The following is a 57,671-nucleotide window of genomic DNA, read 5'->3' as shown; positions in this document are numbered from 1 at the left end:
GGAGTGGACATGAAACAAATCCTGACTTGGCTGGTGCGGGGCTACCAGCGATTTATTTCCCCGTTATTTCCGCCGAGTTGTCGGTATTATCCGACTTGTTCGACGTATATGATTCAGGCATTGCAACGACATGGGGCGGTAAAAGGATTTTTAATGGGGATTGCTCGGATTTTACGATGCAACCCCTTTGTTAAAGGTGGGCTAGATCCGGTGCCAGCTTATTTTACGTTGCGGCGTAATCCGCATCCCGAAAATGATTTGGATCTTAGTGACATTCAAAATCTTAATCGCAAGCTAGGAGGCCATCATGGCTAAAGAAAAAAATATTAAAGTCGCACAGATGGATGAAACCCGCAATGGCCACACGGTTTCTGTCTTAAGAATCGGCGATCAGGAGATTGGTTTTATCGAACCGGATGGCACGCGGTTTGCCGCTTATGTTGCCGGTTCTAACAAACCCAATCGCTTTAAAAATATTGATGATGCAGTGAATGCTTTAATTGCGGAATATCATTTGCATCAAGGCTGAGCAATTTTCTTTTGTTAAAATAACGGTAACAATAACCTAGCGAAACACTGTAGGTGAATGACTAACCTAGCTTTTAACGGTGTGGCAATGGGTTCATGAATGTGGTGTAAGGAGGCTGGCCGTGGAATCGCATGAAATCAAATCCAATTCTGAAGGCGATCGCATCGACTACGGTATTATTCTGTCGGTCATGCTGCTGGCTTTGATTGGACTAGTCTCGATTTATTTGGCGACCGCTCATGATACGACAACGCTTCAAAATCCGGTTCGCGCAACCATCATGCAGGCTGCTTGGTACGTGATTGGCGGCATCGGAATTTTCTTTGTGATGCGTTTTGACGCTGAGCAACTTTGGCGGATTGCGCCTTATCTTTACGGGATTGGCATTTTCTTGATGATTGCCGTTTTGATTTTTTATGATAAAACGACGGCGATTAATACAGGGGCTAAAAGCTGGTTTGCTTTGGGACCGGTTAGTTTTCAGCCTTCAGAGATTATGAAACCTGCGTATATTTTGATGCTGAGTCGGGTCGTGACCCAGCACAATGCCGCTTTTTCGCACACGATTCAGCATGATTGGCAGCTGATCGGACGCATGGTTTTATGGACCTTGCCGATTGCGATATTGATGAAGTTACAAAATGACTTTGGGACAACGCTGGTATTTTTGGCGATTTTTGCCGGGGTCACTTTAGTTGCCGGCATTAACTGGCGCATTTTATTGCCCATCGCTTTAATTGGGGCAGCCATTGGAACGCTGGCAATCTTGCTGGTAACCCAATCGTGGGGGCGGTCTTTCCTTGGATCCATTGGCTTTAAGACGTATCAGTTTGCGCGGATTGACTCATGGTTGAACCCTTCTGGCAGCACAAGTGGCGACAGTTATCAATTGTGGCAGTCGATGAAAGCGATCGGATCCGGACAATTAACCGGGAAAGGCGCGTTTCATATCGCCGTTGCGGTTCCGGTTCGGGAATCGGATATGATTTTCTCGGTCATCGGTGAGGCGTTCGGATTTATCGGCGCGGCTGTGTTGATTCTGTTATACTTTATGTTGATCTATCAGATGATTCGGGTGACATTTGACACCAAAAATGAGTTCTATGCTTATATCTCGACAGGAGTCATCATGATGATCTTATTCCATGTGTTTGAAAATATCGGTATGAATATTGGCTTGTTGCCACTGACAGGGATTCCGTTACCGTTCATTTCGCAAGGGGGATCATTCTTATTGGCGAATATGTTATCGGTTGGGATGGTACTATCCATGCGTTATCATCACACGAGCTATATGTTCAGCCGGGACACAGAAGATTTTGAATAGGGGAGATTATAATGGCGACAACGTATTTTTGGCAAGATGAATTGGCTGCAGGACAAGTTCGCTTGGGCTTGACGCAAGAAGCTCAGGAAGCGTTGGGCAAGATCAGGTTTGTGGACCTGCCTGAAATTGGTACCAGCTTAACCGTGGGCAAACCCTTCTTGAGTGTGGAAGCTGAAAAGGCCGTGCTAGATCTTGAGGCACCGCTGGCTGGTACGGTTGTTGATGTTCATCGTGAGCTCAGCGATAAACCTGCTTTGTTAGACGAAACCGATCATAACGATAATTGGGCTGTCACGGTTTCAACCAAATAAGCGCCAGCAATCAATCGTGTTGTGACTTCTCACAGCGTAAAAAAAGCAGTCGGGTCAACGATAATGACTCGGCTGCTTTTGACTTTTGGAAAAGGTTATTAACACTGCCATAAGTGGCGGACTTGAGCTTCAGGCAAAAAAGCGTTTGGCAATTTCTTCGTAAGTTTTAATCGCTGTCGTGTAGCTATCTAAATCAACATGTTCGTCAATCTGATGACTGAAATGATTATCGCCGGGACCATAGACAATCACGTCAAACTGGTTATCGGAACGGATGAATTCTGACGCGTCGGTTCCGCCAAAAGCCACCGCTAACTCGGCTGGCTTACCAGTCACAGCGGCAATGGCTTCGTTAGCGGTTGTCACGAGATGCCCGTTTTTGTCAGAGTGTACCGGCAAAAAACGATGTAAAACGTTCAACGTCAAGTTAGCGGCGGTGGCTTTATTTGCCTGATCGACTAATTTTTCCAATAACCCGACGACTAATTCGATATTTGCTGCAGGAGTCGGGCGCAAGTTGCCGCGTAAGTATGCATGGGCAGGAATGGTGTTGACTTGATCGCCGCCTTTGATCACGGTAATGGAGTGGCGGAATGGACCAAGGTCAGGATCATCAGGGGCCTGATCAAAGGCGTGCGGTTCGCGAGTAGAAAATGCCACCAACCCTTCAATTGCGTTAACGCCTTTTTCCGGCCGGGAGCTGTGGACGGAAACGCCTTCGCTGTCAATTTCGTAGTTAACCGTTCCGCCGTGTGCGTATTTTAGCAATTTGTTCGTTGGTTCGCCTACCACGAGTCCGGCTAAGTCATCGGCATAACCTTGTTCGGTGAGTTGGCGCGCTCCCATTGCACCAAACTCTTCACCGACCGTGGCCATGAAACGCAGCGGATGGGCAAAGCCGCTTTGCTTAAGGTGGATCAGTGCCAAGGTCATGGCTGCTAGCCCACTTTTCATATCATCGGTGCCGCGACCGTACATGGTGTTGTTCACGATCTTTCCGGAAAAAGGCGGATAGGTCCAGGCGTTCTCATCGCCGGGACTCACCACGTCTTCATGGCCGGTGAAGCCTAATACGCGGTCACCGTGATTGAGCTGGGCGACTAAATTGACCCGATCATCTTTGTATGGGATCAATTTGGTTGGAATATCGGCCGCTTCGAGTTCAGCTTGCAAAACGCGGGCTACTGCAAGTTCGTTTCCATTTGCAGAGTCAATTTGGATTAGTTTTTGCAAAAACGCAATGGGATCTGTCATGTTTGATCATCCTTTCCGTATGCCGGCTGTGTGATTGGCGATTTGAAAATGTCATGTCGGTGTTGAAGACAGCTTACACTCTTTTTGAATTAAAATTCAATGATTGACTACCAAGAAATTTGTGCTAAACTCATGAATACAAACTTGAAATTGATGATAAACGGACTGAGTGAGTAGTGATCGCAAGACAGTACAGAAAACCTGTAGTGATGAGAGCAGGGTTGTGAGTGATCATGAACATGGCTTAGTGCACACGGCACACCGAGCATTTTTGCAAGGCTGTGATGGTTGGCGCCCATTATCGTGCTCCCGGATGAATACGTCCGGTGAGTGGGTCGCGTTTTTCGTGGCCAATTAGAATGGTACCGTGGGCCAAAGCTCACTTCTAACAGCAACTGTTAGGGGTGGGCTTTTTTTATTGGGTTCATTGATTGGCGATTTCAGGTAAATGCGGCAAGTTAATAAATCGTACTTGGTGCAAACAAATGAGGAGGATGCAGGATGAAGCGTATCTGGAAAATTTTTGCAACGGTGGTTCTTTTAGGATTGATTTTGGTAGGCTGCGGAAAAAGTGGCAGTCAAGCTAGCAGTCAGAAGCAGACAACGGTCAAGATTGGGGTTGTCGGTGCTGATAATCGCGTTTTAAAGGCAGTCGCCAAGAAAGTTAAGAAGCAAGGAATCAATATTAAGATTGTTCAGTTTTCAGATTACAACCAGCCCAACACCGCTTTGAAAGATCATGATATTGACTTGAACTTATTCCAGCATCAATATTTCTTGAATAACTGGAATAAAACCCATAACGCTGATTTGGTTAGCATTGGGCAGACCATTATTGCACCGCTAGCCATTTATTCCAAAAAGATCACGAAAATCAGCCAAATTAAGCAAGGCGACACAATTGCCTTACCAAATGATCCGACAAATGAAGGTCGTGCGCTGCAATTGCTGCAAACAGCTGGGTTGATCAAGCTTAACAAGAAAGTGGCTTTGTCGACAACGCGCGATGTGACCACCAATAAATTGAATCTGAAACTTAAAGCCGTTGATGCTGCTCAAACTGCCAGCTCTTTACCGGATGTGGCAGCGTCTGTTGTTAATTCCGGCGTTGCTCAGGATGCTAAGTTAAATCCGAAGAAGGCAGTCTTTACTGAGAAAGTGAATAAGCAAAGCCAACCGTGGATTAACGTCTTTGTAGCTAATAAGAAAGATAAGAATAACGCCACTTACAAGAAGATTGTGAAGGCTTTTCGGACTAAGGATATCGCTGATTTGATTGAAAAGTTGTATCACGGAAGCGAAGTACCGGCTTGGACGCAGAAGTTTTAGTTAGATGTTTGTTTTGGGGGATGTGAGCGGGGTTCATGCTTCACCATGATGAGATTCCGGGGCGTGTAAGTACCTCGCTTGCAATGGTCAAATCCGGGTCGTCACGACTGAGGCCGCTTATGTTCTGGCTTACGCCCATAACGCGCTCCCCGGCGTAGAAGTCTGCGTGTAAGGACCTTGGTCGCAATGGCCAGACCCGGGACATCACGCCCAAGGCCACAAGTCCGCCTTTACGCCCATAACGCGTTCACCGGCGCAGGAATCTGCGTGTAAGGACCTGAGTCGCAATGGCCAAGAGCGGGCCATCACGTCTGAGGCCGCTGACATTCTAGCTTACGCCCATAACGCGCTCCCCGGCGCAGGGACCTGCATGTAAGGACCTTGGTCGCAATGGCCAAAGCCCGGCCATCACGACCAAGGCCACTTACACTCCGGTCCCTAACCGCGCCGGCTCGCGCTTACTTTACTTTTTACTTGACAATGACCACTTTTATCGTCTAGAATCGATTTAATTCATTTAGGGAAACGAATGATATGAGTGAGTAGATTTGATGAGACTGTACAGAAAACCTGGTTGGCTGAGAGCAGGGTAGTTGATTGAATTGAAGATGGCTCATTGATCGGCATCGCTGAGCATTGGTTAAGCGATGATGGCTGGCGGTCATTATTCCGCACACAGGTTATTGCCTGTTACTGAGGGCGCTTTGGCGTCGAATTAGAATGGTACCGCGAGTTAACTCGCTTCTAAAACATTGTTTTGGAAGCGGGTTTTTTTTAATTTTCGGCAAATTGCTGACACATATTGTTTGTGACCCGAACGAGGAGGAAAAAGTTTATGAAGTTTTGGAAAAGAGCCATTATAACCCTTGCATTGGTTTTACCTGTCTTCGTCTTGGCGGCGTGCGGTAAGTCGTCATCGAGTTCCAGTAAGAATGAGACGGTTAAAGTCGGCATTATGAGTACTGACAAAGAAATCTGGACCGATATTCAGTCCCGCTTGAAGAAGCAAGGCGTCACCATTAAGTTGGTGCAGTTTACTGATTATAACCAGCCGAACCAAGCACTTGAAGATGGCGATATTCAACTGAACGCTTTTCAGCATCATAATTTCCTGAATAACTGGAATAAGAAGCACAATACCAAGATTGCCGATATTGGCGATACTTATATCGGCCCAATGCGTGCGTATTCCAATAAAATCAAGTCACTTAAAGAGGTTAAGCAAGGCGATCAGATTTCCTTGCCAAACGATCCATCCAACGAAGGCCGCGCATTACAACTTTTGGCACAAAATAAGTTAATCACTTTGAAGAAAGGCGTTGCTTCACCAACGATCCGCGATATTACTTCAAACAAGATTAACTTGAAATTCACGGAACTGGATGCCGCCCAAACAGCACGCTCATTGAACGATGTGGCCGTTGCGGTTGTCAACAATGATATTGCCGCAGCAGCTAATCTGAAACCGTCCAACGCGATTGCCGTTGAAAAGATTACGAGCCAATCCAAGCCGTGGGTCAACTTTATCGCTGCTAAGTCTTCTAAGGATAAGAACAATGCAACCTATAAGAAGATTGTTAAGGCCTATCAGACAAAGCGGACAGCTGAATTGTTGAAGAAGGTTTATAAAGGTTCAACATTACCGGCTTGGAACTATAAGTTTTAATTAGAAACGGGGACAATTATGTCAGATCAAGCAGTTGTGACTTTAAAAGATGTGGACGTCGAATTCCACGGTAAAAACCGTTCAGTCCATGCCGTTGACCATGTAAACCTAACCGTCAACCGCGGCGACATTTATGGCATTGTCGGCTATTCAGGCGCCGGTAAGTCCACACTTGTTCGGACAATCAATTTACTGCAACGGCCAACTGGCGGCAGCATTCATGTATTAGGACAGGATATGCTTGCTTTATCACCGGCAGAATTACGTAAAGAACGTAAACGGATCGGGATGATTTTCCAGCATTTTAATTTGATGAATAGCCGCACCATTGCCGATAATGTTGCGTTTCCGCTAAAAGGTATCAAGTCCAAGCAGGAGATTCAAAAGAAGGTTGCTGAGCTGTTAGACCTCGTTGGGTTGACAGATCGCGCCAATGCTTATCCGGCCCAATTATCCGGTGGCCAAAAGCAGCGCGTCGGTATTGCGCGGGCGCTTGCTTCTGATCCTGAGATTTTGATTTCAGATGAAGCGACGAGTGCGTTGGATCCTAAAACGACCAGTTCGATTCTGGAATTACTGCAGTCGCTGAACAAACGGCTGGGACTGACCATTGTTCTCATTACCCACCAAATGGAAGCGGTGAAGCAGATTTGTAATCGGGTCGCCGTGATGGATGCCGGCGCGATCATTGAGCGTGGTGACTTATTGCAAGTCTTTTCTGATCCTAAGCAACAGTTGACTAAAGATTTCATTGATACAACTTTGCAACTGGATCAGGCAATTGAAGCCGTGATGCAGCAGCCGGCAGTTAAGAATCTGGGTGCTAATGACCGGCTATTGCGCTTAACGTATGTAGGAGATTCTGCGGATAAGCCGCTGGTTGCCAAGTTGTTTGAAAGCTATCATGTGACCGCCAATATCTTGTTTGGTGATATTCAAATCCTGCAGGACACGCCTTTTGGCAATCTGATTGTGGTGTTATCAGGTGCTCAAGCGGATGTTAATGCCGGGATTCATTATCTGGAACAACAGGATGTCAAGATTGAAGACATTCTTAAGAAGGAGGCCTAAGCAGATGGCACAATTTTTTACAAAATATTTTCCTAACGTTGTTCCCATCTGGTCCGGTGATGGCGGCGTAACTCAAGCCATTAACGAAACGCTGTATATGACTGCTTTAACCGCAATCGTGGCTGGTATCTTGGGAATTATCATCGGCATCTTGCTAGTTTTGACTGATGAAGGTGGGTTGCTTGCCAATCATCCGTTTTACTTTATTTTGGATAAATTGGTTAATATTTTCCGAGCGGTCCCTTTCATCATTTTGCTGGCGATTATGACGCCCGTGACCCGAGCAATTGTTGGTACGGGGATTGGGCCGACTGCGGCATTGGTACCTTTAATCGCCGGCACGACCCCGTTTTACGCGCGGCAGGTACAAAACGCGTTGTTAACGGTTGATCCAGGTGTGATTGAAGCGGCAGAGGCGATGGGTGTTTCGCCATTAGGAATTGTCTGGCGGGTTTATCTGCGTGAAGGACTTTCCGAATTGATTCGGGTTTCGGTTTTGACCATTATTTCCGTGATCGGCTTAACTGCAATGGCAGGCGCGGTCGGTGGCGGCGGCCTCGGGAACCTTGCTATCGCCGTGGGTTACCAACGTTATCAATATGATGTGATCATCGTATCTTTGATCTTCATCTTGGCATTGGTCTTCCTAGTTCAATTCATCGGCGACTTCTTTGCCCGCAAGAGTCATCATTAGAATTTAAGCTGATTTGGCAGCACTCTCGTTTGAGTGCTGCCTTTTCCTTTACACGCGTCCAAACAACCATGAACGATTAACTTTATAGAAAGCAAAAAAAGTTGCCGTGTTTGCCGGTATACTGTTTCTGACGTAAAATGACCCTATAACTAAAAGTCAAATCCATTCGGGGGTAACGTTGTGCATACACTTGAGATTAAAGATTTACATGTCAAAATTAAAGCTGAACCAGAGCGTCCGGAGATTCTGACCGGCGTTAACTTAAAATTAGCAACCGGCGAGATTCATGCGATCATGGGGCCTAATGGTACGGGTAAGTCAACGCTAGCCGAAACGATTATGGGCAATCCTGCTTATGAGGTAACGCAAGGCGACATTTTGATTGACGGCCAATCGATTCTCGATCTTGCCGTGGATGAGCGTGCGCGAGCCGGATTGTTTCTTGGCATGCAGTATCCCCAAGAAATAGCCGGCGTGACAAATGCTGAATTCATTCGGGCGGCAATCAATGCGCGGCGCCCAGAAGATGACCAGATTCGCATTACTGACTTTTTGAACCAATTGGATAAAACCATGGCAACGCTGGAAATGCCGGAGTCAATGGCGGATCGGTACCTGAATCAAGGCTTTTCCGGCGGTGAGAAGAAGCGTAACGAAATTCTGCAGCTGATGATGATTCACCCGCATTTTGGCCTGCTGGACGAGATTGATTCCGGGTTGGATATTGATGCGCTGCGGATTGTTGCAAAAGGCGTCAACTTGATGCGCGGTCCTGAGTTTGGCAGCATGATTATTACCCACTATCAGCGTTTACTCGATTATATTATTCCGGATGTGGTGCACGTCATGAAAGGCGGGCGGATCATCGAAAGCGGCGGCCCGGAGCTCGCCAAAGAACTGGAAAAGACTGGGTATGAACATCTTAAAGTAGGTGATCAGAATGGTTGAGACCACCACCTTACCAGCACCTAATCTGCCGAAATTTCCACTTGCACGTTATTTAAAAAATCAACCTGATGCCGTTGAGGATCGTGTGATTTTACATGCTCCTCAAGACATTGCCTATGCTGCCGGCTCCAGCGAAGCGCAACGATTTACTCCCAAAACGAGCCTTGATGCCTGGCTGTTGCAATCACCTCAAGGCGCAACGACTATCGATATTCCAGCGCATTTTGTCAGTGGGGACGATCCGATTGTCTTAACTGGTCCCAAGAACGCTGGCGGCTTGTTGTATGTTCATGTTGGCAAGGGGGCTAACGTCACCGTCCAGGAAAAGTGGGCTAGTGGCGGCCATGTGCTGGGTATTTGGTTAATGCTAGTGATTGAAGCTGATGCTCAGGTCAATTGGTTAAGCTATGATAGTTTCTCTGCGGATACCGTTTTGGTTAATCGCACCGCCACTTTGGCTGACAATGCTAAACTTAACTGGACATTAGCCGGTTTTTCGCATAACTCCGGCCTGAATCGGGTTGACGTCCGCTTATTAGGTCAAAATGCTGAAGCAACGGTAAATGTCGGCGTGTTGGCTTCAGGGAGTCAGCGTGTCAGCTACACAACTTCTGTCACCAACGAAGGGCAGCACACAGTTGGCCATATTAACCAGCGCGGTGTCATTACCGGGAGCGCCCATTTGTTATTCAATGGGATTGGCCATATTGTCAAAGGCGCCCGGGGAAGCGATGCCCAGCAGGAAAATCGGGTACTGATGCTGTCGCCGCGTGCTGAAGGCGATGCCAATCCGATTTTGCTCATTGATGAAAATGACGTCACCGCGGGGCATGCTGCTTCGGTGACGCGCGTCAATGCTGATCAACTCTACTATTTAATGAGTCGCGGTCTTTCAGCAACGTTAGCCAAACGTCTCGTGATTCGCGGCTTTTTGGAAGGCGGTTTGGCTGAGATTGATGATCAGCGGCTAAAGAAAGAACTGTTTGCAACGATTGATCGAACGTTGGTGGCTGAAGATGCGTGAACAATTTCCTTTTTTTAAGGCTCATCCAGGATTGGTTTATTTAGATACTGCGGCGACCTCACAAAAACCGCAAGCCTTGCTGGATAGCCTGCAAAACTACTATATTAATGAAAATGCCAATGTGCATCGCGGCCTTTATAAGCTGGCTTATGATACGACTGAGGCCTATGAAGGTGTGCGGCAGGAAGTCGCGGATTTTCTGAGTGCCAAAAGTGCTGATGAAATCATCTTTACGCGCGGCACGACTGATAGCCTGAATCTGGTAGCGAGTGCATTCGGACCGCATGCAGTTCCTGAAGGCGGACGGATTGTGGTTAGCGGTGCAGAACATCACAGTAACTTTATTCCGTGGCAGCAATTAGCCAAGCGTCAACATGCCAAGTTTGAAGTGACCCCAGTGCATCCTGATGGGATGGTGGACGTGCCTGCCTTGCTTGCAGCGATTACGCCTGAGACCAATTTGGTTGCCATCGCCCAAGTGACTAATGTTGCCGGTGATACGCTACCGATTGCCGCCATTGCCAAAAAGGCGCATGCAGTTGGCGCGGTGGTGGTGGTTGATGGCGCTCAGGCAGTGGCACATTTGCCCGTTGATGTGCAGACATTAGGTGCGGATTTTTACGCTTTTTCCGGGCATAAAATTTATGGGCCAACGGGGATCGGGGTTCTTTATGGTCGCGCTGATCTTCTAGCCAAAATGCCGCCGATTCAGTTTGGCGGGGAAATGATTTCAGAAGTCCGCGATGATGTCAGCACTTGGGCAGAGGGGCCGATTAAATATGAGGCCGGAACGCCCAATATTGCCGGTGTGATCGGATTAGGGACAGCGCTGCACTGGTTTAAGCAAAATGTTGATGCAGCGGTATTAAAAACCGAACACGACCTGTCTGATCAGTTGCGTTCAGGGTTGGCGGCGATACCGGACGTCACGATTTATGGCAATCAGGCGAGTCTGGCAACGGTATCATTTAACTTGGCAGGTATTCATCCCCATGATCTGGCCACCTTTTTAGATGAGCAGCAGATTGCCGTTCGTGCCGGCCATCATTGCGCTCAACCGTTGATGGCACGATTAGGGGTTCCGGCAACCGTTCGCGCAAGCTTTGGCGTTTACAACAATGCTGATGATGTTGCTAAGCTAGTCGAAACGGTGCAGGCGGCAAGGAGGTATTTCCATGGCGTTGACTAAACTGGATCAAATGTATCGTGCGGTCATTCTTGACGAGGCCCAACACCCGCGGCATCATGGTACGTTAACCGATTTCGATCATGAAATAACCGTCCGTAATCCCAGCTGTGGCGATGTTTTGCATTTGCAGATTCGCGAACAGGCTGGCCGGGTGGATGATGTTGCCTTTTCCGGCAGCGGGTGTACGATCTCGCAAGCAAGTGCCAGTTTGATGACGGAGCAGATTTTAGGGAAAACGCCTGCAGAAATTGAGCAGATGGTCGAGACTTTTTCTGACTTGATTATCAATGGTTCGGTGCCTGACGCGGAGATTCTGGGGGATGCTGCTGTTTTAAAAGGTGTCCATCAGTTTCCGGCGCGCATCAAATGTGCCACTTTAGCTTGGAAAGCAGCCGCGCAAGTTTTGACGCAGAGAGGTGAAACCGATGACTGAAACCAAAAACACTAAAAATAATGAAGTCGTTGCCGCGGATATCGACTTTTTACCGGATGAGAATCCCGCTGATTTCAAAGATGATATCAAGCCGGTTTACTCGACCGGGCGCGGTTTGACCGAAGACACGGTTCGGGCTATTTCCGCTGAAAAGCATGAGCCGGATTGGATGTTGGCATATCGGTTAAAGGCTTATGCCACCTACCGCAAACTGGCCATGCCTAACTTTGGACCGGACTTATCCGACTTGGACTTAGACAATATGCTGTATTTCCAAAAGGCCACAGATCGCACCTATCGTGACTGGGAAGACGTTCCTGATACCATCAAGAAAACGTTCGACCGTCTCGGGGTGCCACAAGCCGAGCGAAAATATCTAGCTGGGGCGAGTGCGCAATATGAATCCGAAGTGGTTTACCATAATATGCGGGATGAATTTGAAAAGCTTGGCATTATTTTCATGGATATGGATTCGGCCTTGAAGGAATATCCAGAATTGGTTCACAAATACTTCGGAAAATTGGTTAAACCTAGCGACAACAAGTTTGCGGCGCTCAACGGGGCAGTGTGGTCCGGCGGTAGTTTTATCTATGTGCCTAAGGGTGTGCAAACCGATGTTCCGATTCAAAGTTATTTTCGGATTAATGCCGAGAACACCGGCCAGTTTGAACGCACGTTGATCATTGTTGAACCCGGCGCACATGTGAACTATGTCGAAGGTTGCACGGCGCCGAACTATTCAAGCGACAGCCTGCATGCCGCGGTGGTTGAAGTCTTTGTCAAAAACGATGCTTACTGTCGCTATACCACGATTCAAAACTGGAGCAAGAATGTTTTCTCGCTTGAAACGAAGCGGGCGCAAGCATTGGATAATGCCACGATGGAATGGGTCGATGGTAATCTCGGCAGTAAGACAACCATGAAGTATCCCAGCGTTTACTTGGATGGTAAAGGCGCACACGGCACCATGTTGAGCATTGCGGTCGCCGGCGAAGGAGTCGATCAGGATAATGGCGCGCGTATGATTCACAATGCCCCCAATACTAGCAGCTCGATTGTGTCCAAGTCGATTGCCAAAGATGGCGGCGCGGTGGATTATCGCGGCACCGTGCGTTTCACCAAGAAAGCCGACAACGCTTTTTGCCACGTTGAATGCGACACCATTTTAATGGACGAAAAGAGCTCCAGCGATACGATCCCGTACAATGAGATTCACAATTCAACCGTTTCAATGGAACATGAAGCTAAGGTTTCAAAGGTTTCCGAAGAACAGCTGTATTATTTAATGAGTCGCGGCATTTCTGAAGCCAAAGCAACCGAAATGATTATTATGGGCTTTGTTGAACCCTTCACCAAAGAACTGCCAATGGAATATGCGGTTGAACTTAATCGCTTGATCGGCATGGAGATGGATGGGTCTGTCGGTTAATGCTTTGGTGGCGCGGTTTGTCAGACTTTCAGGTCACCTTCCAGGCCTTTCAGGTATCTGGCAAAAACAGCTAAGTGCAAGTTTTTAAGATGTATTTATCAGTCAAATATCAATGTAGCCTCAGTTGCGGATGGAGCCACAGTGATGTTTGGCTATTTTTTTGTATAAAATATTAGGCAAGCCTAACTTTTTGGGCTATGATAGATGCGGCACCAAAAATGATTCTATTGAGGGGGCTGCAGATGGATAACTACGACAAGGCAAGAAAGGTCTTGCAATCAATGGCGTTGTCCAAAATTGCACAGGAAACAGGCATCAGTATCGGTCAGATCTGGCATTACCGGGATCGCTATGAGGGCATTCAAAAGGCGCCACCGGCATATGTTGAGCGAATCGCAAGCTTGTATCGAAAAAAACGGGTCTAGTTGGGGCATACGCTGGTCCGGATACGAAAGGGGAGACTTTCGTAAGATCGGTTGGACTGATTGAAAAGTCCGGCACTTTGAGTGTGGTGACTGATCAGTCTTGATAGGTTGACAACGTCGATAAGGCTCAATGACTCAGCAAAGTGGGTCATTGAGCCTTGTCGACGTTTTTGCAGGTTTAATGATGACCATGGTTGGATACTGATGCGATTTAGCAGGCTGGCTCACGTTATGTGGGGGTGCTACAATGAATGAATGTATGAATACTCACCTTAAGCTAAAGAATGCGGCTGGGGTCGGGTAGCAATGTAGCTGGATTAATAGGAGGCGGATGATGGCTGAGGACTTGGAGCATTTCATCAAGGCGATGGCGCTGGGGATTCCAACCATTAAACCGGATGAGAAGCGAGCATTTTTGGGGAATTTTCGCGAACGGGTGGCGATGGCAGTGACGATTCGCCAACTGCGCGATGCCCGGATCACCGCAATGCTTGATTCAGTCTTGAAGCGTTACCCCGGTTACCGAATATTTTTAAACGGTCGGATGGGTGAGAGCTTGGTGAATCAGTATATGATGCAGGCGCTGGCACATCAGTATCCGTTTACGATCATGAATCAGCCCGGTATGCGCGTGACCAAGCGGGTATTGCCGACAGACTTTGGATGGGTATTGGCACATCCGACCCAGAAAATAAGTCGGCCGATTTTGTTATAAGTAAACATGCTAATCATGAAACAGCTAAGGATTTTTTAGAGGAGGATCATTTTGACGCAACTTGATACCATTCAAACCACCGTGCAACAGTTGCGGATTTCGTTGAATCAAGGCAAGATCTTCGCGACTTTACCGGACATGCTGGGCAAAGTCATCACTAGCATCGCGACTGAGCCAAAAACGAGTCTGAAAATTCCCCGGGATGATAAAACGGCTGTCGCCAGAATTCGGGCTATTCAAAAGCGGGTTAAACAAACGAGCGATCCAAGTGTGACCGATGATGAAATTGCTTTTTTGGTCGCACACTTAGCCAGTACCAATCCGGCTGTTCGCGATAAAGGCGTGTTTTTCCTGTTTAACGATTTGTTTCAGGCTGAGGCGTTCACGAATGAACAAGTTAAGGCACTTTTTAAGCGCTTGCAGGCACCCGACATTTTGTTCAGCCACATCTTTGAACCGGAAAATGACGCGATTTTTCTGCGGAGTTTTGCCGTTATGATTCTCAGTGGGATGATCTACGCGGATCAGAATCGTTACCATGTTCTTAGCAAAAATGATTATTTGAGCACCGTACAAAATATCGGTACTTATATTTTGCTGGAGAAGGATGGTCGCGGTTATGTTCCGAATAAAGGCTGGGCGCATGCTTTTACCCATATCGGGAATATGCTTGAGGAATTGAGCCAAGTGCCGGTTCTTCCGCGTTCAGAAAAGGTCTTTTTGATGGCTGCCGTTGTTGAGGCGTGGCGACGGGTCGAAACCCCGTTGATTTTTGGAGAAGATCATCGGCTGGCGCTTTATTTCAGTAGCTTAACCAACGTCAATCAGTTTTATAGTGAAACCTTTTTGATGTGTCTAAAAAATTGGCAACACACGCTGGTCAATGTGCGGCCACAGGAATCATACCGTTTTTGGGTACAGTGGTATAATCGCAATCGCTTGTTGCAGGCATTAACGTTGCGCGCTGATTTACCGCAGCCGATTGCGGATTATATTCAACAGATTGTTGATCTTTTTTGAGCGTTCGAAGCGCCAAGTCATTAAGATATTTATTTTTGGTATTAATCGGCGTTGCAGCTGACGTTCGCCGATGTGAGCTGGCACCAAATGATTAAAACTGTGATAACACGGTTTTGAATCGGTTTTTTATTAGAATGGTGTGTGCTGCAACGGCACAATTAGGTTGACGTGATACTTGACGAAGCACAGGTGAAACATCCTGCACTAAATGCAGATCAGAAAATTATTTACCGCGTTAAAAAAAGCAGATCAAGGTATACGTAGTCGTTGCCCAGGTGAAGATGCTTTCAAAAAAACAAATGGGTAAAAAGCATGCGATCATTTAACTGATACTTGAATACTATGGGCTAAGGCTTAAATGAGATTAAAATCGAGCTGATGAACGTATTAGCTAACTTTTAACAATTTAAAGATGACTGACCAATAAAAATAGTTATAAATGATTATAAGTGGATAGATATTATAGTATATTAGTTTTAACGTTGTGAGCCTTTTCGTTATCAAAGCTCAAAATTTAAAAAATTTTTTTACAAAAATAGAATAAATATCGGTTGTTATTATTAGCTTTTAAAACCAGTTATCCGTATAATTGACACTAGGTTAAGGGGGAGATCCCGCCGATTTCTATGTTGATATGTAAGAAGGAACACTGGGGAGTGATAAGTGTGCGAAAGGAGCAGCAAACGCTACGGATTTTGGGGGATAAAGTCCGCTACTATCGTAAGTTGAAAGGCCTATCTCAGGCGGAACTGGCAGCAAATATCTGTACGCAAGCTACCATTAGCCTCATTGAGAAGCGGAACAAAGTACCAAGCATGAATATTCTGATGCGGCTTATTAGTCGACTAGGTATTCAACTCGATGATATTGTCGTTGAGCATCATGATCGGGCTCAACAAATGCTTAATGCGATTGATTATCAGATTCACCATCACCAATATGCAATCGCTGCAGACAATCTGAGCAAAATTCGGTTCGAAAAGATTAAGAATGAAGACGATCAGAAACGGTATTACTACTACCAAGGTATTGTTGAGTTATTCAAGAACAATGCCCCTGATGAATCCATCTACTTTTTTGGTCGGGTCTTAAGCCCGCTTGTTAATTCGGAGCGGGATTTATACGGTATTCTAGCCACGCTTGGCTTAGGCTTAGCATATGCGGACAAGCATACCTTTGATCGTTCGCGGGTCTATATTGATCAAGCGCTACGAATGTTGAAGCATGTACCATTGTCCGATAGCAAATATCTCGATATTGAGTTGACGATTTATTGGCATATTGCCCGCGTTTACTATGAGTTAAGTGACTTCAAGGCCGTTTTGAAGTATGCCGATCATGGGATTCGCGAAGCAGTTAAGCACGATAAACTGTTTTTGCTTGACGAACTGTTTACCCTAAAAGCTCGTGCCATGAAACTACTGGGCGATCCACAGGCAGATAAGATTTACCAAATCGCGATTGCCTTTGCTGAAGTCAGCGGTTCAACAACATTAGCTGCTGGGTTAAGTGCAGAGATGGCAGCGCAGAAGCCCAATATTGAAACTGCATAATCCGGTTATGCGGTGATGTTTAAAAATACCTGAGATAGTCGTCTTGCAGCATCGTTGCTGCAGCTGACGACATTCTCAGGTATTTTTTGGTGCGATCCGGCATCTTTGCCGAGGCGCAAGATGGCGTGATTAACTTACAAAAGTAGTTCGTTCTCGATTAAACCATTTATATGATGAAGTCGTTGATTTAACTAATCATTTGGTTCGTGTGGGGTAGGCTTTTTTGTACTTGCTAGAGCCGGCTTGTTTGATAAATCGGTCCGAACCACCAGGACGTCGCATAAGGCGTTTCGGGTGACATATTCGGTTACCGAACCAATAAGCAGACGTTCAACGGCATTTAACCCTGTAGCCCCAATCATAATGAGATCAATATTCTTAGCTTTGGGGATGTCGCGGGCGATGATTGTTTTTGGCGCGCCGTACTCAATACTGAAACTGACTTTTTCTAGTCCCGCTTTTTTGGCCTGATCGACGTAACCTTCCATGGTGGTCTTGGCATTTTCCGTAACTTGTTCAACCATTGCGGAATCAAAACTCGAAACATTTTGAAACGCTCGGGTATCAACAATATGAATGAGAATTAGTTCTGCTTGATTTCGTTTTGCAACGGCAACTGCTTTTTTGAACGCTAGCTCGGCTTCATATGAGCCATCGATCGCAACCAAAATATGTTGATATTGTTGTAACATTCCTCATCACCTCTACCTTCATTGTACTTGATTCCATCATGAAATTAAATGAAAAGCGTTTCACAACTTGATCTGGGTAAGACTGATAAAAATGAAAATGGTGGCCAGAAAAGCCCCACTGACCAGAATCACCAGATTTGCCCAAGTTGGGAAGGCTAATCCTCCAATAATGGCAAAGACACCGACCACCGTAAAAAGAACCGTAAAGATCTTCAAAAAACGGGTAAGGGCTGGGGCTGGTTTTTTGATCATTAAAAAGTTTTGGTTGCGGTGACGCCATGTATAGGCGGCTAAGGCAAATACGAAAAGCGCATAGATGCTCATTAAAATGAGTGTCACGGGTAAAATCCCTCCTAGCTGTTTGGTTCTATTATGCCACAGTGAGTGGGAGTGCTGGTGGAGATTTTTGTGGTGGAGTGTTTGGGTGGGGGTGGTTAAGTTCTGATACATGAGAGCCGGTTTCGCTCATAACGCGTTCACCGGCGCAGGAGTCTGCGTGTAAGGACCTGAGGCGCAGTGGTCAAGTGCGGTCATCACGCCTCAGGCCGCTTAAGTTCTGGTTTACGCCCATAACGCGTTCGCCAGCCCAGAAACCTGCACATAAGGACCTTGAACGCAATGACCAAAACCCGGTCATCACGTCTGAAGCCGCTTGTGCTCTGGTTTACGCCCATAACGCGCTCCCCGGCGCAGAAACCTGCGTGTAAGGACCTCAGACGCAATGGCCAAAGCCCGGCCATCACGTCTGAGGCCACTTACACTCCGGTTTCTAACCGCGCCGGCTCGCGCTCACCACAAAAAAAGCCGGCGCTTGGCCGGCCAAAAACATGATTGGTTTTTATGAAAGACTAACTGGTGCCGTTTTCTTCCCGGATCGTTGAAACCCGCTGCTAGCTATGTGGGCCCAGACGCCAAGGACATTAGCCGCTAAGTGAAATAGCAGCACCGTCAATGACTCTTCCGGTCCCAAGGTCTCGATACTGTTCGGTCAACTGATAGTTAAGGAAGCGCGAACACCTTAGAACTTTCACCGTTATAGTAGCACGAGAACGACCATTCGTGCAAGCGCAACCGCTTTCGTTACTTTTTCTTCACCTTTTTGGCTTCGTGTTGCCAGCTTTTAAGTTGTTGCTGACGTTGGGCAAGTGCAGCTTCATAGCGACCCGTTGTCTTGGGTTGATAGTATTGTTTATTTTTGAGGTTATCTGGCAGGTATTGTTGTGCCACCCAGCCGTTGGGGTAATTGTGAGGCAACTTGTAGCCTTGGCCGTGTCCCAGTTGTTTGGCCCCGCGATAGTGTGCATCGCGTAAGTCATCAGGAATCTGACCAGCTTGTCCACTTTCAACGTCAGCTAGTGCCGCATCGATTGCTTTGATGCCAGAGTTGCTTTTTGGTGCCAGACAAAGATCAATAACGGCATCGGCCAGTGGAATCCGTCCTTCTGGTAGACCCAGGCGTTCCGCACTTTGAATCGCGGTTAGTGTTCGACTGGCCGTGGTTGGGTTGGCTAAACCGATGTCTTCATACGCAATGACTAATAGCCGACGCGTAATGCTATTTAAATCACCGATCGCAATTAAACGTGCCAGATAGTGCAACGCGGCGTTAACATCAGAACCGCGGATCGATTTTTGAAAAGCCGAGATGATGTCATAATGGGCGTCACCATTTGTATCACCGGAAATAGCCGGTTTTTGAAGGCTTTGCTGAATGGTTGTTAAATCTATTATGATCGTGCCGTCACTTTTAGCAGGCGTAGAGAGTACCGCAAGCTCTAGACCGTTTAGTGCCGCCCGCAAATCGCCATTGGTGGTGTGGGTCAGGTAATCGCGTGCTTCTGGCGTTAAGTCAACCTGATACTTACCTAGTCCGCGTTTGTCGTCTGCAAGGGCGCGGTCAATGGCGGTTGAAATGTCAGTCGGGGTTAATGGCTTGACCTGAAAAATCTGAGTTCTGCTGCGAATGGCCGGTTGGATGTTCATATACGGATTTTCGGTCGTGGCCCCAATGAGAACGATGCGCCCACTTTCTAATAGTGGTAATAGAAAATCCTGCTTGGTTTTGTCCAATCGGTGGATTTCATCAAGCAACAGAATCACGGTTCCGCTCATCTTGGCTTCTTCGGCAACGATTTGTAGATCCTTTTTGGTATCGGTAGCGGCATTTAAGATTCGAAACGCATATTTTGTGCTGCCGGCAATGGCACTGGCAATACTCGTCTTACCAGTACCGGGCGGACCATAAAGAATCATAGAACTCAAACGGTGCGCACTAACCATGCGGCGAATAATTCGTCCGGGACCAACAAGCTCTTGTTGACCGACAACTTCATCTAGATTTTGAGGACGCATGCGAAAAGCAAGCGGTTGTTGCAAAAAGATCCCTCCTAAAAAGTGAGCGTGGACCAGCGCGGTTAGAAGTCGGAGTGTAAGTGGCCTCAGCCGTGATGGCCCGGTTTTGGCCATTGCGGCTGAGGTCCTTACACGCAGACTTCTGCGCTGGGGAACGCGTTAAAGAAAGTGAGCGTGAGCCGGCGCGGTTAGAAGTCGGAGTGTAAGCGGCCTCAAGCCTAAATGGCCGGGCTTTGGCCATTTAGGCTTGAGGTCTTACACGTAGATTGCTGCGACTGCGAGCGCGTTAAAGAAAGTGAGCGTGGACCAGCGCGGTTAGAAGTCGGAATGTAAGTGGCCTCAGCCGTGATGGCCCGGTTTTGGCCATTGCGGCTGAGGTCCTTACACGCAGACTTCTGCGCTGGGGAACGCGTTAAAGAAAGTGAGCGTGAGCCGAGTCTACGTCGACGATCACCTCATACGATCACCTGACACATTAAAAAATCATATTTTAAAATTCGGCTGCTTGCAGTTCTAACAGTCAAAAAATGCTGTAACCCTTACAAGCATGCTGTTAAACCTGCCGGCTGCGTGTTAATCTAATTTTAAATCATCAATTAAAGGAATGACACATTGTGAATCATTATTGGCAACTGATTCAAAAAGAACATTTGTTTGGTTTGGCCGCCCAGACGCGAATGGGTGTGATTCGAACTGTCAAACCCATTCTGCCGGCAGAAACCAACTTACCGCAGTGGCCGCAACGTAGCCGCCATGCTTTGGTTCAGCCACTTTCTGCTTCAGTGTTGCAAATCGTAACCCCATTACTAGACGATTTTCCTGCCGTTATTGACCAGTTACGGGCTGGGCTAAGTCGAATTTGGGCGGCATTACCGGAAGCAGGGCACTTATCGGCTTTTACCGCGGAAAAAGTGAACCAGCAAACGGTCCGGATAGTTTTACCGGAAACACTATTTGAACGGTTGTACACAGCAGAGAATTTTCAGGGCCATGGTCCGGAATATGTTGCCTATCGTAATGAAGTTTATCAGTTGGTAGCAGACGGGTTAACGCGGCAGTTGCCATTGTTGACTTACTTGTTTTCTGCTTCTCCAGCTAACGGTCACCGCGCATTTTTGCCGTCACCGGATCAGGAACGGCAACTGGTTCAAAAAGTGACGGATCCAGACCACTTGGATCGAATTCTTGCGCTGGACGTTTTGGTGGAGCTTGATCCGTACGCTGCTAGCGGGATCACGACCCAAATGCTGACATTCTTGCGTGATAGCTGCTGGTTTGCGCTAAGTCAACCGGCCATTCCGGTTGCAGCGGCAAGTGAAGTACGCCGGCATGCTGTCATGCAGGCGCGGACAATTGCCCAGATGGCACCTGATGCCAAAGTCGCCGAGCTGCCGGCAATGCTGGATGCGATGGCGACATGGTTAAATCATGTTGGCATTGATGTGCAACAAAAACAAGCTTTTGAATTGATGCAGACGCGATTAGTGAAGCCGGAAACGAGCCTTGCCAGTCAAGTTCTTGCAACGTTTCATGACCAAACAGCTGCGGATGCGTCATTGAGTCGGCAAGCACAGGCGGACTTAACCAGTACCAATGAGTTGCCGGGGATGACAGATTTATCGGAAAACACCCAGGCATTGTTACAAGCTGCTATGGATGGGGGGTATCAGTTCACGATACTGGATCGGCAACAGAACCTGGTGCAAATTGCCACGGATACCCAGACACAAGTCATTGCAGACGGCGTTGTTACCAAGTATAAGCCAGCCAATGCCATGATCGTTGCCACTCATCGGCACACAGCCAAACAGTTGCTGGCCGCAGCAGGAATACCAGTTGCACGTGGGGCTAAGTTTACTAAATGGCCGGATGCCAAAGCAGCTTTTGAGCACAGCTTTGCGCATAAAAGTATTGTGGTGAAACCCGAGGCACGCAGCCAAGGCGAAGCGGTTGAGCAGTTTTCGATACCACCGACTGAAAAGCAGTTTGACCGAGCCTTTCATGAAGCCAATCGCCATCATGGGGTGCTCATTGAAATGATGGCACGCGGCACGACCTACCATTTTACCATCATCGGGCAACAAGTGCTCAGCGTCTTGGAAACCGCAGCAGCTAATGTTGTAGGCGATGGGCGCAAAGCCATTAAGGAATTGATCGCCTTGAAAAATGGTCACCGCGCGACTTCCCGGCAATTGCAGCTTGATGCTAGCGCGCGCCGTCAGTTAAAGGCACAAGCGTTGACACCTGAGACTGTGCTTCAACGCGGGCAGCAGGTTTTCTTAACCACTGCCGCGCATCCGCAAACCGGTGGCGATTTGTATGACGTGACGGACGAGATTGATGACAGTTACAAGCAACTGGCGCTAAAAGCTGCCGCCACACTTGATTTGCCGGTAGCAGCTGTCGACATTGTGATTGATAATCTGTATGCACCATATGATCCGGAGGCAGATGGGCAGGCGAACGTAATTAGTGTCAATCCGGTACCGGATCTCGCTGCGCCTTTGCATCCGGACATGGGCGAATCACGCGCACTTGCCCCGGCATTGCTAAACTGGCTGTTTGCTGTGAGATAAGTAAACGAGGTCATATTAAAACCGACCTCAGCGTGGTAAATTTGCTTGAAGGTCGGTTGGGTGACACCGTTCATGATCATGCTTCTGCGCGTTACGGTCACGATGCTGACATTTAGGTGCGGTCACACTCCATTATATTTGTTAAGTTGCGCCAAACGTCTTTAGCGGTTGCTTAAATAAGTTAAAACCACTTTTTCTTAGGCTTTTCTTGCGTGTCGTCAAGTGGCGGCAAGGTGATGTTAGCCTGATTGATGGCAGTGGCTGCCACAATAAGCAGCCCTGGCGCGGTATCGGCAGTTTGGGCCGTTTCGTTAGCAACCAATGTAAATGGCACATTGGCATCGGTGAGGAGCTTCATGTAAGGACCGGTAATGGCATTATCAAGTTTGCCGTTGAGTAGGGCTTTATAGTTGCGGTCATGGAAATCTTTTAATAATGGGGCAACCTGATGCTGTCGTTTGGGATCAGTCAGTTCCTGATTGCTGATACATAAAGCGACCCGTTCACGTAATGAGCCCATGTACTTGCGGCGTTCGTCGGGTTTGGTTTGCGGTGCGCCGTATAGTGCACTGTTGAGATGTTCCTGCATATTGTCTTCTGCCATGATGAAAAGCCTCCTTATGATTGGTTTGATCAAATAACAATTTAACGATCCTTGGTGAACCGTCTTGTTGTGTGAACGCGAGTCGTAATGTTGAAACCTGACAACGCGTTGCAATATGACCTCATTGTAACATGTTCTAGTGTAAAGAAAGGAATGACGAAAGGGTGTTTACCAGTGACGACTTTGCAGTTTTTGCTGCGCCAACGCTGAGTGCGCGAATGGCCTTGATTCGGCAACAGTTGGATCCGAAGTTTACGCAAGCCGCGCAGAGCATTGTGCCATTGTTGCAGACGCCGAACCAACCAATCTTTGCCCATATTGCCCAACATCGGCGTCGGCATAAGAACCCGCCGCCAAACACCTGGGTAGCCTTCTCCACGAGTCGCCGCGGCTATAAAATGTTGCCACATCTGGCGTTAGGTTTTTGGGATGATCGCCTGTTTTTGTGGCTGTCCTGTTTGCGCGAAAGTAAACCTGTACTGAACGATTTTTCAGGTATCACTGGTGTTATTTCGACATTACCTGACAGTTGGTTACTGGCTAGTGAGCATACAGCTAAGGCAACCGTGCCGTTAACCGCTGCGTCATTGGCACAGACGATTGAACGATTTGAGACCGTAAAAAGTGCGGAATTTCTGGTTGGCTGGGTTTATTTGGCAAGCGACCCGCTTTTGCAAACGCCTGATAAGCTATGGTTGGACATACAACAGCGGGTGCGAACCTTAGCGCCGGTATTTGCGCGGTTAGTTCAAAATACTGCCGCTGTCCGGTAAGCATAACTACTTGTCATGATTTCGATTCTTGATGTGATTTCAAAAAAAGCTGATAAAAACTTAGCAGTGAAAACATCAGGGTGGTAAAATCACACTGATTAAGGAACGGGTTGTCGGCTTGAACGATTGAAAACTTCGACTTCGGTCATCTAAAGGAGAAAACTATGCCAGATGTACGTTTTCACAGCGTCTTTGATATTATTGGACCGGTTATGGTGGGGCCAAGTAGCTCACATACAGCCGGGGCAGCGCGGATTGGTAAAGTAGTGCGCGACATTTTTGGCGAAACCCCGGAGACGATTACGATTTACCTTTATGAATCATTTGCCAAAACCTATCGCGGTCATGGTACCGATGTGGCGCTAGTAGCAGGGCTGTTGGGGATGGCACCTGATGATCCGCGGTTGCCGGAATCGCTGAAGCTGGCCTATGACCAAGGCATTAAAGTGAGTTTTGTGCCGAAAAGCGATAAGGTTGATCATCCTAACACGGCACATATTGTTTTGCAAGCCGGTGATCACCGGTTAGCGGTCACTGGGGTTTCCATTGGTGGCGGGAATATTCAGATCACGGAAATCAATGGGTTTAAGATATCGTTGAGCATGGGTCAGCCGACTTATATCACCATTCATGACGATGTGCCGGGGATGATTGCGCAGGTCACCAAGATTTTCTCCGATCCCGGCATTAATATCGGGACAATGACGGTGACCCGCACTGCTAAAGGGGAACAGGCAATTATGATCATTGAAACGGATGATTATCATGATGATATTTTGGCCAAATTGAAATTATTACCGCATATGCGCAATGTCACTTACTTTGAGTGATGACGCGCTAACAACTGGTTACGAACTGGCTAATAAAGGAGCTTATCATGTTTTATACCGTTAAAGAACTTGTAGAACAAAGTCATGCCTTCTCCTCGGTTGCCGAACTCATGGTGCATACGGAAGTCGAAAACTCAACGCGGACTGAAGCACAGATCCGTCATTTAATGAGCCGTAATCTGGAAGTGATGGAACGCTCGGTTAAGGAAGGCATTGCCGGGGTCAAAAGTGTCACCGGGTTAACCGGCGGCGAGGCCAAAAAGCTGAACCATTATATTGCCGCTGACCGGTTCATGAGCGGTAAGCCGATCATGGAGGCTGTTCGCAATGCAGTGGCAGTTAATGAAGTGAACGCTAAAATGGGACTGATTTGTGCGACGCCGACTGCGGGATCGGCAGGAGTTCTGGCCGGTGTTTTGTTGGCGATGCGTGATCGCCTGCATCTGACGCATGATCAGCAGCTTGATTTTCTTTTTACCGCTGGCGCGTTTGGCTTGGTCATTGCAAATAATGCCGGGATTGCCGGAGCAGAAGGCGGGTGCCAGGAAGAAGTTGGCTCGGCCAGTGCGATGGCTGCGGCGGCGTTGGTTTGTGCTAATGGCGGCAGTGCCGAACAGGCAGCCACCGTCGTTGCGATTACGTTGCAAAACATGCTGGGGTTGGTTTGTGACCCAGTTGCCGGCTTGGTGGAGGTTCCGTGTGTGAAGCGAAATGCACTGGGAGCAAGTCAAGCCATGATTTCCGCTGATATGGCATTGGCCGGTTGCATCAGTGTGATTCCGGCCGATGAGGTGATTGAAGCGGTTAACCGCGTCGGCATGCAGTTGCCAGCAACATTGCGGGAAACCGGTGAGGGCGGCCTAGCAACGACACCAACTGGCTTACGGCTGAAAGAACAAATCTTCGGCAAAAAGTAATTGTGATTCAATGACGGCACGAAAAATTTTTGCCCGGCATGAGTTTTATTTAAACGGCGTTACTGGCAACAAGGCATTTGGAAAGGGTCAATCGTGATTAATTTATATATTATTCGACATGGTGAAACAGCAGGTAATGTGCGCCGCTTAATTCAAGGCGTGACGAATTCACACTTGAATGCGCGCGGGCGTAAACAGGCGTTTGCTTTAGGCGTTGGTTTGCGCACGAACGGTTTGAAGGTAGAGCGTGTAGTGGCAAGTGATCTCATTCGCGCGCAGGAAACCGCCCAGCAGATCTTATTAGGGATGCAAAAAAAGTTGCCAGTTGAAACTGACAGCGGTCTACGTGAACAAAATGATGGCATTTTTGAAGGCCGTGAACTGGAAGACGTTTCCCAGAAAGTTTTTCAGGTTCCGGATTATCATCAGCTGGTCACCAGTGGCAAAGTGCCGATTGAAGCGATTGCGGACGGGTTTCATGCCGCCGATACCACGAATCAGGCGGAAGACAGTCAACAAGTTATTGCGCGCTATGATTTTGCCTTGCGTCGGATTGTTGCAGCGGCGGAAACAGCCGGTCAGTCCAATATACTCGTCGTGAGTCACGGCACGGCTAGCTTGTTATGGTTACGTGCACATGGAGGCGTTTTGCCCAATCGAACCGAACTAACCAATGCCAGTGTTAGCAAGGTGACCTACCAAGATGGCCGGTTTAAAGTTGCCTGGCTGGATAATACGAGTTTTCGCGATCAGGGTTTGAAGGAAGTCTGGACCCACGATGCTTGAAAAGAAACGTCTGCTTAGTCACATCATCAAGTAGGCGTTTTTTTTGCGCCTGTGAGTGCTGGTGAACGGAGAATCAAGTCATTTTTTGCAGGTGCCCTGTTATTTTCGAAAAGATTGTGCACTATCTAAATCAGCCGTGCGCGCGTATACTTAAGGTGAATTTTGAAGTGGAGGCGGTGGATGATGAAGCTGACAGTCGAAGCTTATCTTGCCAAGTTGACCAATTTACTATTAGCGCCAGGCACGCGTGCGTTTGAGCGCCAACAGTTAGTGCGGGCCAAACAGCAGGTGGAAGGCGGCGCTTCTGTCGGGGCGAGCTGGGATCAACTAAAAGCAAGCTTGCGACCCTTGGCGATTCGCGATAACCTGACGCCGGATGTAGCCGATTTTTATCGGGCGCAGACAGGTGATTCTGAAGGTGCGCAAACAACGGATATTAGTGCACATTTTCAGCATGATCTGGCTTATCAGGAGCGGGCCATTTTTGCTGGTGGCTGTTTCTGGTGCATGGTTGAGCCATTTGTTGATCAGCCCGGTATTCAATCAGTCATTTCTGGTTACACAGGTGGGGACGTACCCAATCCGACATATGAGCAAGTCATCAGTGACCAGACTGGCCATGTCGAAGCAGTGGAGATTATTTTCGATACGCGGCGGATTCACTATCAGGAATTGGTTGACTTGTATTTTCAATTAACGGATCCAACCGATGCATTGGGGCAATTTCAAGATCGCGGTGGTCATTATCGTCCTGTCATTTTCGTTGCCGGACCGAGCCAACGTCAAATTGCTGAAGCCGCTAAAGCTAAGGTGGCGGCTTCCGGGCGTTATGTGCGGCCGATTGTGACGGCCATTGAACCTGCTGCCACTTTCTGGCCTGCAGAAAATTATCATCAGGACTTTTACAAAAAGAATCCGCAACGTTACCGGTTGGTTGAAAAAACCCGCCAGCAATTTCTTAAGTTTCAGCATGCGCAAGGTGATTTGCGGGTGTTGCTGAAACGCCGTAAAGCTAAGTAGCTTGGCCGAGGGGATGATGACATGCAAAAACCTAAACGTCATTGGAGCGAGCGTGATATGCCTAATCTTGCGGGTAAGGTTGTCGTGGTGACCGGTGGAACAAGCGGGGTTGGCCTAGCCATGAGCGCCGCGTTATTGCGACATGGCGCGGCGGTGACGATTGTAGGTAAAAATAAATCCAAAGGCGAGCTGGCGGTTGTTAAGTTAAAGCAGCAGACGAAGCGGCAAGCCATTACCTTCATGGCCGCGGATCTTAGTGAGCAACAGGCAGTTAACCGGCTGGCAAATCGCCTTTTGCAGGTGCTGCCGCGTTTAGATATTTTGATCAATAATGCCGGGGTTATGATGCCGGCTAAGCGAATCGTGACGGCTGACGGCGTTGAATTGACGTGGGCGGTGAACTATTTTTCCGGATTTATGCTCACGTTGCGGCTGGCGGGGCTACTAGAAAAGGCACCGTCAGCTCGGGTGGTTAATGTTGCGTCAATTGCAATGGGCAACCCGCAGCTGACGTTTAACCAGTTTGACGGGCGCAACTATCGCCCATGGCATTTTTATATCACGTCCAAATTGGCTCAAGCTATGATGGCGGTCAAACTCAACCAACTTTTTAAAGCAGCCGGACACGCGGTCATGGTGAATGCGTCCAGCCCGGGACTGGCGGCAACCAGTCTTAAGGTGATTCAATCGAAAGCAACGGCCTGGCCCATGCGACTGGCCGCACTGAGTTTTCGGGTGCTGCCTTGGATGCGCCAATCCCCGCAGCAAGCAGCATTACCCGCACTCTACGCCGCAACTGCACCTCAAGCAGAAGGCGGGGTTATCTATGCCCCGGCATTATGGCACGGTCTGCGCGGGTATCCCGGCTTATCGGCATGGAATCAGCGACCAGAACTTCATGATCAGGCTTTGTTGGATCGTCTTTATCGTGCTTCACGCCAGGTGACGGGTATTTAGTCTGTCTTCGAAATGTTCAACCAGATGCTGGGGCTATGTTTTTCACAACAATCCTGATTTAATCACCATGAAAAGGGTTTCCAAAATTAGTACATGTTGTGGTGGCCTTCCCTATTACCACCAATATATTGTATATTCAAGACTTACATTTCAGATTTTCTTGCGGCATAATAAAAACGGTCGTTGTCGTACAACGAAAACTGAAACTTAAGGGAGTCTTGTTTTGTGCAAACGTCTGGGAATTATTTTAGTTGGTTGCTGCATCAGTTAAAAGGATGGCCGCAACAGAATTATTATTTATTTTGGTTTGCCTTTGGGTGTCAGCTGATGACGTTGGTGGATGCAAAAATTACTGCTGTTACCGTCATTACTTTTATCGGCACAACCTTAGGGGTACTTTGTGTGCTGGCAATTAACGCGACCAAGGCTGTCAATGGCTGGCTTGGGTTGCTGAGTGCGGCCTGCTTTATTTTTGTTGGTTATACCGCCCGCAATTACCTTTCCATGTTCGAACAGATTGCTTACGTGGTTACCCTGGATCTGCCGGTGTTAATTAGTGTGCGGACTTGGAATGACGATACCAAGAACCATCTGAAGACTTTCAACTTGCAGAAATGGGTGTTGTCCATTGGCTTCACCTTGGTGGTTTGGGCAGTCAGTGCGTACTTAATCGGTCAATTCACGAATGATCCTCGCCCAGTTTATGATGGTATGGCATTTGCAATTTCGTTAACAGGCGGCATTGTTTGCTTCTTGCGGTACAACAATCAATATTTCTGGTGGTTGTTCAGCGGGATTGCACAGCTTATTTTGTGGGCTGTCACCTTTGCGCAAGGCGATGCGAGCTTGGCAATGGCGATCAACTCCAGCATTTATGTCATCAATGATATCCTTGCGTTCACTGTGAGTCCTTGGTTCAATCGTGGGCGTAAGCAACTTGGTTTAAAGACACTTTAAATAGCACTTTTGCTATTGATGTGGTAATGTTTTAATTTGTTGTAACCTAATTAAGCTAATTGAGGAGCGAGATTTGTGATCTACATTCTGGGCAGTATTGGTGCAGGAAAAACGTCTTTGACAAAAGTTTTGTCAGCGGATATGGAAGCACCTGCGTATTATGAAGATGTTGAAGGTAATGGGATGATTGCCAATATGCTGCAGAAGTTCTATGGTGCCGGCGCTGACAGTCGTAAACGAACCGGGGCCATGTTGCAGATTGCATTTTTGACCTTCCGTTATCAGCAATTGAAAAAAGCCGTGACGCAGGAGAATGCGATCATGGATTCGTCACTGGAATCAGACTTTGTGATGGCGTCACAATTGCATAAACATGGCGAAATCGATGACATTGATTACAACGTCTATGTCACGTTGTCTCAGGAAATGCAAAGTAACGTCAATGGCAGTCCATGGAACGGGTTGCCGGATTTAGCCGTTTATCTCAAAATCGATCCGGATCATGAACTCGATGAAATTCAAAGTCGCGGCCGGGATATGGAAGACATTCGCCAAAAGCCGGAATTGGTCGCATATTATCGACGTGTCAATGCTGCCTATCAAGATTGGGCAAAAGGTTACACGCGCTCATCCATGATTACCATTGACCGTGATCGGTATGATTTCATGCATTCTGCAGCAGATCGGGCGACAGTGCTTGATCAGATCGAGTCTAAGCTAGTTGATCTAGGCAAGCTATCACCCCAGACTTTTGAGGCGTTACAAGCCAAACATGCAGCCGGTCCAATTTCGAAGTTTGCATAATTTTGATGGTTGCCACCAAAAAAGGTTCCAAGTAGCTATCCTGATTGGCAGGATCGTTAACTTAGAACCTTTTTGTTTGCCGCTCATCACTAGGATTTAAAAACAGGGTACCAAAATTACACATTGAAAAGCTGAATCGGTGCGTTTTAAGGTTTTGCAATCATTACCGCGTGTCTATGCTATGATTAAATCAAAATGTGAGTAGGCGTCATCCATGGCGTTTTGGCTTAGATGTGGTGAACTATTGAAGGAGGAAACCATTCGTGACGATTTATGATCAGCATATGCATACACTGTATTCATTTGATTCTGAAGCCCAGTTGCGGGATTATTTAGCGCAGACTCAGGCACCTGTTGTCACCACTGAGCATCTTGAATTTGATAATCCTGATGATGGCGGGCGTGATGATCTGCCGGATTACGCCGGGATGAAACGAACACAAGCCGCTCTTGCTAGTCACTATCAAAACGAAATGTTACTTGGGATAGAGGCAGGCTACTTTGCGCCGGCAGAGGAACGATTACGCGATTATCTGGCCAACCACGACTTTGATTTGACGCTGTTGAGTTTTCATCATGATGGGCAGCATGATTACCTAGATGCGCAGCTGGCTGGATTACCGGCAAAACAGCAACTGGAAGATTACTTTACGCGGATGCTGGCTGGACTCAAACAGTTTCACGATGCGGATGTTCTTGCTCATTTTGATTATGGCTTGCGGCTCTTTGATATCACACCGGAGCAGTTGGAAGCATGGGGAAAGCCACTGCTGGATCAGATCTTTGCCATTGCAGTCGCGCATGATCTTGCATTGGAGTTAAACACCAAGTCGATGTATCGCTGGCACAATGCGCCTTTGTATGACCAAGCCATCGCCTGGTATCAGCAGGCAGGCGGCCATTTGTTTACGATTGGCAGTGATGCTCATGAAGGTCCGCATTATGAAGCCAACTTTAAACAGGCACTGGCCATGTTAAAGCGGCACGGCGTCAAAGAAATTGCAACCTATCGTCGTCATCATCGGACAATGGTGCCAATTGAGCCGCCTGTGGTTGATGCAGATAATGTTTATTGAAATTAGCGCACTAAAAAGCCGTTTCCGCAGATGATGAGCGGAAACGGCTTTCGTTTACTTCAAATAAGCATTGACAAAGTTGAAACTGTTACCCGGGCTGGTTTTTAGATCGTGCATTTTTGGATTAACCATCCGCGCGGCAACGAGTTGATAAAGCGGAATCGCGCCGGCTTGATTGACCAGTAGTTGTTCGGCTTGCGTCATGTCTTTAAACCGCGCCGTTGGATTGTTGGCATCAGCACCATTGGCCTTGGCCATGAGCTGGTCGTAATCGCTATTTTGCCATTGACCGTGGTTGTACTCACTGGTGCTGGTGAACAGATCCAGATACGTATTCGGATCAGGGTAATCTGCGCCCCAAGTACTTAGCACCATGTCAAAATCACGCGTCGATGCTCGCTGTTGGCGATTCTTGGCCGGCACGCTGGCAATGCTGATCTTCAGGCCAGGCAGATTTTCCTGAAGCGTTCCTTGAAGATACTCTTGGGTTGCCTTGACTGCATCAACGTCATCACCGAGAAGCTCAACATTAACATTCTTAATGCCGAGTTCCCTAAGCCCTTGATTCCAGAGCGTTTGGGCCTTTTTCTTGTTATATGTGGTGATTGTTTTTGTGCCCTTACCAACGGCAGTGGCAAAATCGGTTGAGCTGTCAGGCAATTGGCTCAAGTCGGCTGGGGTGATGCCGCGTGCAACGATTGAGCCGTCAGCAAGAACATTTTTAACAAAAGAATCGCGATTAATGGCCATTGAAATTGCTTGACGAATCTTCGTGTTTTTAAACGCGGGTACTTTGTTTTCGTTTAGTTCCAGGAAATACGTGCGGGCGCGTTTGGTGGCGACATAACCGGTCTTACCTTTTTGTTGTGCGGCAAGTTGGCCGGTTAACGTGGCATCATCCAGTTTGCCGGTGTGGTAAAGGTCGAGTGCCGTATTGGTGTCTTTGACCACTTGAACATCGATTTGAGTCAGGTGAACATTCTTTTGATTCCAATAACGGTTGTTTTTGACCTCGGTCCACTTGTCGCCGGTACCGGTCCAACCTTTGGATTTAAAGGCACCGTTTGAAAGCGTGTATTCGGACTTGGTGCCGTATTTGTTGCCCCATTCCTGCACTTTTTTAGCGGGTTGCGGGAAGAAGGCGACATTGTTTAGCAGGCTGTTGAAATAGGGAATCGGATGTTCCAACGTGACTTCCAGCGTCTTGCTGTTGATTGCTTTGACGCCAAGGGTCGCGGCCGGTTTTTTACCAGCGCGGATGTCGTCAGCGTTCTTGATCCCGGAATACATATTGGCCTGGGATGACTTAGTGGCCGGGTTGACCGTCCGCTGCCAGGCGAAAACGAAATCCTGTGCCGTGACCGGAGTGCCGTCACTCCACTTAGCATCGCGTAACGTAAAAGTATAAGTAAGCCCATTGTTAGTTGGCTTCACAATCTTAGTTGCCATTGCCGGCTGTAGTTTATGCCCGTAATACTTGTACAGGCCATTCATGGTATCAATAATCGCCTGGCCGGAAACGCCTTCCGATGCCTTACTTGGATCAAGCGTTTGCAGCACATCTGATTCCATGCGGTGCCAGACCTGTTGTTTGCTCGAATTGGAACTCGATTGTTTGCCTTGCTGACCGCATGCAGCTAGAACAATTGTGAGTGCTGCCGTGATCATAACGAGCCATTTATGTTGTGTTTTCAAGTCTTGCCCCTCCAGTTAATAGACTGTTAATAGAATAACAATCTCCTTACAAAAAGCAAGCGTTTTAGCTCGAAAAAACCTCGTATTCAGCCGCCCTAAAGTGGGTCTCGGATAAGGAGTATCGCGGGGTTTAGTGTGCTGGCAGCTTATCAGTCCGAAATATCAATTTAACGGTGAATGAGTCGTCATGGGCCTCAAGCTTCATTTTTCCGCCCATTGTAGTCGTCAGCGATTGGACGATGCTTAAACCCAAACCGACACTTTGCGTGGTGCGCGCCGCATCGGTGGTGTAGAAGCGATCGACTAATTGATCAACATGCGAAACCGGTTGTGCCGTGTCATTTGAGAAGGTCATGACCAAGTGATGGCTATCTTGGCGGGCAAAAGAAAGCTTGGCCTGACTTTTGGCATATTTAAGCCAGTTGCCAATTAAATTCTGAATAATCCGGCGCATGAGGGTTTCATCGGTTTCAAGCATTAATTGATCGGTGATGGCAGGTGTCACTTTTAATCCGCTGGCAGTAAGCTGGTCATAGTAATCAAAGAGTTCGTTTTTAAGTAATTCCGAAACGTTAACGGATTGATGGTTCAAACTGCGGGTCTTTTCCTGAATCAGGTTGAAGTCCATCAGATAATGCAGATAGTAGTTGACTGAACGCAGGTTGTTGGCAATCCGGGCGAGGGAAGGCTTGGGATCGGCTTCAGGTTGACGGTCAAGTAGTTGAACATAACCGGTTGCCACTGTGAGCGGGGTTTTGATATCGTGCGTCAGATCCATGAGCATTTGGTGAATCTTTTTTTCCTGTTCAACTTGTTCGATTTGAAGTTGATGCATCGTATTGAGATTTTGATTGATGCCCGCGCTAAGTTTGCGAATCAAAGGTAGGTTCGTGTTACTTGTGATCCCTGCATTGGTGTTATGGTGATTAATATAATCAAGATCACGGCTGATGCGATGAACATCGGTTATCACCAGTAATAGCAAGGCAAAGAGTACTAGACAGATCACGATAAGTAAGATAAGGATGCCAAGCATAATGATTTCTCCTTGCTAAATCAAACGTACACCGATGCCCCAGATTGAAATGATGTATTTGGGATCATGGGCAAGTTCATTGATTTTTGTCCGTAAGTTGCTGATGTGAACGTTTAAGGTATTGTCGGCATTTAAAAACGGCTCACCCCATACATGTTCATAAAGTTGGCTTTTATCAAAGACTTGATGGGGATCACGCATCATTAGCGCCAACATGTCATATTCTTTTTTAGGCAGCGTTAGGGTTTGCTGATTAACGGTCACCACATGGCGCTTAGGGTCTAATTGAATTTCGCCGACTTTTAGTTGATCGTTCGTCGTTACCGGTTGGCCGCTGACTTGGCGCAGTTGGACTTGAATGCGTGCTAGTAATTCGTCAATGTCAAACGGTTTGGTCAAATAATCGTTTGCGCCTTGCTGCAACAGGGCAACGGTTTTGACTTTTTCCTGAATCGCCGTTAACACCAGCACGGGAACTTGGGATGTTTTACGAATGGTTGTTAAAACACTTTCACCGGTCACGTTGGGCAGCATTAAATCGAGAATGATCAAGTCCGGTTGTTCTCGATGAAAGGCCGTTAAAGCCTGAATGCCGTCATAAGCCTGGGTGACCGTATAAGTCGGGGTTAGCACATCTTTTAATAAGGCCTGGATATCCTGATGATCTTCAACAATTAATATCTTCGCCATCAGCGTCACTCCTTTCCTCCAATGATAGTGTAAGCTATTAATGCACCTTTTCACAATTTAGGATTAATTAAGGATTGATTATGCTGGTAATTAAGGAATGATCGCTATGCTGGTTTTGTAAAGCAAAATAATGGAGGTAAGGACGATGGATGAACCGGTTTTAACGATTGATCAGGTCAGTAAACAATTCGGTCATTTTCAGGCACTGGATCAAGTGAGTTTTACGGTTGAACGTGGTGATATTTATGGCTTAATTGGCGAAAACGGGGCGGGAAAAACGACCTTGATGCGGCTGATTACCGGCTTATCCCCAATGCAGGCAGGCACGATTACACTGCTGGGGGAGCGGGCCGGTCATTACCAGCGCGCTTTAAGTCGAGTAGGGGCGATTATTGAAAGCCCGGCAGCGTTTGAAAAATTAACCGTCACTCAGAACTTGCGACTTTGCGCCATTCAGCATGGCATCAATGATCAACAGGTCATTGCAGAGACGATTGATTTTGTGGGGCTTCAGGAAAAGCGAACCACCAAAGTTAAGCACCTTTCACTTGGTCAGCGACAACGATTGGGGCTGGCATTAGCAATTTTGCCACGGCCGGATTTTTTGATTTTAGATGAGCCGATCAACGGTTTGGATCCGGCCGGGATTATGGAATTTCGAAGATTACTTAAGTTATTAAATGAAGAACGCAAGACGACGATTTTGATTTCGAGTCATATTTTGAGTGAACTTTATCAAGTATCCACCCGGTTTGGCATCATTCACCATGGTCAAATGATCAAGCAATTAAGCAAGGCGGAATTGGATCAGGCTAATCAATCAGGACTGGCCATTACCGTGGACCGGGCGACGGTGGCCGCACAGGTATTGGATCAGCACGGTTATCAGCCGTTTGATGTACTTGACGACCAGCATCTGTTATTACGCCAAAAAGATGTCGATGCGGCCGCGGTCAATCAATTACTGGTGACCAGTGGGGTGAGTGTTCAAGACGTCAGCCACCAAGCCGGTTCATTGGAGCAATTTTACATGCGCTTGCTGGGGCAGACTGAAAAACAGGAGGGACAGGCATGATGAATCAAATTCGCGCCGATTTCTATCGCCAACGCCGTACACTAGGCATGTATGTCATCGTTCTTATCACCATCGCCTATGCTGTTTGGTCTGTTACAAGCAAGAATATCGGCGGTGTGACAGTACATGGGGATGACAATCTTATTGCTCAAATTGCTGCAAAAACGTGGACGGCTCAGTTTGGCGTGCAGGCCGCCAATATGTCGGACACGCTCTTACTTTATTTCTTTATCGGGGTCTTTGTGATTGTTTTTGGCTATGAGTTTAGCCAGAAGGTTTACAAGAATACGCTGATTTCAGGGATTTCGCGCCTCCAATTTGTTCTGGCGAAATACTTAGTGATGTTGCTTGACTTACTTATCTTATTTACCGTTAACTTTGGTATTGCGCTGCTTGGCGGTTTAGCGAAGGGGCGCGCATTAGGTGTCAGCTGGCCAAGTGTTTTGAATACTATGGGTTTAAGTATTGTTGCAGCCACCTTTTTCCTGAGTGTCATCTTTAGTCTGGGCGTCTTTTTATTAATCGCGACTGGCTCGATGACAATTGCCACGATTGTCGTGGTTATTTTTCCGATTCTCGTAGGGGTGATCCATCTAATTGGAGAGTGGTCATGGTTGAAGTATATTGATTTCTTGGCAGTTTCCCAGAACTTGGGCGTTGGTAGCATGGAAATGAGCGAGTTGCCGCCGTATATTGCAGTTAGCCTCGGATTTTTGATTGTGATGATCGGTTCGTCAGCATGGCTTTTGCAGAAAAAAGAGTTATAACCTGAGTCACTTTCAATCATAGCTTGAATAAACAACCAGCAGAAACGTCTCTTCAGTCGGCGCATCTGCTGGTTGTTTGCGTTAATCTTCAAGTGGCGGGTGACGGGTTTTGTTGCTGAAAGATCGTCAGAAACTTTTGCGCGGTTCGCGACATGGGCGCATGGCGGGTCCAGATCAACGTCATACGGGTCGTGAGTTTAGGTGAAAATGGGATAAATGATAAGGCCATTTCCCGGTTATCGAGTAAATGATCAAGGCCCACAGTGTAACCTAAGCCAAGGTTTGTCAGTATTCCGGCATTGTAGGCTAAATTGAAGCGGGCAACGATTTGCGCGGGGTCAAAATTGGAACCGGCCCATTTTTCAAACAAGGTGACAACTGGTTGTCGTTCTGAAATGATGAGTGGTTGATGGCGGATCATTTTTGGCGTGACAGCCGCGAATTTAGCCAACGGATCGGTTTTAGGAACCACTAATCCCCAGATGTTTTCACCGGAAATCGGTGTATAGGCATATTTATAAGTATCGGCCGGATCAATCACAACGCCAAAGTCGAGTAAGCCATGGTCAAGTTGTTCGGTGATTTCGGCCGCATTACCACTGTAGATTTTTAATTTAACATCAGGAAATGTGGTCACCAAGGCCTTGGCCGCATGCAGAACACTGCGATTAAGCCTGGATTCACCCAGACCAATGGCTAAGCTGCCGTTAATGGCTTGGTCATCAGTCATATCGGTGATAGCAGCGTCTGTCAGGTTAAGGATTTGGCGCGCCCGGTTGACGAGATAAGTGCCATTAGCAGTTAAGCTGATCGCCCGATTTTTCCGATTAAAAAGTTTGGTGCCAAGTTCACGCTCTAGTTCCTGCATTTGGCGCGACAAGGCAGGTTGGGAGATGTGAATCTTATTGGCAGCAGCCGTGATCGTGCCTGCGTCGGCAATTGCTACCAGATAACGTAACGTGCGTAATTCCAAGGCCAAGGCTCCTAATCATAATAAAAATGCATAATGATACATACTATATAAGTATTATACATTTTTCAGTTGCTGACGCATAATGAACTCAATGACGAAAGAAGGTAGATCGTGTGACTAAAGAGAATGATCATGCGGGTCTTTTCGGACTAGGCCAAGCTAACACCGCTTATCAACAATATTTTAAAGGCCAGAGCTATTTGCATTCACTTGTAGGCGCGGAAAATGAAATTGATGTCCATGTCGCCAATGTGACGTTTGAACCTGGGTGCCGCAATAACTGGCACATTCATCATCACGGATTTCAAATCTTGCTGGTAACAAGTGGTGAAGGCTGGTACCAAGAAGCAGGCAAGCCGGCACAAAAGTTACGTCCAGGCGATGTTGTCACGATTCACGAAGGTATCAAACATTGGCACGGGGCCACAAAAGATCATTGGATGAGCCATATTGCAATTACGAAAGGAACCAGCGAATGGCTTGAACCTGTCAGTGATGAAGCATATGCAGCATTAACGGAGGTTGACTAATTGATGAAGAAACAAACAGCAGGAAGAAAACAGTTAGGCGATTTTGCCCCGCAATTCGCCGCACTAAATGATGATGTCTTGTTCGGCGAAGTCTGGGCCAAAGAAAACGAGTTATCGGCGCGTGATCGCAGTTTGATCACCATCGCCTGTCTCATGACGAGCGGCGATTTCCCCCAGTTAAAAGCACACCTGAAAATGGGTAAAGATCATGGCTTGACGAAAGAGGAAGTTGTAGCAACCATCACGCATTTGGCATTTTACGCAGGATGGCCCAAGGCGTGGTCGGCAATGGGTTTGGCTAAAGAAGTGTATGGCAAATGAGCGGATGCGGCACCATTTGAGTATTTAGAAAGTGTTGCGTGTGAAGGGCAAATCGCACCGTTTGGCAATGTGGTCACTGGTCATCGGATGCAAGAGGTTGCTGATTTTATCAAGGGTTATAACGCTGCTAAAGTAGAATTAACTGAACATATGAAAGATTAATATTGAGCGCCTGTGGGGATTGTCAAAGAAGTTGATGATCTAACCACGGGCTTTTTATTTTACCCGGGTATGTATTTTTAGATGATGATCAAGTCAGCCCTGAAAAATGTCAACCACCGTTGTACGGCTATGCCCACGGTAAGCAACTTGCCTCGGTGAAAAACCGGCATGAGAATTAAATTAGACTAATGTATACTTAAGAAGTAACTGATACAAGGTGGAAAGTCAGCAAAGGGACGATGGCATGGTGTTAAAAGCGGATTTTTTTGATTATTATCACTACAAGACCGAGCTGACTGCACTTTGTCGTGAGTATCATTTGGCTGCTTCCGGTACCAAAGCGGAATTGAATCAGCGGCTAAGGGCGGCAATGTTAGGTGAGCCTCCTGAGACCCCAACGCGAACGAGCGGACCGACAGCCAAAGTTAATCTTGGTGCGATCACGCTCACGACGCCACTTGCCGGATCGGGTTTCGCGTTTAACGCGGCCGCACGTTGCTTTTTTGCGGCGTATTTTAAGACATCTAAGTTTGCGTTCACCAAGCCAATGGCAGTTGTCAAACGGCAAGCCGAGTCGCGGCCTGAGTTAGGATTGACGGTGGCCGATCTAGTTGCGGTTTATCAAGCGACCCGAACACCATCGGCGCGCAAACAGTTTCTTGCCCATAATGTCGAGGAACAGACTTACGAGTGGAATCGATTTGTACGCGACTTCTTTGCTGATCATGCTACTGTTGTCTTTAGTTCTCGATTAAAAGTTGCAGCAATTCTCTGGAAAAACGTCAAAAGATCAATGACTCCCAAGCGTTGTACACATCAGTTATTGAGCCGATATCGTGAGGAAATCGCACGATATAAATTATAATTTGCGAGTCCTTTTCCGGAAGGGACACTCAATATGCGGTGAAATACCACGATAGCTTTTCATGACCTCTTTGATTTTCATTTTATTTTAGTTGAATATTCAGTATAATCAAAGCCAAGTAAGCGTACCACTTTACAAATGCTATGATCAAAAGTCTTTGAACAAAGCAATTACTTTTGAGTCTTTATTACTTTATTTATAATGACTGGAGGATGAAATGAAAATCAAATCAGGCACCTTGGATCAAGGGTGGGAACTGGTAGACCGATTAGATCACGATAATGTAAAGTCGCACCCTTTTTCCGGGAAGGGGGCTGACTTGACCATTAATCTCATTGCTAAACAAGGCGCTCAAGTTATTGGCGGCGTGGCGGCGAGTTCGGATGATTACGGGATCGGCTATTTGGAGATGCTGTGGGTCGATCCAATGTTTCGTCGGCAAGGAATCGGCCAGGCCTTGCTAGTGGCAGTCGAGCAGGCGCTTTTCAAGGCGGGATGTTGCAAAGTCAGATTAGAAACTTTTGATTATCAGGCGCCGGCTTTTTATCGCGCCAATCAATATCAAGCGTTCGGCAAGTTGCATTATACCCATGCAGCGTTGACCGAATACTTTTTTGTCAAACCATTGCAGTTGCAAGTATCACCAGTATTGCCAGCGATCTATACGTTAGCCTCAGGGGATGATGCAGCGATGACTTGGGTTGAAGATCAGTTTGAGGCAGAGAATTTGGCGAAGAAGCCGCTTTTGCAGGCAAAACCGGGAATCACGTTCACTTTTTTGGCTGAAGAAGATGGACAGTGTGTTGGCGGTATTTTCGGCTATAGCGCTATGTATCGAATCGGCTACATTGAAGCGTTGTGGATCGCACCGGCGTATCGGCGTAAAGGACTTGGCACGCGGCTGGTGAACCAACTATTGGCCGCGTTCAAGGAAATTAATTGTCCAATCGTCCATTTAGATACGTTGTCATTCCAAGGTCCGCAGTTTTATCCTGCGCTAGGATTTCAACAATTTGGAACCGTTGATTATCCTGACAATGGCGTGAGTGAATTGTTTTTCGTCAAGTTGATCCAAGATTGAAAAGAGATGCAGCATGGTCAGCAGCAACAGTATCATCGTCACACGTGAAAAAGCGCCAGCAAAAAAGCAGGCCATTGTGCGCGAAGTTTTAGCAGACTTGCCTGAATGGTTTGGGCTACCCGCATCAACACAGGAATATATTGATGCGGCGGCAGCTTTACCACTATGGGTCGCTAAACAGGATGATCAAGTCATTGGGTTCGTTGATTTTGATAAAACGAGTCAAGCAACAGGTGAGATTAACTGTATGGGCGTCAAGAAAGCTTACCACCACAAGGGAGTTGGCCGGCAACTATTTCAGGCGTTGGCGGCCTTTGCGCGGCAACATGCACATTATCTGCAGGTTAAAACGGTTGATGAAGGTCATTATCCGGAATATGATCGAACAATTCGTTTTTATGAAGCGATGGGGTTTGAGCGCTTAGAGGTCTTCCCGCAGTTGTGGGATGCCTGGAATCCGTGTTTGGTTTTGGTTAAAAAGTTATAAAGATCGCTATGGTTCTGAGAACACAGTGTTTGTGAGTCTCGGAGCCATTTTTATTTGTGGAAGACTACAAATAAAAGTGATAAACGTCATGAACCTATTTACATCTAGTTTTTAAAACTATATAATATAGTCATTAAAGCTGATGGAGGCGCAACATGACCGAAAAAATTGCAATTCTCGTTGATTCAGGTTCGGATGTTCCTAAAAGTGTGCTGGATGCGAACCCGAATATCGCGGTTGTCCCATTGAACATTACGATGAACGGGCATAACTATTTGGACGCGGTTGATATTACCCCGGATGAATTTTATTCGGCATTGGCAACGGCTGAAACCTTGCCGAAAACATCCAGTCCTTCACCGCATGCAGCCAAAGAAGCGCTGGCAGGGCTGTTTGCGGCGGGTTATACGCAGATTCTTGGGATTACAATTTCGAGCGCGCTGTCAGTCACGCACCATGTCTTTCAACTAGCGGCGGAGGAGTTTCCCGACAAGCAGATTACCATTTTGGATACGAAAAGCATCGGCATTGGCAGTGGCATTCAAGTTGCCTATGCGACCTCGCTAATCAATGCCGGCGAATCGTTTCAGACGCTGGTGGCAAAAGTTGAAGCATCGATCGTTAAAAGTCGGATCTATTTTTACGTGCCGACGCTGAAATATTTGAGTGCCGGGGGACGAATTGGTCGGGTTGCCGGATTAGTCGGCTCGGTCTTACATATTAAACCGGTTATTTCATGTGATCCGGAAGGCGTTTATTATCCAATCTTTAAAGCCCGCTCGGAGGAAAAGGCGCTTCAAAAACTGGTCAATCAGATTGAGCAGGATTGCAAGAACAGTGATCATTATCGAATCGGAGTCGCGCACGGCCAGAATCCAACGCTGGTGAAGAAACTAGCCGCAAAAATAGAAGAAGCCACAGGACACCCGGTTGATTTTATCGGTGAAGTGTCACCATCGTTGGGAGTTCATACTGGACCGGGGTTGATTGGTGCTACTGTACAATCGTATTAAGCGTCTATGACGAATGGTTATTTTTTGCGAATGTTAAATGATGACCAGTCATTAAAGTTAAAACTAATTCTTTGCAAATTAAAGTCAGATAGATTTTCACACATAAAGGAAAATCTATCTGACTTTTCAGCAATTATCGGAAAAGATTGAAGATTTATTTTTGATTTAACCATAACCGATAAAAATGATTAACATCGAAATTCTGCAAACCCGAAACTTGTGCATCGCCAATTTCCATAATTGTTAAATCACCATTGATCTTTCGGGCAAAGTCGATTGTGAAAAAAGAAGATTTAATATCAGCGCCTTGTTTTTTAATGAATTGCTGATCGTTTGCATTCAAGCTTTCAAAATTCTTCCCCCAATAATCAATAACCACAAATGGATTTCTTTGCCAATAGAAAACGTGATATTCCTCAAATGTCGGATTGTTTGATAAGTAGGTGCCTGTCTGAAGTAGCGGAACAAACTCACGGATGACAAGACCACCAACAAGGTTCTCGCCCTGTCGAGTAATGAAGTTATGAATCACTTCCAAAGATTGTGAAAAGTTTTGAGCATTTGGAATGTAAAAGGCACTATACCATTCGTGCTTTCTGCTCTTAACAAAATCCTTTATTGTGACTGGTCCGGAAAATTGGTTAAGCACTCGTATGATACCTTTATCGGATAAATCGGTTGTCCAAGCTGATTTGAGTGTGTTAGAGTGATGGGCCCAGCTAGGAAGCAAATGGGTCCCTGTATAGGCGTGGGTATCAGTAAGCATTTTTGCTCCAGAAGCTAAGATTAAACTATTCATTTTAGAATATGTCTCTGGCCGTAACATCCATCCACGATAGATAACTGTTGTTTCAGAAGGAAAAGACGTATTCAACTCAAGCTGATTTTGATCTAATAAGCAATCAAGATTAATAAGCCGAACATTAGTCATGGATTTTGCAACCGTATATTCTTCGGCGTAATCTGGGTCGGGTTGAGAGACTCTTAAGGGATTTCCCGGAAACAACAATGTTAGTTTGCTAGTGTCCATTTTTAGACCCCACTTTGAATGATGGTGATGACCTAGAAGAGGTGTAGCCATAGAATGAGCTTTGAATTAGTTTAGCCAGCTAGTTGAATTTTATCGAAACAACGCCTTCATGCCAACCACTTATTCCGTTTCGCCATCTCAATTGCCTCAATCCGATTATGCACCCCTAGCTTACTAAAGATGGCCGACAAGTAGTTACGCACGGTGCCTTCAGATAGAAAAAGCGAGGCTGCGATTTGTTTGGAAGACAAACCACTGGCGACTTCCCCGAGAACGGCCAATTCGCGCTCTGTCAGGGGGTTGCTTTCAGCCGTGACCATGTTCGCAACTAATTCCGGTGCGTAAACTGTTTGCCCCGTCATCACTTTCCGGATAACGGCGATTAGGTCATCGCTTGGGCTGTCTTTCAAAAGATAACCGTTCACTTGAGCAGCAATAGCGCGTTGAAAATATACTTTTTGGGCGAAGGTAGTCAGGATAATGACTTTGGTAGGTAAAGCGTGCGTGTGAATTTGATCAGCAACATCCAGGCCGGTCATTTTCGGCATTTCAATGTCGAGGATCGCGACATCAGGCGGCTGCGATTGAATGGCTTGCCAAGCGGTGGCGCCGTCTTGTGCGCTGCCGATGACGGTTAAATCATCTTCCAAGTTGAGTAACTGCGAAAGTGCCGAGTTTAACATGCTTTGATCTTCGGCAAGGTATAACGTAATCATCATCAGGCCTCCTTTGGCAAAGTAAGTGAAACCCGTGTGCCTTGGCGATTATGGACAATGGAAAAAGTGCCGTTGACCGCTTGCATGCGTTGTTGCATGCCGCTAATACCATTTGACCCAGCGCGAACATAGCTTTTTGAATGACCGTCATCTTGAACCTCAACCAGATAAGCGGTAGGGGTTTGATCGAAGGTAATGATGGCTTGGTGAGCGTGCGCGTGGCGAATCACATTGGTAATGGCTTCGGAAATGACGGCGCTCAATTGGGCTTGAACGGTTGTCGGCCATTCAGTGGCTTCATTTTCCCCGTTTGTCAGTAAAACCACATCCGCTTCCGCGAGATTTTTACCTTGTTCCAACATCATTTCGCTGAGGGACTGCTGATGAAGGTCGTTGACAATGGCGCGAACCAATTGTAGGTTGTCGCGGCTGGTTTTAGCAATATCGTCTAATTCTTGGGCCACTCGTTCCGGCGCTTTGATGAGTAACTTTTTTGCCAATTCGGTTTTGAGCGTGATCATCGAGAAGCTTTGGCCAAGTGTGTCGTGCAAGTCACGCGCGATGCGTTCACGCTCACCGCGGCGAACAACCGCCTGCAGCCGCCGATTGGTTTGACTTAACTGGCGGCGACGGATGACTGAGCGCGCAAGGGTGTACGAAATCAGCGGTGAGGCTAATGGAAAAACAAGGTCGCTAATATTCGCATTGTCGAGACCAATGACGCCAGGATGAAACTGATTATAACGCCAGAGTCCGATGAACATAATCACGTAAAATGCGGTGGCAAACCAGCGAAAATATTTTCGCGGATACCGGGCCAAGATAAATGAAATCTGCCATCCTGGGTAAATAATCATGTAGTTATTGAAGGCAAAGATCGAAAACAAGCCGGCAATGAAGAGTTCTAGTGGAATCGTCACCGCCAGCCACCGATCGATTTCATTAACGAGAATATAAACGACCAGGAAAAGGACCCCTAAGCCAATCCACAGCCAGTCAATACTGGACTTGGTGGGGATGAACTCGCTCATAATATATGGCCAATAAAGCAGCCACACATAACTGGTCCATTCCAGATTGCTGAACCATAATCGAAAACTATGCCTCACCCAATGCCACGCCTCTCCGTTGTTCGTTTCGAGTCATTGCCACAACGACCAAGCCGGCAAGTAAGACCCAAACAACTATGCCAATCAAATTGGTTAAGTCTACTTTAGCACGTGACGTCAGTTCATTTAAGAGATTGTTGACGAAATAAGTCGGCATCAGCTTGCCAATTGTTTGAAGCCAACTTGGCAACATGCTGATGGGCCACCATAAGCCACTGACAAAGGCCATCGGAAAAGTCAGCAAGTTGCTGGCAAGACTGAGCATTTCTTCTCGATGGATATGTGACAGCGCAATTCCGATCATGAGCAAAGGCAGCTGTCCGATTAAGACCACAACTATCAGCCCCAACCATTGACTGATTTCAAGCCGAACGCCATTAACCCCAACTGCAATCCCGCCTAGCACCACAACTGACAGCAGACTCATCATCAACATCCAAAAGGTGATGGACGTGTAATAAGGTAAGGTGCCATGTGGAGAAAGCCGCAAAAAAGTTGTCAGGCCTTTTTCACGGTCACGTCTTAAGATAGAAGCAATGCTGAAGAAAGCCTCAATTAAAACACTGTAGACGATCATCTGGCCCAGGTAAGTGAGATTGAATTGCTTGATTTCTGCAGCTGATCCACTCACCATGATCTTAGTGAAGAGTAAATAAAATCCAGCTGGCATGATGATTGAAAAGAAAATGAATGAGGCGTTTCGGACGACTAATCGCTTGCCGTCAAAAGCTAATTGTGCAAGGAATGTTTTCATTTTATTTAGCCTCCTGTTGGGTTAACTGTAGGAAAATATCTTCTAGTGATTCACGATTCACACTCACTTGGTGTAGGCGGTCAAGCAGCGGTGTCAATGCGCGCAGGGTCTGGTCACCATCTGTGCTGTGAATGACGAGTTTATGCTTGAGATGATCAACGCGATCAACTGCAGGCAATCCGTTGAAAATGAGTAGTTGCAGGTCAGTTTCAAATGTAATGGTGGCACCTAGATGCTGTTTTTGCAGTTGCTGGAGGGAGCCGTCAAATGTGAAGCGACCTTTTTGCAGAATCAGCAGGCGGTCCGCAATTTGTTGGATTTCCTCGAGATAATGGCTGGTAATCACGATGGTTTTACCTTCTTGGCGCAATTGCTCGATGTTGTCCCAGAATGCTTTACGCGAGTTGGCATCCATCCCGACAGTAGGTTCATCGAGGAAAAGTAAGTCCGGTTGGTTGATTAAGGCAACGGCAAATGTCACCCGACGCAATTGCCCACCGGAAAGACTGCCGAGTCGCTGTGTTTTAAAAGGTTCTAAGCGTAAGTCCGTGAGCAATTTATTAGTGTCAAGCGGATGATCGCTTTCAGCCGCAGCAAGCTTCAGTAAATCTGCAATCGTGATGCCGGGAACAACCATGTCGCCTTGAAGCATCGACCCGATCCGTGCCTTGCTAATAGCCGATCCGGGCTGCTGTTCAAAAACGCTGACCGCGCCTTCACCTTTAAGTAGTCCTAGCAAAATGTTCAGCAAGGTGGTTTTACCTGCGCCGTTAATGCCGATCAAACCGATGATTTCACCGGCGTTTACCGTTAAGTTAATATCATTTAAAACTTGTTTTTTACCATAGCTGAATTTCAGATGTTCAGTTCGAATAATGGTGTGCATGTCATCCACCTCCAACATCGATACTATGCGGCCACCATGATTGCCAGTAGTCGCGATTGTCATGAATGTGATGTGACAAATGTCATGACTGACGATTTTGGGGGGCGGGAGAAGCGCGCGGCCTTTGTTGGAATGACATAAATCGTTAAACGAGTCATATTAATGAGGCAGCAGCATCTCTATTGTGCGAACCGTACTTCTTGTATAATGGAGGGAATATGGACGCGGATTAAAAGAGGGGAATCAGGAAGATGGCAGCGACATTATCGGAGCCTTTGCGTAATCTATTATTAGCAAGTCAATTAGGACTGAGTGTGCATCATCCTTTAGCTGGCTGGTCAGTGCTGACGATTCTTTATCGCGATGCCGGCAGCAGCAGTGAACCGATCACCTTGAGTTATTTAGCCCGGAAGTACAACAACGATTATCTTGATGGCCTCAGTGGGGAAACGCCCATTGCCGATGACGTCTTGAAAAAGGTGCTCGATGTCCTCGTGACGCAAGCAGGGTTAGTTGAAGTAAGCCCGCGAAAAGTACGCGCCCGCATGCGCAGCGGTCAGTACCATATCCGCCAGTCATATGTTTACCGGATCACAAGCAGCGGCATTGAATACTTGAAAATGATGCAAAAAGTCATCGATGCCGAAAGTACCATTACGGCCAACACCAATCGGATTCAGGAATACGTGGATCTGGTCGAAAAACTGAGTGTACCGGTTCGTTCGGGGGCCGACACCCGGCTTTACAATGATTTTAAAAATATGCTTGATGCTTATGACGATGTGATGAAAGGCATTCATAAATTAGAAGATGATCTTGATGAGATTGCAAACGATATTGCCTTTAACCATGGAAGTCAGGCTGCAGCCCACTTGCAGCAAATGTTGCGCCAAGAAGCGATCCCGGCATACCGGCAAATGTTGAATCAGGCAGCACGTATTCAAGGTTTGGCTGACGACCGTACTTTTCCTGATCAGATTGCCCATTCCCAGCAGGCTAAAGGGGATCTGGATGCTGCTCACGCTGTCGGCCGTCAAGAAGTGCTAGTCACTCGCTTTCAGCGGACCAAGCAATGGGCACAGTCGCAGCTCAATCGGTTATCGCTAAGTATGAGTCCAACGACGACCGCGATTGATAGTAGTCTCGATTCGATTTATCTTGTCTTTAATACCTTGTTAGGCATCGTGCGTTTACTTAGTCAGGAATTTGAACATGCTAAGCGCCAAACGATTGACTTGAAAGCACTGTCTAAGAAAATTGATGGGTTACTCGCACATTACGCCCAGCTGACGATTCCTGCCCAGATCCCACGGCACTTGCCGGCGGATCGTGAAGTTGATGACCCCAATGACTTGCTAGATGCGTCTACGATGGGGCCAGTTCATTATTTAGCCAATCCCATTACAAAGCAGCCGGCCAGTGCCGCCGACAATCCGACCGTCACCGATGATGCACCGAGCGAGCAGGCCCAACTGGCAGGACTGCGAGAATTTCGGCGGACGTTGATGGTGGATGATTTCCATGGCCGGGTTGATCACAATTTGACGCTCAAGACAGTTATCGCGCGCGATGAAATCGTTAAACTATTTGCTGCCACCTATCACAAAGATCTTGCTGCTTTTGCTCCATTTGGTCGCGCAACCAAATCAGTCGAAGCATTACCGGATTCGCCGCCGTTACAGCTGCAAGTGGCAGGCGAAGATTATGCAGTTGTGCTGCCGCATGGGTTCACGTTTTCGTTTGATTAAGGAGAAGAAATAAGATGGCGCAAATAACTAAACGCGATCAACTGGTGATTAATGAATTGTTGGATCACGGGGTGTTTACCACCACGCCGCTTGCTGCCGCCACGCAATTGAGTCGAGGTGCCATTGCGGATTTAAAGAAACCTTCCGTGCAGAAACGAATCGGATTTTACTTTAAGAACATGTTCGGCATCACGCCCGAAAACTTTCAAGAAAATCTGCTTTTTCTGTTGGGAACCGAGAAACTTTCGCCGGTGCAGGTTCATGTTCTTTTGGCAACGGTTAAAACGATCATTAATGAGCCGGAATTACAGAATAATCAAGCGGATCGGGCCATTGCCACCCAAAAAATCATCCGGCAGGTGCATAGCGAGGTTACGGAGTTAGAGGAGCGGGAATTGTTGCGTACCGTTGATGCACTGTTCGTAAAACGATTCGGGTTGTTCACCCCAGATCGCTTTGAAGACGATTCGGAAAATGTACCAGCAGAGATTGATGATTATTGGGAGGTTCATCCGGATTTCAATGAATTTGCCCAAAACTTGGTGAATTATTTGGTCAATGTCCAGTCCCAAGAGGAAGTAAGCGAGATTCAAAAAGTTAACCGTGTTTTACTGACAGAACAATTTATGAGTCCTAAAGCCAATCCGCAACTTTGGTCAACGTTGGCTGTCAACAAGCAAGAGATTGCCGAACAGTGGGCGCAAGGCGGGCGGTTTGTTTTAGAAATCGGGGATCGTTATGCGCTGCTACTGGACACGCAACGCCAGCCTAGTGTTGCCAAGCCTTATCTAGTCGCTTTGGCAGTGGCCCATCAACTTGGCGCAGGGGTGGCGGCCGCTGATTTAACCGCACTCATTAGAAAAGTGACAGGAGAAATTTTTCCGGGATTTACCATTCAACCCAGCCAGGTAAAAGCAGCATTATTGGAGAATGATTTGATGGTTAACCAAGATGACTACTGGCTGCCAACACCGATTGTAGGACGCTTTTTAGTTACTCAGGAGGAAGATATAAAGGGAGATACGGCATCATGACGCAAATTTTGGTACCTGTCAGTTACCATTTACGCAACTTTAATAAATACGCCAAATTAGATATGCAAGCTGCAAAAAATGGCAACCTGACTTTAATTGGCGAAAACGCGGTCGGCAAAACGACACTAGCCAACTGCTTCTTCCCGATGCTCATTGATGGCGCGATTACGACGCCATCGTTCAACCCCGCCAAGAATACAGAAAAAGTGTCGCAAAGTACCAGTGCCCGCAATAGTAGTCGGGACACACGGACGTTTGAATCGATGCTGCTTGGCTGGGGGCCGGGCGCAATGAAAGTACGAACCGGCTATAGTTATGTCTTGTTGCGTTCTGACCAGCGCCAGGTATTGCTTGGTTTAGGAGCCACCCGCGTACAAGACGATCCCCGCAAACCAACATGGTGGTTTGTGGTCATTTCGAATGAAACTCAAACACCAATAGACTTGCAAACGACTGATAATAAAGGAAAAAGTTTAGACAAGCTCGGTTTTAAGGCCGCCAATGCAGCTCTAGGCGATCAATTGCATGTTTTTGAGCGCCCTGAAGACTACCGCGAATTTGTTGCCACTCGCGTTTATGGCTTTAGCGATGGCAAAGTACTGGGCCGGTTAGCCAATGCTTATCGGCTATTGGCCTCGCCGACTTTGACTTCCGGGAATGAAAAGTTTGCACCGATACTGGCAGCCTTAAAAGATGCACAAGAAGGCATTGATCCAATGGTGATTCGCCGAGTTGCTGACAGTCAGCGTCAAGTCAATTTTTATCGCGGGCTTTTGAAGCGCATCGGCGAAGGGCAGCGGCGATTGAAGCGGATGAAATCACGAATCTTTTGGCATAATCTGAACCATCTTCAGGAGATTCTGCTGACGCCATACAGTCGCTTGTTTGCCAGTAACACTGCCGATCGGGAGAATCTGATTCATACTGAGCAAGAAGTGGCGGCATATAAAGCGCAGTTAGGGGATCTGAATCAGGCATTAGCAGAAGTGACAACGCTATTAGAGCAGTTGCGCGACGAAAAAGCCGAGCAGGATCAGCTGATCAAACGCCGGACGCAATATGACGAACAAATCGCGACACTCCAGGGAAAACTCGATGACTATCAGGCAACTCAAGCCAAGATCAAGAAGTATCAAACCAAATTGAATGAGCTAATGGCGCAACATGACGCGTTAACGCAGCAACTAAACGCACATTTACAAACTCAGTTGGCACCAATTAAAGTGCAGTTACTTGCGCGCACGAGTGAATTAAATGATTTCTCTAATGTGATGCAAGCTGATGCGTGGGAAGAGATCCAGACCCGGCTAAGTCATTACCTTCATCAGCTGTCGGCCGCCAAAGTACAATATGATGGCCTTGAAGAAACCATGAATCGTCTCAGTGCCGATATCGAGATCACCAAGCAGATGCAAACCAAGATGGGCGATGCGATCGATAATCGGGTACAAGGCTTTGGCAGTGGCCGAGTGCATGATGGTTTGCAACAAGACAACCAAACAATTCACGAAGCCGGTGCGGCGCAAATGAATAAGCAGTATCAGCCGCTGCTTGATCAACAAACGGCCATTTTGGCAAAGCATCCGGACCTAAAAGTGATACTAAAGAATGCGACCATTTTGCCGCAGCTGACGGCGATTCAAAAGCAGCTCAAACCGCTGATTAAAACGTTAAGTAAGTTGCAGACTGAACTGCGCGCAAATGAAGGACAGCAATCCGCGCAAAAAGCCACCTTAGACGCATTAAACGGAACGATCGATCCTGAATTTGATGCCGCGGGTTTGCAAGCAACGATTACACGATTGAAGGCAGAGCGGGCTACGCTGAAAGTTGATCCCGACTTACCTAAACGTTTGTCGGCGACTGCTACCAAACAACAGAAACTGAATCAACAAGTCCAAAGTGTTGAATCGGAAATCAATCAGCGTCAAGGGACGATCCATGTTTTAACCGCAAACATCAAAAGCGCCACCACTCGCCTTGAAGAATGGGCCGCGGATGGTGCTTCGAAGTTGAAGACGTTAAAACCGTATTTTCCCGAAGACGTTCGGCTTAAGGATATTGATGAATTACTGGCTTTTGCGCATAGTAACCGCAGTCGCATTCGCAGCAGTAGTTATGCAGATATCAGCGATCAGATCGGGCGCCTGATTCATCGCCATGATGGTCAAGGGGAAGATCGAAACGCGCTGGATGTGCTGTTTGCCGAGCGGGGATTTCCAGCCGAGGCAAGCGCTATGCGGCAGCAACGTTCGATTCCTAGCAACGGCTTGACGGTGGTGGCATTTGATATCAACGATGCCATGCGTCTTTTGCGTGAAGATTACGCTGGCGTTGAAAAAGCGTTAGCCGAAGAAAAAAGCGGTAATGATATGGCTTATACCACCTTTGTGCAAGCAGCCGTTGCAGCCATTAGTGCTCAGTATCATGTCATGACGACTTAGAATGAAATCCTCGCTCAAGGCGCCAGTCATCAGCACATCAAGTTGAAGGTACGACTCAGCCCAGTTGAAGGCATCGCCCCGGAAGCCATTACCGAAGCCTGCGACTCTCAGCGGCAACAGCGGCCACATTTGGAATCGTTGGTTAAACAGCGACTTGAACAGCTGGCCAACAATACTGAAGTCTCCGACGATGATGATGCTTTCTTTGCAGCAGCTGAAAACTTACTTGATACGCGTACATGGTCAGATTTTCAGGTGTTGATTCGGCGCCGTCAAAGTGGTGAAAACGACTTCGAAGTGGTGGACGACAAATTCGTTCAATCCGGTGGCTCCGGCGCGGAAAAGGCGCAAGCGATGGTCTTGCCATTGCTTCTAGTGCCCAAGATGGTGTTACAGCGGTCAAAAATGCGTGACGCCCCGCATTTGGTGATGTTTGATGAGTTTGCAGATAAGTTAGATCCTGAAACCGCAAAATCCTTTGCGAAGACCATTGTCAACTTTGGTTTCAGTTTTATTGCGACTATGCCAAGCGGGGCTCAGAACAAGCTTTTGGCCGATGGGGTGGATAATATTGTCTGGGATGTCATGGGCTCGCCACAACAAGGCGATGGGAAGTTTCATCTTAATCGGGTGCAGCAGAACTTTATTTGGAAGAAGGATACCTGATTCCAGATTGATAGGGCTATTGCCGAGCGAGGTAAAAGCAAGCCAATACTGAAGTCATCACTGTTTTTGAGAATAAATTGACGTCATATCAATCTGTAGCCTATAATATAGGTGTTGAAAAGAGGCCACCGGGGGGCCTCCCGATGACCTCAACGCGTTTCAGATGACGAGGGGAAAAGCTAGCCGTTTTGGTTAGCTTTTTTGATTATCGCGTACGCTTTCGCAATACTGGTAATCAGTATGCTTAGCGCGATGATAATCGACGCCACATCCAATGCGGCGACCCCCTTTCGTCTCCTGAACTTGGCATGGCCATCACCTCCGCGTTTCCAGAATATTGAGGGGTGTGAGCCATCCAATCCGCTAGGCAAAGAAGAAAGGGTAATTGGTCCTTTCTCGATGCTTGGTTATAGTTTATAGATGTTGAAATAAGAGGTCAATCAGTAAATCTTTTGGCACAAAAAAGGCTTAAATACATACAACAACACAGCCGCAACCTGCCCAAAGCAAGATAGGTGTTACCAAACAACTTTCCAACAATTGTTTTTCAAACGCTGACTGAAAACCGGTTTTATCAAGGAAAAAATTTTGGTCAGTGCGAAATGTATGAAGGGGTGACAAAGTGAGTCAATATATTGAGGCATTTGAAAAGGCAACGGGACAATCAGCGCCAGACCGGGCAGCTAAACTTGACGAGTTGTTTAACCAAATTAAACGCGGTAAAGCCTTGCCGCCGCGGGGACAGCAGGCAGTCGCCATGGGACTCACAGCGCATACACTCAACGATGCTCGTGAAGATCCGGCGCTGTTTGCCTACTATCGGTGGGTCATGACGCACTGCTTTCAGTCTGGACAGGTCAATGAACTAACAGCGCGGTTGATCGGCATGGCGTTCACGTCTGCAAATGTTTTTGAAACCGACTTACCCCAACCCTTGACGTTGAATCCTTGGCAACTCACACCGATGCTCGACTTTCCGTTGAAAAACAAACAGGCGGTGGTCATCGAAAATAACGGTGTGTTTGCGTTGCTTCATCAGGAACATCCGGACTGGCCATTGATTTTACAGTCCGGCAATGACTTCAATGACGTGTATGTGCGACTCATTCAAGGACTGGAAGAACGAGGGATGCGTTATGCATATTTAGGCGACATTGATAGTGCTGGTATCCGCATGGCCGACCGATTTGCCAGTCTTTTGAAGCAAACGTCAGCTGAGGAGGTAGCAGCATTACAGACGCCAACTGATGTTCGAGTATGGTTAGCAGATCTAGGGAAAAAGAATGCGAAACGTACTAAACAGCTCAATGTGATGACGCGCGTGTATCAGGATGAGATGACAACGATTGCACTGTTTGGCAAGTTCATTGAGCAAGAACAGTTGGTGACGATTTATGAAAAGCGGATTGCCGCATGGCTTAAGGTGGGAAAATAGCTGGATACTTGTGTGGCTACATTTTAAAGAAAAAAATTATCTTTCACAAAACAAGTTTGACCAATAGAAAAGGGCCGAGTTGTCACAAGATCGGTCCTTTTGCAATGCCTATTTTATACAAAAACGGGCACAGCCAAGTATATAGTTTGTGTTAACAATGATTGAAATGTTTGGAGAGATGAAACTTTGTGTGTTGCTGTAGTTCAGCACTGAGGAGGCTTTAGGTTCTCATCGACCAGTCTCTAAGAAAAGTCACGTGTGGCCAAATCTCTCACTGAATAATTAGAGCTATTCATCAACTGAACCTTGATCGAGCTCAAAGTCTTCTGAACAGCGGTGGAAGATTCGTGAATTTGAACAACAAGATTTCTTTTTACTACGTTATTTGTATCAGAAACAAGCCTTTGAAGCTGGCCAAGAGCAATTTCGGAATATTGGGGATCATCGGAAAGGTCCACTAGTGACTGAGAAATATTTGTGAGTAATTTGTTCTCACTGTCTCTTGAGTTGTGGGTAATCAAGAATTGCAAAATTTGCGGTAAGGTGTTCCTGAGTTTCGATCTGCGAAGAGCCAATGGAACAAAATTGACTAATAATTCAGAAACAAAAAGAAGATATCGCGGGCTGGTGTCAAGAGTAAGTGTCAAAAGTAATTTTCCAGTGTCTACTCCTAAAACTGATATATCAACAAATGAACGGATGGCATCAATTAAGGATGTGGGTGTGCTTATCTCAAAGAAACCTGAAGGCTCGGCGGTAATCTTACTGGTTCGAATTTTATCACTTGTCTTTTCAAAGTCTTTATAGCTATCATTCGACTGTGAAAGCAGAGTCATAAGCAGTTCAGTTGCCGACTGCTTTGTACTAATAACTTGGTGAGGATTGTTGAGTGTGTCGACAATCTGTTCAAAGACTTGCCCAGTCATTTGGGGATTCAGTCCCGCATGCTTTTTTATTGAAATATTTAATGTGGCGAAGGGGTCTGTTGCGAACCCGAAAGTTAATTTACCATCTTGCTTATCGTTTTGTGATTTCATTTCGGAAAGTTGATCTTCCAAAAAATCGTTGTAACCAGCATCTTCCTGATTGTTCCAAATGAAAGGAGCAATTTCGTGATTGAAGAACGTCTCGTGGTTTTTGATGAGGAATTTTTTTAGCTCCCTTGATTCATTTGGCCAAGCAGACAAAACTGACAGGATTGCGAGTCGGATTTTGCCTGTGAAGCGTGTTTGATCCGAATTTTTTACGATGGTGAAGAGAACTGCGATGACCCGATGCTGCTGATCAATTTGAGCAGCGGTATAATCTATTGCGCCAAATATGATGTCTGCCAACTCTTCATAGTAGTGCTTCAATGAAGGAACTAAAGCTTCCAAAATAGCGATAATATCATTTTGCGGAATTCTAAAACTATTTCGTAATAGACCCAAAATGTCAGTGGGAGATTGCCTAATGGAAACCTTTCGAGTCGCCCATACTTTTATTTTTTTGTAAAGAATTGTCCAAGTATCATTGAAGCTTTTGTCTGAGAGATAGTCACCAACGAGGCGTAGTGAACTTGCTTCTACACTTAGCTTTTCGGCGTCTACAGGGTATGATTGGGATGATTTGATAAGAGAAAGTGCGTCCTCTTCAGAAAATTGTCCCACTAGATAGTTATAATGCGAGATCCAGGGGGCCATACCCTTATAGGAATCTCCCATAAGTAGTTTATTTTGTAACAAGTCTTGTAAATACTCTACATTTTGATATTTCCGCAATAGCATTTCAGAAATAATATTGAGATTCTTTGGTAGTTGCCGAATCTGTGTAATTGATCCGTTGCATGCAGCGACTACAAATGCGTCAGTGAGTAAATCTGGATACACTGCGATACCAGGGCCATATGAACTTTCCTGTGTAGAAGAAGCAGTTAAAGTTTTGTTCTCTTCTTCCCTTACCCAAGAATAGACGCGCTCAAGTGAGTGGTCAATTCCTGGGTAAAAGAAAGGTTTCGGGAATTCTTCAAGTTGTTTTTAATATGGGTTTTCGTCATTCGGCGGATTCTTTTCTTCGACTTCGATATTTAGTAAGTTGCGGAGGGTCGATGAGGGTGTCTTGTAACATCCATGTGGGGACTTCGTTGATCTCTGCATTCCTTAGTAGTTCTTTGAGCGTCTTTGAAGCCTCTTTTGGTTTAGATGAGAAGAATAAGTAGACTGCTTTTAACTTGGCAGTAAGCACTTTCTTTAAGGGCTCAGGCAAAGTTGTTTTAGGGTTTGCGGACTGAATTCCCAAAAACATTAATTTGTCCCAGTTAAAAGGTAACCTCTTGTTGTAGAAAATCCGTAAAATCAGATTACTAACGCTTTCATCAATAGGGGAGTCTGCCGCATCTCGTTTCCTTCCAAGGGTATCGTGAAAAACTCGGGTTCGAATCATCTCTTTAGAAAGCCCTATCTTTTTGAACATCGTTTTTTCAAAAAGAAATGATGTGTCAGGGACAAATGATTCATCAGAAGAATTGATCGTATTGAGTTGTTCTTCGTTAAAAATAGGGGAGTTCTTATTGAAAAAAGCCTTAAAAGTTGTAACCATCTGATTGAAAAGAATGTTCTCAATCTCGTCAAGGTAATCTTCACTTCTTGGAAGCACCTGCACCCAGTTGTTTTCCCCCTGCGCCAGTAACTGCTGTTGCATTTTTGAACCTTTGTCATTCTTGGATGGAAGTATACAAAAGAGCCTTGGGATTTGGTGATTTCTAGCTGCCGTAATCTCTATCTGCACACCGGCTGGTATCGGATACTCAGAATCTAAAAGTACAATCACAAGGTTGGAGTCCACAAGTTGAGTTAGATATTCAGTCTCTGGTTCCAGAATTGAGGAAATATCTTGTTCTAGAATAAATGGTTCGATGAACTGGTATTTAGTTAATCGATCATTTAGAGAAGTCCGTAATTCAAGAATCCTCTTTCTCTCCGGTTTATCGGGATTTTTCATGGCTGAGCTAATAAATATACGAAGTGGACGCAATTTCTCTTTTCTCATTATTCTATCCTTTGGCAGGCTACATTATCATTCTATCGTTGGATTTTTAATTGTATCTATACTGTTAATGATCAATATTCGATTTTTCCTCTATATCTTATCTAAATGCGAGTTTACGTATTGTCAATGGAGACGTTGAACATCGGCCAAGGTATCTTTTGTCTGACCAGCATACATATAAATAATGTTATCCAGAATAAGTACGCTTTTTCGGATTTTTGCCGGAATCGTCAACGATTTCGTCTTTGTGAAAATATTTTGCACGAGTTTGATTTAATCAATCAGGTAATTAATTGAACTCAGGCTTTTCTTTTAACTGTTATTGTTATAATTAGAGGCTATTAAACCTTGACTTGCTTTGAGCCCTTTAAACGCGTTTTTAAAAATGCATAATCGTATCTTAAGATGGAGTAAACGATCAGCACTCCTCCCGAGACACACGTTTGTTCGGTCTTACCAATTCTTATCTGCAAAGAACTTTGAGTTATCTTTTGATCTTTTCTCAATCGCCTGACCTTCATGCCCACCTTGATCTCGATTGCTTTTTCTTCGTTCACATCGATCTTTAATTTCACCCGTCTGAAAACTGTAATAATCTCAGCAGCTCTTTGCAATATAGACTTTTGGTCTTATTGATGATAATTGAAACATTGATAGTGTTTCTCGTCAAGCATAACAAGTTTAGTCTGAAAATCGGCTGGAAATTCAATAAAAATAATAATTTTTTGATTTTTCACGAATCTTAAAACTCACCATACATTCGACAAGTTGTCTTGGCTTGTATGGCGCCAATTAAAAACCGCCGCGCGTAAACCCGACTGTTTTATCTCGCTCACTGGGTTGCTATAATGATATTTGCTGAGTAA

Annotated in this window: 58 protein-coding genes (1 of these 58 running past the window's edge); 41 read left to right on the top strand and 17 right to left on the bottom strand. The window is 46.6% G+C overall.

Annotated features, from left to right (window positions below):
- The 5 genes from ACWP87_RS09625 to ACWP87_RS09605 all read left to right on the top strand — a co-directional run.
- Nucleotide 1, top strand: partial view of a DNA-directed RNA polymerase subunit beta gene (locus ACWP87_RS09625; RefSeq protein WP_005684900.1) — a 1-nt sliver only. 170 nt of this gene lie to the left of the window's left edge; only 1 of the gene's 171 nt is visible here; its start codon lies off the left edge, out of view; its stop codon straddles the left edge of the window (only 1 of its three bases is visible, at nt 1).
- 8 nt (nt 2-9) lie between these two features.
- On the top strand, nt 10-315 hold the full coding sequence (gene yidD / locus ACWP87_RS09620) for a membrane protein insertion efficiency factor YidD (protein ID WP_005684899.1): 306 nt from the start codon (nt 10-12) through the stop codon (nt 313-315).
- Nucleotides 308-529, top strand: a complete 222-nt coding sequence (locus tag ACWP87_RS09615; protein ID WP_005684898.1) for a DUF2969 domain-containing protein — start codon at nt 308-310, stop codon at nt 527-529. Before yidD ends, ACWP87_RS09615 begins: the two co-directional genes overlap by 8 nt.
- A 121-nt stretch (nt 530-650) precedes the next feature.
- A complete protein-coding gene (locus ACWP87_RS09610; RefSeq protein ID WP_005684896.1) occupies nt 651-1,856 on the top strand; it encodes an FtsW/RodA/SpoVE family cell cycle protein in 1,206 nt (401 codons plus the stop codon).
- Nucleotides 1,857-1,867: 11 nt separating this feature from the next.
- Nucleotides 1,868-2,167: a glycine cleavage system H family protein gene (locus tag ACWP87_RS09605; protein ID WP_014569526.1), complete on the top strand. Its 300-nt coding sequence runs from the start codon at nt 1,868-1,870 to the stop codon at nt 2,165-2,167.
- A 129-nt stretch (nt 2,168-2,296) separates the two neighbouring features.
- Here the strand turns inward: ACWP87_RS09605 and ACWP87_RS09600 are convergent, their stop codons facing one another.
- Nucleotides 2,297-3,421, bottom strand: coding sequence for an ArgE/DapE family deacylase (locus ACWP87_RS09600; RefSeq protein WP_005684892.1), 1,125 nt, complete (start codon nt 3,419-3,421; stop codon nt 2,297-2,299).
- 501 nt (nt 3,422-3,922) lie between these two features.
- Here ACWP87_RS09600 and ACWP87_RS09595 point away from each other — a divergent pair.
- The 13 genes from ACWP87_RS09595 to ACWP87_RS09535 all read left to right on the top strand — a co-directional run bounded on the left by ACWP87_RS09595 (nt 3,923) and on the right by ACWP87_RS09535 (nt 16,917).
- Nucleotides 3,923-4,750 (top strand): MetQ/NlpA family ABC transporter substrate-binding protein, encoded by an 828-nt coding sequence (locus tag ACWP87_RS09595; RefSeq protein ID WP_005684890.1) that lies wholly within the window; start codon nt 3,923-3,925, stop codon nt 4,748-4,750.
- Nucleotides 4,751-5,585: 835 nt separating this feature from the next.
- On the top strand, nt 5,586-6,416 hold the full coding sequence (locus ACWP87_RS09590; protein ID WP_005684889.1) for a MetQ/NlpA family ABC transporter substrate-binding protein: 831 nt from the start codon (nt 5,586-5,588) through the stop codon (nt 6,414-6,416).
- An 18-nt stretch (nt 6,417-6,434) separates the two neighbouring features.
- The gene (locus ACWP87_RS09585; RefSeq protein WP_005684888.1) at nt 6,435-7,487 is read left to right on the top strand and encodes a methionine ABC transporter ATP-binding protein; all 1,053 of its coding nucleotides are present in this window, start codon (nt 6,435-6,437) and stop codon (nt 7,485-7,487) included.
- Nucleotides 7,488-7,491: 4 nt separating this feature from the next.
- Nucleotides 7,492-8,181: a methionine ABC transporter permease gene (locus ACWP87_RS09580; protein WP_005684887.1), complete on the top strand. Its 690-nt coding sequence runs from the start codon at nt 7,492-7,494 to the stop codon at nt 8,179-8,181.
- 180 nt (nt 8,182-8,361) lie between these two features.
- Entirely contained in the window at nt 8,362-9,129 is a 768-nt protein-coding gene (sufC, locus tag ACWP87_RS09575) for a Fe-S cluster assembly ATPase SufC (RefSeq protein ID WP_014569528.1), read from the top strand.
- On the top strand, nt 9,122-10,153 hold the full coding sequence (locus tag ACWP87_RS09570; RefSeq protein ID WP_005684885.1) for a SufD family Fe-S cluster assembly protein: 1,032 nt from the start codon (nt 9,122-9,124) through the stop codon (nt 10,151-10,153). Before sufC ends, ACWP87_RS09570 begins: the two co-directional genes overlap by 8 nt.
- Nucleotides 10,146-11,342: a SufS family cysteine desulfurase gene (locus ACWP87_RS09565; protein ID WP_005684884.1), complete on the top strand. Its 1,197-nt coding sequence runs from the start codon at nt 10,146-10,148 to the stop codon at nt 11,340-11,342. Before ACWP87_RS09570 ends, ACWP87_RS09565 begins: the two co-directional genes overlap by 8 nt.
- Entirely contained in the window at nt 11,329-11,775 is a 447-nt protein-coding gene (gene sufU / locus ACWP87_RS09560) for a Fe-S cluster assembly sulfur transfer protein SufU (protein ID WP_005684883.1), read from the top strand. The genes ACWP87_RS09565 and sufU overlap by 14 nt, the downstream gene beginning before the upstream one ends.
- On the top strand, nt 11,768-13,204 hold the full coding sequence (sufB, locus tag ACWP87_RS09555; RefSeq protein ID WP_005684882.1) for a Fe-S cluster assembly protein SufB: 1,437 nt from the start codon (nt 11,768-11,770) through the stop codon (nt 13,202-13,204). Before sufU ends, sufB begins: the two co-directional genes overlap by 8 nt.
- Nucleotides 13,205-13,446: 242 nt before the next feature.
- Nucleotides 13,447-13,629, top strand: coding sequence for a hypothetical protein (locus ACWP87_RS09550; RefSeq protein ID WP_005684879.1), 183 nt, complete (start codon nt 13,447-13,449; stop codon nt 13,627-13,629).
- Between the two features lie 334 nt (nt 13,630-13,963).
- Nucleotides 13,964-14,344 (top strand): DUF1694 domain-containing protein, encoded by a 381-nt coding sequence (locus ACWP87_RS09545; RefSeq protein ID WP_005684878.1) that lies wholly within the window; start codon nt 13,964-13,966, stop codon nt 14,342-14,344.
- Between the two features lie 51 nt (nt 14,345-14,395).
- Nucleotides 14,396-15,364 carry a DUF2785 domain-containing protein gene (locus ACWP87_RS09540; RefSeq protein ID WP_005716239.1) on the top strand — a complete coding sequence of 323 codons (969 nt, stop codon included), beginning with the start codon at nt 14,396-14,398 and terminating at the stop codon, nt 15,362-15,364.
- A gap of 665 nt (nt 15,365-16,029) precedes the next feature.
- Nucleotides 16,030-16,917, top strand: a complete 888-nt coding sequence (locus ACWP87_RS09535) for a helix-turn-helix domain-containing protein (RefSeq protein WP_005716240.1) — start codon at nt 16,030-16,032, stop codon at nt 16,915-16,917.
- Between the two features lie 191 nt (nt 16,918-17,108).
- On the opposite strand, the gene ACWP87_RS09530 is transcribed toward ACWP87_RS09535, so the two are convergent.
- From ACWP87_RS09530 to ACWP87_RS09520, 3 genes are all read right to left on the bottom strand, one after another.
- Nucleotides 17,109-17,609: a universal stress protein gene (locus tag ACWP87_RS09530; protein WP_005684874.1), complete on the bottom strand. Its 501-nt coding sequence runs from the start codon at nt 17,607-17,609 to the stop codon at nt 17,109-17,111.
- A 60-nt stretch (nt 17,610-17,669) separates the two neighbouring features.
- The gene (locus tag ACWP87_RS09525; protein WP_005684873.1) at nt 17,670-17,948 is read right to left on the bottom strand and encodes a hypothetical protein; all 279 of its coding nucleotides are present in this window, start codon (nt 17,946-17,948) and stop codon (nt 17,670-17,672) included.
- Between the two features lie 741 nt (nt 17,949-18,689).
- On the bottom strand, nt 18,690-19,985 hold the full coding sequence (locus ACWP87_RS09520; RefSeq protein ID WP_005684870.1) for a replication-associated recombination protein A: 1,296 nt from the start codon (nt 19,983-19,985) through the stop codon (nt 18,690-18,692).
- A gap of 587 nt (nt 19,986-20,572) precedes the next feature.
- Between ACWP87_RS09520 and ACWP87_RS09515 the strand changes: the two genes are divergently transcribed.
- A complete protein-coding gene (locus ACWP87_RS09515; protein ID WP_029943644.1) occupies nt 20,573-22,537 on the top strand; it encodes a hypothetical protein in 1,965 nt (654 codons plus the stop codon).
- 181 nt (nt 22,538-22,718) lie between these two features.
- Here ACWP87_RS09515 and ACWP87_RS09510 read toward each other — a convergent pair whose 3' ends face one another.
- Nucleotides 22,719-23,141 (bottom strand): YueI family protein, encoded by a 423-nt coding sequence (locus ACWP87_RS09510; RefSeq protein ID WP_014569532.1) that lies wholly within the window; start codon nt 23,139-23,141, stop codon nt 22,719-22,721.
- A 164-nt stretch (nt 23,142-23,305) separates the two neighbouring features.
- Here ACWP87_RS09510 and ACWP87_RS09505 point away from each other — a divergent pair, with 164 nt between their 5' ends.
- The 9 genes from ACWP87_RS09505 (at nt 23,306) to ACWP87_RS09465 (ending at nt 31,261) form a co-directional block, all read left to right on the top strand.
- A complete protein-coding gene (locus tag ACWP87_RS09505; RefSeq protein WP_014569533.1) occupies nt 23,306-23,914 on the top strand; it encodes a DUF1054 family protein in 609 nt (202 codons plus the stop codon).
- A 164-nt stretch (nt 23,915-24,078) separates the two neighbouring features.
- The gene (sdaAB, locus tag ACWP87_RS09500; RefSeq protein WP_014569534.1) at nt 24,079-24,744 is read left to right on the top strand and encodes an L-serine ammonia-lyase, iron-sulfur-dependent subunit beta; all 666 of its coding nucleotides are present in this window, start codon (nt 24,079-24,081) and stop codon (nt 24,742-24,744) included.
- Between the two features lie 47 nt (nt 24,745-24,791).
- Nucleotides 24,792-25,661 carry an L-serine ammonia-lyase, iron-sulfur-dependent, subunit alpha gene (gene sdaAA, locus ACWP87_RS09495; protein ID WP_014569535.1) on the top strand — a complete coding sequence of 290 codons (870 nt, stop codon included), beginning with the start codon at nt 24,792-24,794 and terminating at the stop codon, nt 25,659-25,661.
- A gap of 93 nt (nt 25,662-25,754) precedes the next feature.
- Entirely contained in the window at nt 25,755-26,447 is a 693-nt protein-coding gene (locus ACWP87_RS09490; RefSeq protein WP_014569536.1) for a histidine phosphatase family protein, read from the top strand.
- 180 nt (nt 26,448-26,627) lie between these two features.
- Entirely contained in the window at nt 26,628-27,467 is an 840-nt protein-coding gene (gene msrA / locus ACWP87_RS09485) for a peptide-methionine (S)-S-oxide reductase MsrA (RefSeq protein WP_014569537.1), read from the top strand.
- Between the two features lie 21 nt (nt 27,468-27,488).
- The gene (locus ACWP87_RS09480) at nt 27,489-28,424 is read left to right on the top strand and encodes an SDR family NAD(P)-dependent oxidoreductase (RefSeq protein ID WP_014569538.1); all 936 of its coding nucleotides are present in this window, start codon (nt 27,489-27,491) and stop codon (nt 28,422-28,424) included.
- Nucleotides 28,425-28,649: 225 nt separating this feature from the next.
- Entirely contained in the window at nt 28,650-29,381 is a 732-nt protein-coding gene (gene pnuC, locus ACWP87_RS09475; protein WP_005689057.1) for a nicotinamide riboside transporter PnuC, read from the top strand.
- Nucleotides 29,382-29,456: 75 nt separating this feature from the next.
- Nucleotides 29,457-30,185 carry a deoxynucleoside kinase gene (locus tag ACWP87_RS09470; RefSeq protein ID WP_005684857.1) on the top strand — a complete coding sequence of 243 codons (729 nt, stop codon included), beginning with the start codon at nt 29,457-29,459 and terminating at the stop codon, nt 30,183-30,185.
- Nucleotides 30,186-30,448: 263 nt separating this feature from the next.
- Nucleotides 30,449-31,261 (top strand): PHP domain-containing protein, encoded by an 813-nt coding sequence (locus ACWP87_RS09465; protein WP_014569539.1) that lies wholly within the window; start codon nt 30,449-30,451, stop codon nt 31,259-31,261.
- A 54-nt stretch (nt 31,262-31,315) separates the two neighbouring features.
- On the opposite strand, the gene ACWP87_RS09460 is transcribed toward ACWP87_RS09465, so the two are convergent.
- The 3 genes from ACWP87_RS09460 to ACWP87_RS09450 all read right to left on the bottom strand — a co-directional run bounded on the left by ACWP87_RS09460 (nt 31,316) and on the right by ACWP87_RS09450 (nt 34,682).
- The gene (locus ACWP87_RS09460; RefSeq protein ID WP_014569540.1) at nt 31,316-32,956 is read right to left on the bottom strand and encodes a peptide ABC transporter substrate-binding protein; all 1,641 of its coding nucleotides are present in this window, start codon (nt 32,954-32,956) and stop codon (nt 31,316-31,318) included.
- A gap of 130 nt (nt 32,957-33,086) precedes the next feature.
- Nucleotides 33,087-33,992, bottom strand: a complete 906-nt coding sequence (locus tag ACWP87_RS09455) for a sensor histidine kinase (protein ID WP_014569541.1) — start codon at nt 33,990-33,992, stop codon at nt 33,087-33,089.
- A gap of 15 nt (nt 33,993-34,007) precedes the next feature.
- Nucleotides 34,008-34,682, bottom strand: coding sequence for a response regulator transcription factor (locus ACWP87_RS09450; protein WP_015764931.1), 675 nt, complete (start codon nt 34,680-34,682; stop codon nt 34,008-34,010).
- A 145-nt stretch (nt 34,683-34,827) separates the two neighbouring features.
- On the opposite strand from ACWP87_RS09450, the gene ACWP87_RS09445 reads away from it, so the two are divergent.
- Nucleotides 34,828-35,757 (top strand): ABC transporter ATP-binding protein, encoded by a 930-nt coding sequence (locus ACWP87_RS09445; RefSeq protein ID WP_014569543.1) that lies wholly within the window; start codon nt 34,828-34,830, stop codon nt 35,755-35,757.
- Nucleotides 35,754-36,524, top strand: a complete 771-nt coding sequence (locus ACWP87_RS09440; protein WP_014569544.1) for an ABC transporter permease — start codon at nt 35,754-35,756, stop codon at nt 36,522-36,524. The genes ACWP87_RS09445 and ACWP87_RS09440 overlap by 4 nt, the downstream gene beginning before the upstream one ends.
- A gap of 88 nt (nt 36,525-36,612) precedes the next feature.
- Here the strand turns inward: ACWP87_RS09440 and ACWP87_RS09435 are convergent, their stop codons facing one another.
- Nucleotides 36,613-37,497 (bottom strand): LysR family transcriptional regulator, encoded by an 885-nt coding sequence (locus ACWP87_RS09435; protein ID WP_014569545.1) that lies wholly within the window; start codon nt 37,495-37,497, stop codon nt 36,613-36,615.
- 113 nt (nt 37,498-37,610) lie between these two features.
- Here ACWP87_RS09435 and ACWP87_RS09430 point away from each other — a divergent pair, with 113 nt between their 5' ends.
- The 6 genes from ACWP87_RS09430 (at nt 37,611) to ACWP87_RS09405 (ending at nt 41,956) form a co-directional block, all read left to right on the top strand.
- On the top strand, nt 37,611-38,027 hold the full coding sequence (locus ACWP87_RS09430; RefSeq protein ID WP_014569546.1) for a cupin domain-containing protein: 417 nt from the start codon (nt 37,611-37,613) through the stop codon (nt 38,025-38,027).
- Between the two features lie 3 nt (nt 38,028-38,030).
- The gene (locus tag ACWP87_RS09425; RefSeq protein ID WP_005689073.1) at nt 38,031-38,348 is read left to right on the top strand and encodes a carboxymuconolactone decarboxylase family protein; all 318 of its coding nucleotides are present in this window, start codon (nt 38,031-38,033) and stop codon (nt 38,346-38,348) included.
- Between the two features lie 406 nt (nt 38,349-38,754).
- Nucleotides 38,755-39,375 carry an SAP domain-containing protein gene (locus tag ACWP87_RS09420; RefSeq protein ID WP_014569547.1) on the top strand — a complete coding sequence of 207 codons (621 nt, stop codon included), beginning with the start codon at nt 38,755-38,757 and terminating at the stop codon, nt 39,373-39,375.
- Between the two features lie 217 nt (nt 39,376-39,592).
- Nucleotides 39,593-40,456, top strand: coding sequence for a GNAT family N-acetyltransferase (locus tag ACWP87_RS09415; protein ID WP_014569548.1), 864 nt, complete (start codon nt 39,593-39,595; stop codon nt 40,454-40,456).
- A gap of 13 nt (nt 40,457-40,469) precedes the next feature.
- The gene (locus ACWP87_RS09410) at nt 40,470-40,943 is read left to right on the top strand and encodes a GNAT family N-acetyltransferase (protein ID WP_014569549.1); all 474 of its coding nucleotides are present in this window, start codon (nt 40,470-40,472) and stop codon (nt 40,941-40,943) included.
- Nucleotides 40,944-41,098: 155 nt separating this feature from the next.
- A complete protein-coding gene (locus ACWP87_RS09405) occupies nt 41,099-41,956 on the top strand; it encodes a DegV family protein (protein ID WP_014569550.1) in 858 nt (285 codons plus the stop codon).
- Nucleotides 41,957-42,110: 154 nt separating this feature from the next.
- Here ACWP87_RS09405 and ACWP87_RS09400 read toward each other — a convergent pair whose 3' ends face one another.
- The 5 genes from ACWP87_RS09400 to ACWP87_RS09380 all read right to left on the bottom strand — a co-directional run bounded on the left by ACWP87_RS09400 (nt 42,111) and on the right by ACWP87_RS09380 (nt 46,451).
- Nucleotides 42,111-42,986 (bottom strand): ATP-grasp domain-containing protein, encoded by an 876-nt coding sequence (locus ACWP87_RS09400; protein ID WP_223804848.1) that lies wholly within the window; start codon nt 42,984-42,986, stop codon nt 42,111-42,113.
- A 107-nt stretch (nt 42,987-43,093) separates the two neighbouring features.
- Nucleotides 43,094-43,702 carry a response regulator transcription factor gene (locus ACWP87_RS09395; protein WP_015764933.1) on the bottom strand — a complete coding sequence of 203 codons (609 nt, stop codon included), beginning with the start codon at nt 43,700-43,702 and terminating at the stop codon, nt 43,094-43,096.
- A 2-nt stretch (nt 43,703-43,704) separates the two neighbouring features.
- Nucleotides 43,705-44,733 (bottom strand): sensor histidine kinase, encoded by a 1,029-nt coding sequence (locus ACWP87_RS09390; RefSeq protein WP_087307825.1) that lies wholly within the window; start codon nt 44,731-44,733, stop codon nt 43,705-43,707.
- A gap of 67 nt (nt 44,734-44,800) precedes the next feature.
- Nucleotides 44,801-45,565, bottom strand: a complete 765-nt coding sequence (locus ACWP87_RS09385; RefSeq protein ID WP_014569554.1) for an ABC transporter permease — start codon at nt 45,563-45,565, stop codon at nt 44,801-44,803.
- Between the two features lies 1 nt (nt 45,566).
- Complete coding sequence (locus ACWP87_RS09380) at nt 45,567-46,451, bottom strand: ABC transporter ATP-binding protein (RefSeq protein ID WP_014569555.1); 885 nt, start codon at nt 46,449-46,451, stop codon at nt 45,567-45,569.
- Between the two features lie 251 nt (nt 46,452-46,702).
- Between ACWP87_RS09380 and ACWP87_RS09375 the strand changes: the two genes are divergently transcribed.
- The 5 genes from ACWP87_RS09375 (at nt 46,703) to ACWP87_RS09355 (ending at nt 53,778) form a co-directional block, all read left to right on the top strand.
- Nucleotides 46,703-48,199, top strand: coding sequence for a hypothetical protein (locus tag ACWP87_RS09375; RefSeq protein WP_014569556.1), 1,497 nt, complete (start codon nt 46,703-46,705; stop codon nt 48,197-48,199).
- A gap of 14 nt (nt 48,200-48,213) precedes the next feature.
- The gene (locus ACWP87_RS09370) at nt 48,214-49,233 is read left to right on the top strand and encodes a hypothetical protein (RefSeq protein ID WP_014569557.1); all 1,020 of its coding nucleotides are present in this window, start codon (nt 48,214-48,216) and stop codon (nt 49,231-49,233) included.
- Entirely contained in the window at nt 49,230-51,677 is a 2,448-nt protein-coding gene (locus ACWP87_RS09365; protein WP_014569558.1) for a coiled-coil domain-containing protein, read from the top strand. The genes ACWP87_RS09370 and ACWP87_RS09365 overlap by 4 nt, the downstream gene beginning before the upstream one ends.
- 42 nt (nt 51,678-51,719) lie before the next feature.
- Entirely contained in the window at nt 51,720-52,343 is a 624-nt protein-coding gene (locus ACWP87_RS09360) for an SbcC/MukB-like Walker B domain-containing protein (RefSeq protein WP_014569559.1), read from the top strand.
- Nucleotides 52,344-52,965: 622 nt separating this feature from the next.
- Nucleotides 52,966-53,778: a DUF2399 domain-containing protein gene (locus ACWP87_RS09355; protein ID WP_014569560.1), complete on the top strand. Its 813-nt coding sequence runs from the start codon at nt 52,966-52,968 to the stop codon at nt 53,776-53,778.
- A 242-nt stretch (nt 53,779-54,020) separates the two neighbouring features.
- On the opposite strand, the gene ACWP87_RS09350 is transcribed toward ACWP87_RS09355, so the two are convergent.
- The 3 genes from ACWP87_RS09350 to ACWP87_RS09340 form a co-directional block, all read right to left on the bottom strand.
- Entirely contained in the window at nt 54,021-55,646 is a 1,626-nt protein-coding gene (locus ACWP87_RS09350) for a hypothetical protein (protein WP_014569561.1), read from the bottom strand.
- Between the two features lie 163 nt (nt 55,647-55,809).
- The gene (locus tag ACWP87_RS09345) at nt 55,810-56,757 is read right to left on the bottom strand and encodes a hypothetical protein (protein WP_223804846.1); all 948 of its coding nucleotides are present in this window, start codon (nt 56,755-56,757) and stop codon (nt 55,810-55,812) included.
- A 389-nt stretch (nt 56,758-57,146) separates the two neighbouring features.
- Complete coding sequence (locus ACWP87_RS09340) at nt 57,147-57,380, bottom strand: hypothetical protein (RefSeq protein WP_129303124.1); 234 nt, start codon at nt 57,378-57,380, stop codon at nt 57,147-57,149.
- Between the last annotated feature and the right edge of the window lie 291 nt (nt 57,381-57,671).

It is taken from the genome of Lacticaseibacillus sp. 22 (assembly GCF_055413445.1).
The sequence above is the reverse complement of the archived record's forward strand: the minus strand, read 5'-3'. Positions and strand labels throughout refer to the sequence as shown.

Coding starts and splice junctions, on each gene's coding strand:
- yidD (WP_005684899.1), top strand. CDS start 10: ATGAAACAAATCCTGACTTGGCTGGTGCGGGGCTACCAGCGATTTATT.
- ACWP87_RS09615 (WP_005684898.1), top strand. CDS start 308: ATGGCTAAAGAAAAAAATATTAAAGTCGCACAGATGGATGAAACCCGC.
- ACWP87_RS09605 (WP_014569526.1), top strand. CDS start 1,868: ATGGCGACAACGTATTTTTGGCAAGATGAATTGGCTGCAGGACAAGTT.
- ACWP87_RS09600 (WP_005684892.1), bottom strand. CDS start 3,421: ATGACAGATCCCATTGCGTTTTTGCAAAAACTAATCCAAATTGACTCT.
- ACWP87_RS09595 (WP_005684890.1), top strand. CDS start 3,923: ATGAAGCGTATCTGGAAAATTTTTGCAACGGTGGTTCTTTTAGGATTG.
- ACWP87_RS09590 (WP_005684889.1), top strand. CDS start 5,586: ATGAAGTTTTGGAAAAGAGCCATTATAACCCTTGCATTGGTTTTACCT.
- ACWP87_RS09585 (WP_005684888.1), top strand. CDS start 6,435: ATGTCAGATCAAGCAGTTGTGACTTTAAAAGATGTGGACGTCGAATTC.
- ACWP87_RS09580 (WP_005684887.1), top strand. CDS start 7,492: ATGGCACAATTTTTTACAAAATATTTTCCTAACGTTGTTCCCATCTGG.
- ACWP87_RS09570 (WP_005684885.1), top strand. CDS start 9,122: ATGGTTGAGACCACCACCTTACCAGCACCTAATCTGCCGAAATTTCCA.
- ACWP87_RS09565 (WP_005684884.1), top strand. CDS start 10,146: ATGCGTGAACAATTTCCTTTTTTTAAGGCTCATCCAGGATTGGTTTAT.
- sufU (WP_005684883.1), top strand. CDS start 11,329: ATGGCGTTGACTAAACTGGATCAAATGTATCGTGCGGTCATTCTTGAC.
- sufB (WP_005684882.1), top strand. CDS start 11,768: ATGACTGAAACCAAAAACACTAAAAATAATGAAGTCGTTGCCGCGGAT.
- ACWP87_RS09550 (WP_005684879.1), top strand. CDS start 13,447: ATGGATAACTACGACAAGGCAAGAAAGGTCTTGCAATCAATGGCGTTG.
- ACWP87_RS09545 (WP_005684878.1), top strand. CDS start 13,964: ATGGCTGAGGACTTGGAGCATTTCATCAAGGCGATGGCGCTGGGGATT.
- ACWP87_RS09530 (WP_005684874.1), bottom strand. CDS start 17,609: ATGTTACAACAATATCAACATATTTTGGTTGCGATCGATGGCTCATAT.
- ACWP87_RS09510 (WP_014569532.1), bottom strand. CDS start 23,141: ATGGCAGAAGACAATATGCAGGAACATCTCAACAGTGCACTATACGGC.
- sdaAB (WP_014569534.1), top strand. CDS start 24,079: ATGCCAGATGTACGTTTTCACAGCGTCTTTGATATTATTGGACCGGTT.
- sdaAA (WP_014569535.1), top strand. CDS start 24,792: ATGTTTTATACCGTTAAAGAACTTGTAGAACAAAGTCATGCCTTCTCC.
- msrA (WP_014569537.1), top strand. CDS start 26,628: ATGATGAAGCTGACAGTCGAAGCTTATCTTGCCAAGTTGACCAATTTA.
- ACWP87_RS09480 (WP_014569538.1), top strand. CDS start 27,489: ATGCAAAAACCTAAACGTCATTGGAGCGAGCGTGATATGCCTAATCTT.
- ACWP87_RS09455 (WP_014569541.1), bottom strand. CDS start 33,992: ATGCTTGGCATCCTTATCTTACTTATCGTGATCTGTCTAGTACTCTTT.
- ACWP87_RS09450 (WP_015764931.1), bottom strand. CDS start 34,682: ATGGCGAAGATATTAATTGTTGAAGATCATCAGGATATCCAGGCCTTA.
- ACWP87_RS09445 (WP_014569543.1), top strand. CDS start 34,828: ATGGATGAACCGGTTTTAACGATTGATCAGGTCAGTAAACAATTCGGT.
- ACWP87_RS09440 (WP_014569544.1), top strand. CDS start 35,754: ATGATGAATCAAATTCGCGCCGATTTCTATCGCCAACGCCGTACACTA.
- ACWP87_RS09425 (WP_005689073.1), top strand. CDS start 38,031: ATGAAGAAACAAACAGCAGGAAGAAAACAGTTAGGCGATTTTGCCCCG.
- ACWP87_RS09420 (WP_014569547.1), top strand. CDS start 38,755: ATGGTGTTAAAAGCGGATTTTTTTGATTATTATCACTACAAGACCGAG.
- ACWP87_RS09415 (WP_014569548.1), top strand. CDS start 39,593: ATGAAAATCAAATCAGGCACCTTGGATCAAGGGTGGGAACTGGTAGAC.
- ACWP87_RS09410 (WP_014569549.1), top strand. CDS start 40,470: ATGGTCAGCAGCAACAGTATCATCGTCACACGTGAAAAAGCGCCAGCA.
- ACWP87_RS09405 (WP_014569550.1), top strand. CDS start 41,099: ATGACCGAAAAAATTGCAATTCTCGTTGATTCAGGTTCGGATGTTCCT.
- ACWP87_RS09400 (WP_223804848.1), bottom strand. CDS start 42,986: ATGGACACTAGCAAACTAACATTGTTGTTTCCGGGAAATCCCTTAAGA.
- ACWP87_RS09395 (WP_015764933.1), bottom strand. CDS start 43,702: ATGATTACGTTATACCTTGCCGAAGATCAAAGCATGTTAAACTCGGCA.
- ACWP87_RS09390 (WP_087307825.1), bottom strand. CDS start 44,733: ATGAGCGAGTTCATCCCCACCAAGTCCAGTATTGACTGGCTGTGGATT.
- ACWP87_RS09385 (WP_014569554.1), bottom strand. CDS start 45,565: ATGAAAACATTCCTTGCACAATTAGCTTTTGACGGCAAGCGATTAGTC.
- ACWP87_RS09380 (WP_014569555.1), bottom strand. CDS start 46,451: ATGCACACCATTATTCGAACTGAACATCTGAAATTCAGCTATGGTAAA.
- ACWP87_RS09375 (WP_014569556.1), top strand. CDS start 46,703: ATGGCAGCGACATTATCGGAGCCTTTGCGTAATCTATTATTAGCAAGT.
- ACWP87_RS09370 (WP_014569557.1), top strand. CDS start 48,214: ATGGCGCAAATAACTAAACGCGATCAACTGGTGATTAATGAATTGTTG.
- ACWP87_RS09365 (WP_014569558.1), top strand. CDS start 49,230: ATGACGCAAATTTTGGTACCTGTCAGTTACCATTTACGCAACTTTAAT.
- ACWP87_RS09345 (WP_223804846.1), bottom strand. CDS start 56,757: ATGAAAAATCCCGATAAACCGGAGAGAAAGAGGATTCTTGAATTACGG.